Origin of the sequence: Pseudomonas sp. SHLD1 (assembly GCF_028640935.1) — a bacterium.
Taxonomy (GTDB): Bacteria; Pseudomonadota; Gammaproteobacteria; order Pseudomonadales; family Pseudomonadaceae; genus Chryseomonas; species Chryseomonas aestiva.
This window is the reverse complement of record NZ_JAQZAD010000019.1, coordinates 1-56,499: the sequence shown is the minus strand read 5'-3', so window position 1 is coordinate 56,499 and position 56,499 is coordinate 1. Positions and strand designations below refer to the sequence as shown.

Here is a 56,499-nt window from a genome sequence, read left to right as displayed (position 1 = left end):
CGACCCGCGGCGCCGATCAGGTCCAATGCCAGATCATGCGATCCTTCGGGAGACATTTTGAAAAGCAGAGGACGGAGCGCGTCGTACATGGCGGACTCACAGGCAATTCGGAAAGCGCGCATTATACAGGCTTGCCACCCGCCATACGTCGCTCGCCGCGGACCCGAACGGTCACTCGCACAAAAGATCCTACCTTTCAGGAATCATTTGACGATAACGCGGTCTGTCCCACGCTAGAATCGGTCGTGCAGTTCCTATCCGCCCCGGAGACCTCATGAGCAACAGTGCCAACCTCCTGGGCAGCCCCTGGTCTTCACTGGCCTTGCATCTGCATCCCTCGCTGGCCAGCCGCCGCATCCAGCGTTGTCTGGAACGCCTGGCCGATGCCTTCCTCCCCCTGCCCGCACCCAGCGCCAGTCTTTGGTGGGATGAAGGCCACCCGCTGCATCTGCTCCTTGGCCTGCCACGCGCCGCTCTGTCCGGTCCGACCCAGGAAATCAAGAGCCGCGCCCATGCCCTGCTCAGCCAGCTGGTGATCGCCGATACCCAGCAGGTTGCCGCCCTGGACCTGCGCGCCATCGAAGGCCTCTGCCAGCGGCTGGGCGACAGCGCCCCTGACTCGGCGGTGCAGCTGGAAGAACTGGCCGCCCTGCCTGCGGCTCGCGAGCAGGTCCGGATCATCGGTTATCGGGATTTCCAGGCGGCGCTCTATCGCACCCTGCCGAATCTCTCTGCGGAGCAGCCCTTGCGCCTGCGCCAGGCCAATTGGCGGGGTACGCGGCTGTTCCTGGAAAACGAGGCGGCCACCACCCTCGCCTTTGCCAGCATCATCGCCTACGCCCGCATCCGTGGTATCGCCGTGGAAGTGCCGGCGCAGATCCAGTGCCTGAGCCTGGATCAGACGGCCATCGACCGCCTGCAGGAGGCCTTCGCGGTCTATGCCCTGCCCAATGCGGTCTGGAATCATCCGGACTTCGTCCAGGTGCTGCTGGGGCTGAAGCTCGACTATGCCCGCCTGCCGCTGCCCGCGCCTGGTCAGGATCTGGAGTGGTTGTTGCTACCCAATGAAGTGGCGAGCACCCGGGTCCTCGCCGAGATTCTCGAACGCCTGGGTGCCGCCGAGGTGATCGGCTATCTGCAGGCGTTCTAGGCTAGCCTCTCAGCAGGCAGCCACCGCAGGCGCGTGACGCTGCCCCGCCGCCAGGAACACCTCGAAGGCCAGGCGCTGACCGGCCAGCATCGCCGAGTGTAGCCGCGCATCGCTGCCCGCCTCGTCCAGTCGCTGCAGGAATCCCGGCCAGGCACCCGTGGGCGGCACATGCCCCAGATAGGCCCGGGCGTCGCGCACCGCTTCATCCGGACTCTCGCCGGCATGACGATCCAGCAGTCGCGAGCCCAAGCGAGAACCCTCCAGCACATAGGCCACCCCCCAGCATTCGCCTTCGTCGAGCAGGCGCTCGAGGACGACGGGTTCGGGCCTGTCGGCGGCCAGACGCTGCAGATCCTCCATCAGCACCCCGCGGCGGCGACGTTCCGCCCAGTCGGGCAACAGGCGCTGGATGCCGGAACGCTCCAGCAACTCCTCGAGGCCGATCAGGGCCTGGGCATGGGCCTGGAGAAAGGCGGTGTAATGGGGTCGCGTCTGCAACGCATAGCGGCCAAAGGTGGCATCGACCTGCTGGTGCAGGGCACCGCCCTCGGCCCGCAACATTTCACGGATGGTGGACACGCAAATACCTCGTAGTGACCTCGGTCTTCAGAGCGGCGAAGGCTGGGGCTTCTCGCCGCGCAGGGCGGCCTGCAGCCGTGCGGCCAGATCCGCCTCGCGAAAGGGCTTGGGCACGATGAATGACTGTTCGGGGTCGAGTTCGCCCAGTTCGGCGTAGCCGGTGATGAAGACCACCGGCAACTGCGGCAACCGCTTGCGCACCTGGCGAGCCAGCTCGGCACCATTCATGCCGGGCATGGCGAAATCGGCCAGCAGCAGATCGATCTGCGGGTCGCGCTCCAGGGCGCTCAGGGCGGCGAAGCCGTTGCTGGCCTCCACCACCTGATAGCCGAGATCCGCCAGCAGCGCGGCGGTCACGTTGCGCACCGCATGATCATCGTCGACCAGCAGGATACGGCGCTCGGCGGCTTGCTCGTCACGACCCGGGGTCGGTAACCCGACCGGATCCACGGCATCTTCCGCCTCGGTACGCGGCAGATAGACCAGCACCGTGGTACCGCTGCCCATCTGCGTCTCGATGCGCACGCCACCGCCGGACTGCTTGGCGAAGCCGAACACCTGGGCCAGGCCCAGACCGGAGCCCTTGCCCACCTCCTTGGTGGTGAAGAAGGGCTCGAAGGCCTTGGCCAGCACCTCTTCGCTCATGCCGGTGCCGGAATCCTGCACCGCCAGCAGCACGTACTCGCCCGGCTCGGGTTCTTCCGGACGCTGGGGTGGCTCACTGATGGTCTGGTTGGAGGTGCTCAGCCGCAGGGTGCCGCCGACCGCCATGGCATCCCGGGCATTGATCGCCAGATTGAGGATGATGAGTTCGATCTGGGTCGGGTCGACTAGGGCGTGCCAGCAATCGGCGCGCAGGTGGGTCTCGATCCAGACGCTGCCACCCATGGTGCTGCGCAGCAGTTCGAGCATGCCTTCGACGGTTTCGTTGAGCTTGACCGGCTTGGGCGCCAGACGCTGACGGCGGGAGAAGGCCAGCAGCTGGGCGGTGAGCTTGGCGCCCCGCTCGCCCGCTTCGCGGATGTTCTGCACCCGCCCCTGGGTCTTGTCACTCGCTTCGAGGCGCGTCAGATCCCGCTCGAGGAAGCTGGCACTGCTGAGCACCACGGTGAGCAGGTTGTTGAAGTCATGGGCCACGCCGGCGGTGAGCTGCCCCACGGCCTCCAGGCGCTGCATCTGCTGCAGGGTGTCTTCCACCCGCTCGCGCTCGTCGATCTGCTCGCGCAACTGTCGATTCGCCGCGGCGAGCTCCTCCATTGCCAGGACTTCGGAGGAGATGTCCCGTCCGGAGCAATAGGTCATGCCGGCATCCGGCACCGCCGTCCAGGAAATCCAGCGATAGCTGCCGTCGCGGTGGCGGATACGATTGACGAAGCGCTGACTGGTCGCACCGGTGGCCAGCTGCTTGAGTTCGTTGTCGGTGATGAAGCGCTCGTCGGGATGTACCAGCGCCAGCAGCGAGGAATCGAGCAGCTCCATCCGCGACCAGCCCAGATTTTCTTCCCAGGCCGGGTTGAGCGCCACCAGGGTACCGTCGGGCTTGCACACCAGCAGCAGATCGCGGGTGAGATCCCAGGTCCGATCGCGCTCACGGGTACGCTCCTCGACGCGCTCGCCGAGACTGACGTTGAGTCGTTCGAGTTTCTCCGCGGCGTCGCGCTGCTGGGTGATGTCGAGCATCACGCCGAGGAAGCGGGTGCAGACGCCGGCATCGAAGAAGGGTTGCCCGCGGGTCTCGACCCAGCGCTGGGCGCCATCGTCGAGGCGAATGCGGTATTCGCTGCGGTAGTCATCGTCGCGCTCGTCGGCGCCCGCCTGGCGGACCGTGTCGAGAAAGCGTTCGAGGCCATCGCTGCCGCACAGGCGAGCGAACACCCCGAGATCGACCACCGCATCGGCCGGCAGGCCGAACATGGCCTTGCAGCGCTCATCCCAGACCAGCGTACGGCTGGCCGGCAGGTACTCCCACATGCCCAGCCGGGAGGCGTCCATAGCCAGGCGGGACCTGACTTCCAGGCTGTGCAGGGCCTCTTCGGCGCGGCGCCGTTCGCGGCGCTCGTGCACCACCAGCAGTGCCCGCTCGACCGCCTTGGCCAAGAGCTCCATGCTCTGCTTGAGCACATAGTCGTTGGCGCCCAGGCGCATCATCTCCACCGCGTGCACTTCACCAAAGATGCCCGAGACGAAGATGAAGGGGGTTTCCGGCGTCAGCGCCCGCGCCACGCGCAGGGCCTCGGCACCGGAAAAGCCCGGCAGGATGATGTCGGAAAGGATGATGTCGTAGGTCTGCTGGCTCAGCGCCAGGGTCAGACCGGTACGTTCATAGACGATCTTGGATTGCAGCTCGAAGCCGTGCCTTTCCAGCTCGATCAGGATCAGCTCGGCATCGAGCTTGCTGTCCTCTACCAGCAGGATCTTGATCTGTTTCGAGAGAGGCATAAACGGACGTCGGCCTTGGATCTGTTCGCTCAGTGGAGCTGGGTCGCGCATATCTGCCGGTCGCGGGTGACTGGATAAGGATGCACTGATCTTCACTCGTTAGCGACCAGTGCGTCTGACGACGCGGCGCGATCCCGGCGGCGGCTCATTGAGCACGGCCCAGAATACGCCGAGATCGCTGATCGCGGCGACGAAATCGCGAAACTCGACCGGCTTGACCACATAGGCGTTCACGCCCAGCTCGTAGGCCTTCTCCAGGTCGGGCTCTTCCCGCGACGACGTCAGCATGACCACGGGGACGCTGCACAGCTCCGGGGTCTTGCGCACCAGCTCCAGCACCTCGAGGCCATCGACCTTGGGCAGCTTGAGATCCAGCAGCATCACGGCGGGATTGCCCGGTTCGCGCTCGGCATAGGGCTCGCGGCGCAGCAGGTAACTGACCGCCTCGGCGCCGTCGCGCAGGACCACGACATCGTTGGCCAGCTGGCTGCGCTCCAGAGCCACCAGGGTGAGCTCCAGATCGTGCGGATTGTCTTCGACCAGCACAATGGGTTTGAGCATGAACAGAACTACCTTTTGTGTACCGGGGACGGTCGTTGCTTGGGAAGGGCGAAATAGAAGGTAGCGCCCTCGCCGATGGCACCCTCGGCCCAGACCCGACCGTCATGACGCTCGATGATGCGTCTGACGCTGGCCAGACCGATGCCGACCCCTTCGAATTCATCGGCATGGTGCAGGCGCTGGAAGACGCCGAACAGCTTGCCCACGTAATCCATATTGAAACCCACACCGTTGTCCCGGACAAAGATGATGTCCTCGGAATCACTCGGCAAGGTGCCGATCTCGATCACCGCCGGTTCTTCGTAGCGACTGTATTTGATGGCATTGGCCAGCAGGTTGCGCAAGGCGAGATGGACGAAGGCGGCATCGGCGATGACGACAGGCAGGGGCCCGATGTGCCACTCCACCTGCCGCTCGGCATAGTCCGGGGCCATCTCTTCGCGAATGGCTTCCACCAGGGCGGTCAGATTGACGTCGGAATAGCGGATCGCCGCGCGCCCCATCTGCGAAAAGCTCAGCAGGTTGTCGACCAGGCTGCCGGCGAAGCGCGCCGACGACCCGATGTTTTCCAGGAAGCGCCGCCCCCGGTCCGACAGCTTGCCGCCTTCGATGTCGCCCAGCAGCTCGGCATAGCCGGCGATGTGGCGCAGCGGCGCACGCAGGTCGTGGGACACGCTGTAGGAGAAGGCCGCCAGTTCCTTGTTGCTGCGTTGCAGCTCCTCGGCCAGCTCGGCCATCTCCTCGGCCTTGCGCAGGACGATCCCGCGCACCGCATTGCGCAATTCGATGGCGCTTTCCAGCTCGAGCGGCGACCAGGGTAGCGACAGTCCGCGGACCGTCTCCTGCCAGAGCACGAAACTCTGCCGGGGCGACAGGCGTCCGTCGCTGCCTTCCTGCTTGGCTGGCCGCCCGGCCCAGTTGACCACCTGCACCAGCTCGCTGCGGAACCAGATCAGGTAATGGGAATGCAATTCGGAGATGGGTACGGCAAGCACCCCGGCCGCATACTGGGCCAGCTGCGGCAGCGCGGCGATGTCCTTGGCCAGGTTGTCGGTGACGTAGTGATCCTTGACGTTGACCGACAACCACTCGACCAGGCTATCCACCACGTCGCGCGGCGGCGCCTGACCGATCAGCTCGGTGCCGTCGGAGGAGATGATGGCAGCGCCCTGTGCCCGGGCGAAATCCAGATAGACCTGGGGCAATTCCAGCAGCCCCTGGCAGACGCTGTCGCGGTCGGCCATGGTCGAGAGCATCTGCACCATGGCTTGACGCAGCGCCAGCCGACGATCGGATTCCGCGTGGGTCTCGGCAGCATCGATCTGCAGCGACAGCACCCGACCGAACAGCTCGCAGGCGGTCCGCGTCTGGAAGGATACCCGCTGCGGCTGGCGGTCGTGACAGAGCACCAGACCCCAGAGGCGGCCGCCGACCACGATGGACACCGACATGGACGCCAGGGTGCCCATGTTTCTCATGTACTGCAGGTGCACCGGCGATACGCTGCGCAGCTGCGCGAAGCTGAGGTCGAGCGGCTGGCCGGTCAGCGGATTGGTCTGCGGCTGCAGCGGCGACGGCTGGTAGTAGGCATTGCCGATCACCCGGATGCGGTTGGCCAGGTACAGGCGGCGGGCCTGGGCCGGGATGTCCGAGGCGGGAAATCTCAGCCCCAGATAGCTGGGTACGCCGGGATCGCACTCCTCGGCCAGCACCTGTCCGTGACCTTCTTCGTCGAAGCGATAGATCATGGTGTGGTCGAAGCCGGAGATGCGCTTGGCTTCGCGCACCGCGAGCGTGGCGATGGCATCCACGGTTCCGGCCTGGTGCAGTTGCTCGATGAACACCCGCACCATGGGATAGAGGGTATTGAGGCCGAGCCGGCTGTCCACCGGCGCCTCGAATTCGACGATCAGCACCCCACCGAAGCGATGCATGAACAGCGCGAAGGTCTGCTGCTGCGGCCCCAGGGTGACGTCGCCCTGATAGATGGGATTCTGTTCTTCCTGGGTCAGGGCCCCGAGCATGGCCGGCAGATCGCGCTCCGGCAGCAATTCGCCAAGCGTGCGACCCAGTACCTCCTCCACGGCGACGCCAAGGTACTCGCGCACGTTGGCGCTGGCCTGGACGATGCGCAGATCCGGCTCTTCCACGGCGAACAGGAAGCCATGTTCCTGGATACTGCCGGGAATGTGGATCGGCTCATTGGCACAATCGGCCAGAGCGTCGGGCTGCGTCTTGGAAGGTGACTCGAGCGCCAAACCGGGAACCTCGTGTGATCGGGAAGAAGCGCAGGGAAAGCGGTGCGCCGAAACGGAAACAAAGGTCATCCAGACTATCAGACCCGGGGCGGGAGGCGAAGCGAAACGGCCTGCAGCCCGGACACCGGCAGCAAGGCCGACAGCACTCGAGGGACAACCTGGAATCTTCGCCACCGGCGTCCGGTCGGAACTGGTTTGACCCCAGGATCCTGCCCATGTCCCTGCGCCTCGCCCTCCCCCTGGCCGCCCTGCTGCTGAGTCCGCTCACCCAGGCGGCGCCCGTCTATGGCGAACGTCTCGAAGGCTTCGCCTACGACTACCCGGTCAAGACCTTCAGCTTCGACTCCCAGCGACAGCCTCTGGAAATGGCCTATCTCGACGTCGCGCCGAGCGGAACACCCAACGGGCGGACCCTGGTCCTGCTGCACGGCAAGAACTTCTGCGCCGGTACCTGGGCGCAAAGCATCCAGGTGCTGAGCGCTGCCGGCTATCGGATCGTGGCTCCGGACCAGATCGGCTTCTGCAAGTCGAGCAAACCGGCGCACTATCAATACAGCTTCCAGCAACTGGCCGCCAACACCCGCGCCCTGCTCGACCACCTGGGCATCGCCCGGGCGACCCTGATCGGCCATTCGACCGGCGGCATGCTGGCGACACGCTACGCCCTCCTCTATCCCGAGGCCACCGAGCAGCTGGTATTGGTCAATCCCATCGGCCTGGAAGACTGGAAGGCGCTGGGCGTGCCCTATCGCAGCGTCGACCAGTGGTATGCCCGGGAGCTCAAGACCTCGGCCGCCGCCATCCGCGACTATGAGCGCAGCACCTATTACGCCGGCCAATGGTCCCCCACCTACGATCGCTGGGTGGAAATGCTCGCGGGTCTCAACGAAGGACCGGGTAAGGAGCGGGTGGCGTGGAACTCCGCCCTGATCTACGACATGATCTACAGCCAGCCGGTGGTCTACGAATTCGACCGGCTGCACATGCCCACCCTGCTGCTGATCGGCCAGCGCGATACCACCGCCATCGGCAAGGATGCGGCGCCGGCCGCCCTCAAGGCGCAGCTGGGTCACTATCCCGAACTGGGCAAGGCGGCGGCCCGGCGCATTCCCCAGGCGACCCTGGTGGAATTCGACGACCTGGGCCATGCGCCGCAGATGCAGGCGCCGGAACGCTTCCACCAGGCGCTGCTGCAAGGGCTGAACGCCCTCCAGCCACCCTCGACCCAATCGAAACCCTGACCCTATTCCAGGAGTGAAAAAAAGGCGGCGCACCCGAGGGTACGCCGCCTTGGTCTTGGGCTGTCGGATCAGCGCACCCGCGAAATACCTTCGCGGGCGCGCTTCTGCCTCAGACGCTGCTGCTGGCCAGATCCGCCAGCTCACGAGTGGCGACGCTGTACATCGCATAGTCCTGACCGCTGGCATTGCGCAGATCCACCAGCAGACCACGCCAGCGCTCCACCGCCGCCCGATGCCGTTCCAGCCACAGCGAAAGCCGGGCCTCCGGATCGTTGGGTGCTCCGCTCAGATTGAGCATGGCGATGGTGATGGTGCGCTGCTGCAGATCCACCTCGTCGCGGAAGGCCTCGCGCGCCAGGGCCTGCCAGGCATTGGCGACCGGCAACTGGTTGAGCTGCTGCTGATACCAGGCCAGATCCAGCACATCACCCGCGGCGAACCAGGTGGCCGCCACCTCCAGCGGATCCTGGACGGTGACCTCCGCGGCCTGGATCACCGGCAACAAGGTATAGATGTGGTTGGTCCCGGCGACGACCCGTGCCAACAGTTCAGGCACGCCCGCCTCGGTATAGGCGCGGAAGCGCTCTTCCCAGTCCTGGCGCGGTTCGCCCTGCAGCAGCTCGTCCAGCCGTACGCCCAGCGCGGCGATGCGCGGCCCGAAGAAGGCCGCCACGGCGCCCGCGTCCAGGCCACTGCGATGGCTGCGCAGGAACCAGCGGGTTGCCCGCCGTCCCAGGCGCATCAGCTCGCTCATCAGGCGCAACTGCAATTCGGCCGGCACCTGGTGATCCAGGGCCTCCACCTGACGCCACCAGTGCGGCAGGTGCAGCACATCGCGCATCACCACATAGGCGCGGGCGACATCGGCCGCGCTCATGCCGGTGGATTCGCACAGGCGCTGCACGAAGGTGATGCCCATGTGGTTGATCAGGTCATTGGCGATCTGGTTGGCGACGATCTCGCGCTTGAGACGGTGGCGCGCCATCGCCTCGGGGAATTGCTCGGTCAGGCGTTGCGGGAAGGCGCCCTGCATGTCCCGGGCGAGATATTCGTCGTCCGGCATCGTGGACGCCAGCAACTGTTCCTTGAGGTCGATCTTGCTGTAGGAGATCAGCACCGACAGCTCGGAACGGGTCAACCCCTGCCCCTTGGCGGCGCGCTCGGCGAGCACCTCGTCGCTGGGCAGGAATTCCAGGGTGCGATCCAGCTTGCCGCGGCCTTCGAGATCCACGATCAGCCGCTGGTATTCGGCCAGGTGGGTCCGCGCGCGATATTCCGCCAGGGACAGGGCACCGGTCTGCATGTAGTTGTTGGCGACCACCAGCTCGCCGACCTCGTCGGTCATCTCGCCCATCAGCGTATTGCGCTGCTTGACGGTCATGTCGCCGGCGGAGACCACGTCGCCCAGCAGGATCTTGATGTTGACCTCGTGGTCGGAGCAGTCCACGCCGCCGGCGTTGTCGATGAAGTCAGTGTTGCAGGCGCCGCCGTGCAGGCCGAATTCCACCCGTGCCAGCTGGCTCATGCCCAGGTTGCCACCCTCGCCGATCACCTTGGCGCGCAGGTCGCAGCCGTCCACGCGCAGACCGTCGTTGGCCTTGTCGCCGATATCGGCGTGGGTTTCGAAGCTGGCCTTCACGTAGGTGCCGATGCCGCCGTTCCAGATCAGATCGACCGGCGCCTTGAGCAGGGCATTGATCAGCTCGTTGGGCGTCAGGTGATCGGCCTGCAGATCGAAGCGCGCCTTCATCTCGGGGCTGATGGCGATGCGCTTGGCGCTGCGCGGGAAGATGCCACCGCCCTGGGAGATCAGGCTGGCGTCATAGTCGGTCCAGCTCGAACGTGGCAGGTTGAACAGCCGCTCGCGCTCGACATAGCTGCGCTCGGCGTCCGGATTGGGATCGATGAAGATGTGCAGGTGGTTGAAGGCCGCCACCAGCTCCAGGCTGCGCGAACGCAGCAGACCGTTGCCGAAGACGTCGCCGGCCATGTCGCCGATGCCCACCACGGTGACCGGATCGGTCTGCACATCGATGCCGCGCTCACGGAAGTGGCGCTGCACGCTGACCCAGGCGCCCCGCGAGGTGATGCCCATCTTCTTGTGGTCATAGCCCGCCGAGCCACCGGAGGCGAAGGCATCGTCGAGCCAGAAACCGTAGTCCTGGGCGATGCCATTGGCGATGTCGGAGAAGGTCGCGGTGCCCTTGTCGGCCGCCACCACCAGGTAGGGATCGTCGCCGTCGTAGCGCACCACCGCAGCCGGCGGGACAACCTCGCCATCCTTGAGGTTGTCGGTGATGTCCAGCAGGCCGCTGATGAAGATGCGGTAGCAGGCGATGGCCTCGGCCTGGATGTCGTCACGGGAGCCACCGGTGGGCAGACGCCGCGGCACGAAGCCGCCCTTGGCACCCACGGGGACGATCACCGAGTTCTTGACCTGCTGCGCCTTGACCAGGCCCAGCACCTCGGTGCGGTAGTCTTCCTCGCGATCCGACCAGCGCAGGCCGCCGCGGGCGACGTTGCCGAATCTCAGGTGCACCCCTTCCACGCGCGGGCTGTAGACGAAGATCTCGTAGCGCGGCACCGGGCGCGGCAGCTCGGGAATGGCCTTGGGATCGAGCTTGAAGCTGAAGTAGGCCTTGGGCTTGCCCGCGGCGTCGGTCTGGAACACGTTGGTTCTCAGGGTCGCCTTGATCAGGTCCAGGTAGCGCCGCAGGATGCGGTCTTCGTTGAGCACCGCGACGTCGTCAAGGGCGCTGAGGATGGCCTGCTCCAGACGCTGCTGCTTGTCGTCCAGGTCCTCGCTGGTCATGCGCCGCGCCAGGTAGAACTTCATGCGGAACAGCCGCACCAGCTCCCGGGCGATGTCGACGTGGGCATTGAGGGTGGCGGCGATATAGCCGATGTCGAAGCCGATGCGGATCTGCTTGAGATAGCGCGCATAGGCCCGCAGCACCGCGACGTCCCGCCAGGGCAGGCCGGCGGTCAGTACCAGGCGGTTGAAGCTGTCGTTTTCCGCCTGGCCGTCCACCACCTGGACGAAGGCGTCCTGGAAGGTGTCGTTGAGTTGCTGCAGATCCAGCTCCAGGCCGGCCACGGTGGTGAAGGCGAAATCGTGGATCCAGTAGCGGCGGCCATTGCGATGGCGCAGCTCATAGGGGAATTCGCCCAGCACGCGCAGGCCGAGATTTTCCAGGATCGGCAGGACGTCCGACAGCGCCAGGGGCGTATCGGCGTGGTAGAGCTTGCAGTGCAGGATGTTGTCGCCGGTCTGGGTCAGCGGCTGGTAGAAGCCCATGGCCAGGCGGCGATCATCCTTCAGGGCCAGCAGGTGACGCATGTCCACCACGGCCAGGTGCGGTGCGAAGCGCTCGCGGTAGCCGGCCGGGAAGCCCAACGGATAGTCGGCCAGGATGGAGGTACCCTGGGCCTCGCCGAAGCTGTCCACCATCAGGCTGGCGAAGTCGTCCTTCCAGCTGCGGCAGGCCTGCACCATCTCCTGCTCCAGGCGCGCCGGATCGACGTCCTGCGGCTGCAGCGGATCGACGCGCAGGATGAACTGCACCCGTGCCAGCACGGACTCGGAGAAGAAGGTCCAGAATTCGCAATCGGTGCCGTGCAGGCGATCCATGAGGATCTGCTGCATGCGCTGGCGCACTTCGGTGGAGTAGATGTCGCGCGGCACATAGGCCAGGCAATAGAAGAACTGGCCATAGGGATCGCGGCGCAGGAAGACGCGGACCTTGCTGCGCTCCTGGATCTGCACGATGGCCATGGCAGTGCTGAAGAGATCGTCCACCGGGGTCTGGAACAGATCGTCCCGCGGCAGGCCTTCGAGGACCTGGGCCAGCTCCTTGCCGAGGTGGGCGCTGCTATCGAAGTCGGCGCGGCGACGCACCTCGTCGACCTTGCGGCGGATATAGGGAATCTCCCGCACGCTGTCGTTGTAGACGCTGGAGGTATAGAGGCCCATGAAGCGGTGCTCGCGCACCACCCGGCCGCTGGCATCCACCTCGCGCAGGGAAACGAAATCGGGATAGGCCGGGCGATGCACCCGGCTCGGGTCGGCCGCCTTGGCGAAGGACAGCAGCACCGGCTCGCGCAGATAGCGCAGCGGATCACCGGACAGCGTGATCTCGGCGGTCTCGGGCCGGCCACGCAAACGGCGCGACAGCCCCAGCAGGGACTCGGGCACATAGCGCTGAATCGCCGTCTCGCCATCGCCTTCGACGGTGAACTCCTCGTAGCCGAGGAAGGTGAATCTGTCGTTGCGCAGCCAGTCGAGGAAGGCCTTCACCTCGGCCAGTTCACCCTCCTCCACACCGGCCGGACGCCGATCCAGCCAGGTCAGCAGATCGGCGACCTTGGCCTTCATGGCCGCGAAGTCACCGACGGTCAGCCGGACCTCGCCGAGGATCTCCTGCAGCGCCGCCTCCAGGGTGCGCAATTCGGTGGTGGCCGCGCAACGGTCGATCTCGAGGAACATCAGGGCCTCGCGGGTGACCCCTTCGCCCTGCTGGCCCTTGGGCAGCAGCTCGAGCAGGCGACCCTGGGCATCCCGGCGCACGCTGAGGACACTGTTCTGCAAGGTATGGACGCTGTAGCCCTGGCGATTGAGCTCCATCCGTACCGAATCCACCAGGAAGGGGGAGTCGGCGTGCAACACCTCGACCACGGTGTGGCTCGATTGCCAGCCGTGTCGCTCGTAATCCGGATTGAAGACCTGTACCCGCGGCTCCGCCGGATCGAAGACGTCCAGCAAGCGCCAGGCCGACAGCACGCAGCCGACCAGATCGGACAGCCGACGCTGGGTGAGTTCTTCCAGCGGGACGATGCCGAAGAACTGGGCGGTGAAGCGATCCAGTTGTTCGAGGGTATCCCCTTCGACATGGGCCGCGAGGGCATTCTTGAGTTGTTGTTGGAAATCCGCTTGGCTGGCAGCGGTGAAAAACGCCATAACCGTACTCCGTCCTGAAGGTGCTGTGGGCTTCGCTCCGCAGAGGACAGGCCTCTCCCGGAGCGAGTTCCACAAGGGACGAGGCCGGACTGCACCAAAAAAGTGCAAGGATGCAGTGCCGCTAGAGTAGCCGGCAAAGCCGCCTGCGCACGTACGTCAGGGCGACAACAAGATTCAGCTGCGGAACGGATCTCAATAGTGTGGCGGCGGGGCTTCGTCCGGCATGCCGCCACCGCCCGCGCTCTGCAACTCCACCTGGCGTTCGGCCAGCATGCGGATCTGTGCCGCGCAGCGATCCAGGGTCCGCTGCTGCTCGACGATGATGTCGTTGAGGGTCTGGATGGTGTCGTCCTGGAAAGCCTGGCGCATCTCCAGGTCGGCGATACGTTCTTCGAGGGTCATGCCGGTACCTCCTGTTCGAGCTGCACCCGCCAGCGCTCGGCGGCAGCGTGGCCGGCCTCGGCGCCATAGGGCTCGCGTGGCGAGTGCCCCCATACCGGGCCGGGCCAGGCCGGATCACCTTCCTGCCGCAGCAGGACATGCAGGTGCAATTGCCGGACAACGTTACCCAGGGCGCCGATGTTCAATTTGCAGTCAGGGTGAGCGTTACGCAACACCTGGGCAACAAGTGTCACCTCTCGCCACAGTTGTGCCTGGTCCTGGGGTGACAGGTCGAGGACCTCGGTAACACCTTCGCGGCGGGGCACCAGCACCAGCCAGTCATAGCGGCGATCGTTCAGCAGCAATACCTGGCACAGCGTCAAGGACGTCACTTCCAGGGAATCGCCGGCCAGTCGTGGATCTATTTGGAACATCTCATCTCCTGCTAACACCAGTCAGCACTAAAAGTGTGCACGGCTTGGGCAACGTGAAACCTTTGGTGTCACAAAGGTGCAATCAACCCTCCCGAAACTGCCCGTCACCCGGGGAGTAGCCTTGCGGTAGACAGGCGTGCTCGACGTTTGAGGATTTGTGCACGCTTTTTGCTATCACGATCCGGGTACGACGATCGGACGGGAACTCTTAAAGCGCTTTCTTAAGAGTCACGGTTAATCCGCTCATCACATGCAAAATTTTGATGAAGCCTATCGCCCCTCCGAGAGAGGTGCTATATGTGCCGCCATTAGAACAAACAGCCACGGCTGACACGATGGCTGACTTTCAACCCAAAGGAGCATTTCTGATGCAAGCGATGAAGTGGAGCATTCTCGCCCTGGCAGTAGCCGCAGGGACCACTCAACTGGCTTTCGCCGACCAGCAGTCCGAATCCAAGGGCTTTGTCGAAGACAGCAAGCTGAACCTGTTGAACCGCAACTACTATTTCAACCGGGATCGTGATGGCGGCTCGAACGACCGTCGCGACTGGAGCCATGGCTTCCTGCTTAACTACGCGTCGGGCTTCACTCAGGGCACCGTAGGCGTCGGTGTGGATGCCTTCGGCTACCTCGGCATCAAGCTCGATGGCGGCAAGGGTTATGCCGGCACCGGCAACCTGCCGATCGGCAACGATGGCCGCCCGAACGACGAGTACTCCACCGCTGGCGCCGCAGTCAAACTGCGCATCTCCAATACCGTGCTGAAGTACGGCAACCTGCAGCCGACCTCGCCCGTGTTCGCCGTGGGTGGCAGCCGCCTGTTCCCGCAGACCGCTACCGGCTTCATGCTGACCAGCGAAGAAATCCAGAACCTGTTCCTGGAAGCGGGCCACTTCACCGCCGGTCGCGACAACATCAACACCTACCACGACGGCAACCTGGGTGCTGAGTACGCGGGCGTAACCAGCAAGTCGGGCGACTACGTGGGCGGCAAGTACAAGCTGAACGATCAGCTGAGTGCTTCGTTGTACTACGGCAAACTCCAGGACATCTGGAATCAGTACTACGGCAACCTGAACTACGTTCAGCCGCTGTCTTCGAACCAGTCCCTGACCTTCGACGCCAACTACTACTACACTGAAGACACCGGTAGCGCCGACGCAGGCAAGATCAGCAACAACACCTTCTCGCTGGCTGCTGCCTATAGCATCGATGCCCATACCTTTACTCTGGCCTTCCAGAAAGTGAATGGTGACACTCCGTTCGACTATGTGGGTGCAGGCGGCAAAGGCGGCGCCCTGGGTAGCGGTGGCGACAGCATCTTCCTGGCCAACTCCATCCAGTTCTCCGACTTCAACGCCCCGGGCGAGAAGTCCTGGCAGGCGCGCTACGATCTGAACATGGCCACCCTGGGCGTACCCGGCCTGAGCTTCATGACCCGTTATGTGCGTGGCACTGGCATCGATGCACCCAACGCCAATACTGCCTACGCCAACCTCTACCAAGACGGCGATAAAGAACACGAGACCAACCTTGAAGCCAAGTACGTTCTGCAGAGCGGCCCGGCCAAGGATCTGTCCTTCCGTATTCGCCAGACCTGGCACCGTGGCGACGCGAGCACCGGTACTGGCGGTAGCGGTAACGTCAACGAGTTCCGCCTGATCACCGAGTACCCGCTGAGCATCCTGTAAGGGACAGCGTACCTCGTACGATCCAGCAGCCCGGCATTCGCCGGGCTGTTCTTTTCCGGCCTCCGGTCGGCGCCGCCCGCGTCCCTGTACGCCCTGCCCCACCCCGCCGTACAATGCCGGTCCCGTCTCGATGCCGACAGACCGCCTAGCCATGCGTACCAGCCAGTTCCTGCTGTCCACCCTCAAAGAAACCCCTTCCGATGCCGTGGTGATCAGCCACCAGCTGCTGCTGCGTGCCGGCATGATCCGCAAGCTGGCCTCCGGTCTCTATACCTGGCTGCCGCTGGGCCTGCGCGTGCTGCGCAAGGTGGAAGCCGTGGTGCGTGAGGAAATGAACGCCACCGGCGCCCTGGAGGTGCTGATGCCGGCGATCCAGCCCGCCGAGCTGTGGCAGGAATCCGGCCGCTGGGAGCAGTACGGCCCCGAGCTGCTGCGCCTGAAGGACCGCCATCAGCGTGACTTCTGCGTGGGCCCGACCCACGAGGAAGTCATCACCGACCTGATGCGCAACGAGTTGAACAGCTACAAGCAGCTGCCGATCAACCTGTACCAGATCCAGACCAAGTTCCGTGACGAGATCCGCCCGCGCTTCGGCCTGATGCGCGGCCGCGAATTCGTGATGAAGGATGCCTATTCCTTCCACCTGAACCAGGCGTCGCTGCAGCAAACCTACGACGCCATGTACCAGGCGTACTGCAACGTCTTCAGCCGCCTGGGTCTGAATTTCCGTCCGGTGCAGGCCGACAACGGTTCCATCGGTGGCAGCGGTTCCCACGAATTCCATGTACTGGCCGGCTCCGGTGAAGACGACATCGTCTTCAGCGACAGCTCCGACTACGCCGCCAACATCGAGAAGGCCGAGGCCCTACCGCGGGAAACCGCGCGTGGCGCCGCCAGCGAAGAGTTGCGTCTGGTCGATACCCCCGACACCAAGACCATCGCCGATCTGGTGGAGAAATTCGGTCTGGCCATCGAGAAGACGGTGAAGACCCTGGTCGTGCGTGGCGCCGAGGAAGGCAAGCTGATCGCCCTGGTGGTCCGTGGCGATCACGAACTGAACGAGATCAAGGCGGCCAACCTGCCGGAAGTCGCCAGCCCCCTGGTGTTCGCCACCGAGCCCGAAATCCGCGCGGCCATCGGTGCCAGCCCTGGCTCTCTGGGCCCGATGAATCTGTCGATCCCCTGCATCGTCGATCGCTCGGTCGCCCTGATGAGCGACTTCGGCATCGGCGCCAACCAGGAAGACAAGCACTACTTCGGCGTCAACTGGGAACGCGATCTGCCGCTGCCCCAGGTCGCCGACCTGCGCAACGTGGTGGCCGGCGATCCGAGCCCCGATGGCCAGGGTACCCTGGTGATCAAGCGCGGCATCGAAGTGGGCCATATCTTCCAGCTGGGCACCAAGTACAGCGAGGCGATGAAGCTGTCGGTCCTGGGCGAGGAAGGCAAGCCTACCCTTCTCACCATGGGCTGCTACGGCATCGGCGTGTCCCGCGTGGTCGCCGCTGCCATCGAGCAGAACCATGACGAGCGCGGCATCCGCTGGCCGGCTGCCCTGGCACCGTTCAACGTCGCCCTGGTGCCGATGAAGTACGAGAACGCCGCGGTGAAGGAAGCGACCGATCGCCTCTATGGCGAACTGAAGGCCGCCGGCTTCGACGTGCTGCTGGACGACCGTGACAAGAAGACCAGCCCTGGCGTGAAGTTCGCCGACATGGAGCTGATCGGCATCCCTCATCGCCTGGTGGTGGGTGAGCGCGGCCTCAATGAAGGCCTGGTCGAATACAAGGGCCGTACCGACAGCGATAGCCACAACATCGCCCTGGCCGAGATCGTCGATTTCCTCAAGGCCCGCTGAGGGCTACCGTTCCAGGTCAGGCGTCCGTGCGCCTGACCTGGAAGTCGGTGAAGCCTTCACAGCCCACCTCCTCCAGCACCACCCCGGTCACCTGGGCCGCTGCCGGTCCCTGCCAGAGCCAGCGCTCCATATGGGCGAGGGCCTCGACCGAACCTTCCAGGTGGCACTCCACCCGGCCATCCGCCAGATTCCGCACCCAGCCGCTGACGCCCAGTCGCTGCGCCGCCTGCCGCGTGCTCTCGCGATAGTAGACGCCCTGTACGCGCCCACTGATCAGGCCACGACGCGCCGATCCGTCCCTCATCGCGGGGCACCCCTTTCTTCCAGCGCCGGCGCGACCCTGAGCCACTGGGCCACGCTCCCGGCCAGCAGCTCATGACGTTGTGCCTGCAGCCGCGCGAAAGCCGCCTGCAGCTGCGGATACCAGTCACCGGGAAAGCGTTCGGCGGGCGGCCAGCAATCCGGCGCAGGCGGCGCCCAGGGCGCGCGATCCAGCAGATCCAACAGCGCATAGCCATGCAGGTCACGGCAGAGCACCCAGTGGCCGCTGTCGTTCTGGCATACCAGACGCTCCTGTTGCAGGAAGGCCAGCACCGCATGCCATTCATGCTCCGGCAGCTTCCAGCCGGCCTGGTGCAGCCGCCCCAGGTGCAGGCTGGAGCCGCTCTGCTGGCGCTCCAGAAAGGCCCGCAGCACGGCGAGCAGGATGAAGAAGGCCGGCAGCGGCGCGCGGCGCCAGTGGTGGGTGGTGGACAGGCTGCAGACCACCTCCGCGCCCAGCAGCACGATCAGCCAGCAGACATAGATCCAGACCAGGAACAGCGGCACCGTGGCGAAGGCGCCATAGATCAGCTGGTAGCCGGGGAAATAGAAGACATAGAGACCGAACAGGCTCTTGGCCGCCTCGAACAGGACCCCGGTCAGGGCCCCGCCGATCAGCGCGTGGCGCAGCGGCACCCGGGTATTGGGGACGGCGGCATACATCAGGGTGAAGGCGGCGATGCTGAACAGCAACGGCGTGACCTTGAGCAGCGCCTGGGCACCGGACATGCCATAGGAGCCGAACACCAGGGCCACCGAGGCCAGGTAGGTGCTCATGGCGAAGCCGGCGCCCAGCAGCAGGGGCCCCAGGCTGAGCACCGCCCAGTAGAGCAGGAAGCTGGAGACCCCGCGCCGCGGAATGCGCACGCGCCAGATGTCGTTGAAGGTCTTTTCCACCGTCACCAGCATGAAGAAGGACGTCACGGCCAGCAGGGCCACGCCCAGCCAGGTCAGGTGGCGGGCCTGCTCGATGAAGTTGCGCAGGTACTCTTCCAGGGTCGCCCCGGTGGAGGGCACGAAGTTGCGGAAGATGAAGGCCTGGATCTGCACCTCGGTGCCCTGGAAGGCGGGTATCGCCGAGAGCATGGCGAAGGTCACGGTCATCACCGGGACCACGGCGAACAGGGTGGTGTAGGTCAGGGCCGCGGCGTTGTTGGGCGCCCGGTCCTCGATGAAGCGGTCGGCGAGGTAGCGAACGAAGGACAGCAGTTCACGCAAGCGGGCCGGCATTGGCGGTTCCTCGAAAGGCACGGTCAAGGGCTGGCGCGGCAGTCCTCGCCAACCCGCTACAATGGCCATCTTACCTTCTATGGATCAGCCTATGAGTGAAATCGTCCTCTATCACAATCCGCGCTGCTCGAAATCGCGAGCGGCGCTGGAGTTGCTGCAAAGCCGCGAGCTAGCTGTATCCGTGGTGCCCTACCTGGAGACGCCGCCGGATGCAGCCGCCTTGCGCGAGCTGCTCGCCAAGCTGGGCCTGGGCGCGCGCCAGTTGCTGCGCACCGGGGAGGAGGCCTATCGCGAATTGGGCCTCGCCGATCCGGCGCTGGACGAAGACGCGCTGATCGCGGCCATGGCCACCCATCCCAAACTGATCGAAAGACCCATCGCCGTATGCGGCGAACGCGCCGTCATCGGTCGTCCCCCCGAGCGTGTCCTGGAGATCCTGCAATGACCCCCGAAGCCTACGTCCTGGTGCTCTACTACAGCCGCCATGGTGCCACCGCCGAGATGGCTCGCCAGGTCGCCCGCGGGGTCGAGATGGCCGGCATGGCCGCGCGCCTGCGCACGGTGCCGGCGGTGTCCGCCGAGTGCGCCGCCGTCGCCCCGGCGGTGCCCGAGCAGGGTGCGGTCTATGCCACCCTCGATGATCTGCGCGATTGCGCGGCCCTCGCCCTGGGCAGCCCGACGCGCTACGGCAACATGGCCGCCGCCATGAAGTATTTTCTGGATGGAACCAACAGCCTCTGGCTGACCGGCGCCCTGGTGGACAAGCCCGCCGGGGTCTTCACCTCCACCGCCAGTCTGCATGGCGGCCAGGAGAGCACGCTGCTGTCCATGGCGCTGCCGCTCCTGCACCACGGCATGCTCATCACCGGCCTGCCCTACAGCGAGAGCGCCCTGCTGGAAACCAAGGGTGGCGGCACGCCCTATGGCCCGAGTCATTTCGCCGGGGCGGATGGCAAGCGCGCGCTGGACGAACAGGAGACGGCACTGTGCCGGGCCCTGGGCAAGCGCCTGGCGACCCTGGCGGGTCGCTTGCAGAAGAAGTAGTCGCCGGCGCGGCTACCAGCTCATGATTTCCTTGACGAAGGGAATGGTGAGCTTGCGTCGCGCCTGCAGCGAGGCCTGATCCAGGCGTTCGAGCATGTCGAACAGGGCATCCATGCTGCGGGTGTTGCGCGAGAGGATGAAGCGGCCGACCTCGTCGGTCAGGTGCAGGCCGCGGCGGGAGGCCCGCAGCTGCAGGGCGCGCAGCTTGTCTTCGTCGGACAGCGGACGTAACTGGAAGACCAGCGCCAGGGTTAGTCGCGACTTGAGATCGGCCAGTTGCACCGGCAATTGCCGCGGCGAAGCGGTACTGGAGATCAGCAACCGCTTGCCGGCATCGCGCAGGCGATTGAACAGGTGGAAGAGCGCCTCCTCCCAGCGCCGCTGGCCGGCCAGGGCATCGAGATCGTCGAGGCAGACCAGTTCGCACTGCTCGAGGTTGTCGAACAATTCGACGCCGTAGTCGGCCAGTTCACCCATGGGCAGGTAGATGGCGCGCTCGCCCAGTTCCTCCAGGCGGTGACAGGCGGCCTGCATCAGATGGCTGCGACCGGCGCCAGCGCCACCCCAGAGATAGATCAGACTTTCCGTCCAGCCGGCATCCGCATCGCAGAGACGCTCGACATAGCCGAGCGCCGCGGCATTGGCGCCAGGGTAGTAATTGACGAAGGTGGCGTCGTCACGCAGACGAATGCCCAGGGGCAGCTGTAAAGGCATCATGCCAGCTCGAACGGCTCTTGGCAGTTTCGCGAGGGCGCCAAGTCTAACCAAATCCCCGGTCCCTCGCAGCAGCCGCTTCAGTCTTGGGCGCTGGTCCTCATGGCCAGCGGAAATACAGGGTGGTACGCGCTGGCTGAGCGGATGGGGCCGGCTGGGCCGTAGGCGCGCTCGGCGTGGCCGTGGCGTCGACGGGTACCCCCTGAGTCGCCGGTGCCGGAGTGGCAGGGGCGGCCGGCGCCGAGGCGGGCTGCAGTCCGGCGAGACCGAGTTGCGCCTGCAACTGGTCCGGATTGGCGGTGAGGTCGTAGGTCAGCTGGGTCCCCTCGACCTTGACCAGGCGGCTCGACAGGGGCTCCAGGACTTTCTGCAGCTGGGCATAGCGCTCGAAATTGGAATTGTCGGCCACCAGCGTCAGCGGCTGGGTGGTGCCCGGACGGGAAACGAATTTCTTCGACAGGCGCGCGGCTACGTCCTGCAGTACCGCGGCAGCCAGGGCGTCCTGATCGGCCGCCTGGCTGCTGCCCTGCTCCGCGGCGCCGTTGTTCCACAGGCGCCACTGGGCCTGCCAGCCGTTGCCCTGGGGCTTGGCATGCACGGCTAGCAGGGCATTGGCGCCGTAGCGCTCGGAGGCCTGGCGCAGGGCGGTCGGGTCGTTGGCGTCGATGTTGGCGGCAGTGCCGGCCAGTTGCTCGTTGAGATCGGCCAACGGCAGGCGGATCGGCAGGCCGGCGCGCTGGGCGCCACGCTGGACGCCGGTGCTGGCGGGCTGGCCATCACCCACCAGGGCCGCCCCGCTGTCGGCGTCGTTGAGCCACCAGATCATCACCACCGGACGATTGGCGCCCCACACCGAGAGCCCCGCCTGGCCCAGGGCACGCTCGGTAGCGGCCGGGTCGAAGTTGGCCACCAGCACCTCCGGCGGGCCGGCGTCATAGCTGTACTGGCTGATAAGGGATTCGGGCGCCGCCAGGGCACTGGCGAGACCCGGGGTCTGGCCGGCCTGGGGATTACCGGTCAGGCGTCCGGCCAGCACCTGCAGAGCGCGCTTGAGGGCGGCATTGCGCTCGTCCGGTTGTTGCGAGGTCACCGGCTCGCGGACCTGGTAAAGGTTGTCCACCACCTCGGCGCGGGCGAGCGGACTCAGGACCAGTAGCGAAGCGAGCAACGGAAGGACGAGACGGCGCATGGCGATTCCATAGAAAGGGCAAGGGGCATACCTTAAAAGCCGCCCGATCCGCGAGCAAGGGCACTGGGTCGCGGGCTGCGCAGAAGGTAGCCGCAGAGACTGCCCGCCCGGCGAACGGATGGGCGACCAGGCTCAGACCACGGCGAGCTGGCCGGGTGCCATCGCCACCCGGACCGGAGGCCGCGGCGGGCCGCGTGCTTTGGCACGGCTTCTGGTAAAATCGCCCGCCTCATTGCCGGCTGGCGCCAGCCGGCTCGTTTCGCCATTAGCCAAAGGCCAGGATTCATGAGCAAACAACCCCAGCTGAGCTACAAGGACGCCGGTGTAGACATCGACGCCGGTGAGGCTCTGGTAGAACGCATCAAGGGCGTCGCCAAGCGCACCGCCCGCCCGGAAGTCATGGGCGGCCTGGGGGGCTTCGGTGCCCTGTGCGAGATCCCGGCAGGCTATCGCCAGCCGGTACTGGTCTCCGGCACCGACGGCGTCGGCACCAAGCTGCGCCTGGCCATGAACCTGGCCAAGCACGACAGCATCGGCATCGACCTGGTCGCCATGTGCGTCAACGACCTGGTGGTCTGCGGCGCCGAACCGCTGTTCTTCCTCGATTACTACGCCACCGGCAAGCTCAATGTCGACGTCGCCGCCCAGGTGGTGACCGGCATCGGCACCGGTTGCGAACAGGCGGGCTGCTCCCTGGTGGGTGGCGAGACCGCCGAGATGCCCGGCATGTACGAGGGCGAAGACTACGACCTGGCCGGCTTCTGCGTCGGCGTGGTGGAAAAGTCCGAGATCATCGACGGTTCCAAGGTGGCCACCGGTGACGCCCTGATCGCCCTGCCCTCCTCCGGGCCGCACTCCAACGGCTATTCGCTGATCCGCAAGATCATCGAGGTGGCCGGCGCCGACATCGAGAACATCCAGCTCGACGGCCAGCCGCTGACCGAACTGCTGATGGCGCCCACCCGCATCTATGTGAAGCCGCTGCTCAAGCTGATCAAGGACACCGGCGCGGTCAAGGCCATGGCCCACATCACCGGTGGCGGTCTGCTGGACAACATCCCGCGCGTGCTGCCCGAGGGCGCCCAGGCGGTGCTCGACGTGGCCAGCTGGCAGCGTCCGGCGGTGTTCGACTGGCTGCAGCAGCAGGGCAACGTCGACGAGACCGAGATGCACCGCGTGCTGAACTGCGGCGTGGGCATGGTCATCTGCGTGGCCCAGGATCAGGTCGAAGGCGCCCTGCAGGTGCTGGGTGCCGAGGGCGAGCAGCCCTGGGTCATCGGCCGTATCGAACAGGCCGCCGAGGGCGCCGACCAGGTCGTGCTGAACAATCTGAAACAGCACGGATGAGTTCTGCCGACTGCGCCGTGGTGGTGCTCATCTCCGGCCACGGCAGCAACCTGCAAGCCCTGATCGACGCCGCTACACCACCGGTGCGGATCGCCGCGGTGATCGCCAACCGCGCCGAGGCCTATGGCCTGGAGCGGGCCCGCCAGGCGGGGATCGCCACCCGGGTCATCGACCATCGCGACCACGGCGATCGCGACAGCTTCGATGCGGCCCTGGCGGCCGCCATCGATGCCCAGGGCGCTGATCTGGTTGTCCTGGCCGGCTTCATGCGCATCCTCACGCCAGCCTTCGTGCGGCGCTACCAGGGTCGCCTGCTCAATATCCATCCCTCGCTGCTGCCACTGTACAAGGGCCTGCACACCCACCAGCGCGCCCTTGACGCCGGCGATGCCTGGCACGGCTGCAGCGTGCACTTCGTCACCGAAGAACTGGATGGCGGTCCGGTGGTCCTGCAGTCGCGGGTGCCAGTGCGGGCCGAAGACACGGCGGAGAGCCTCGCGACACGGGTACACGCCGCCGAGCACCTCCTTTATCCTGTGGCCGTGCGGTTGTTCGCCGAAGGTCGTCTGCGGCTGGGTACCCTGGGTGCCGAGCTCGATGGCGAGGCATTGCCGCCTACCGGGGCCACGTTGCCGTCACTGACGGCCGCGGCCTCCCTTTCTTGATCCAAGGAGAAACTGATGCGACGTCTGTTGTTCCTATTGGCCACCCTCTGCAGCGCCTCGGCCTTCGCCTTCGACCTGCAGCCGTTCACGGCCAGCTACACCGCCGACTGGAAGCAGATGCCGGTCAGCGGCTCGGCCGAACGCTCGCTGGAGAAAGAAACCGATGGTCGCTGGGAGCTGAAGTTCGAAGCCTCCATGCTGGTCGCCGGCCTCAACGAATCCAGCACCTTCCGCCGCGAAGGCGAAGCCTTCCTGCCGGACACCTACCAGTACAAGCGCAGCGGGCTGGGCAAGAGCCGCGAGAGCGAACTGACCTTCGACTGGGCCGCCAAGAAGGTCACCGGCAAGGACAAGGACGATCCGGTCAGCCTGCCACTGGATCGTGGTCTGCTGGACAAGTCGACCTACCAGCTCAAGCTGCAGCAGGACGTGGCCGACGGCAAGAAGAGCATGAGCTACCAGATCGTCGACGGTGACAGCATCGACACCTACGACTTCCGCGTCATCGGTCCGGAGCGGATCCGCACCCCGCTGGGTCTGTTCGATGCCATTAAGGTAGAGCGCGTGCGTGATCCCACCAAGAGCAGCCGCAAGACCGAACTGTGGTTCGCCAAGGATTGGGACTATCTGCTGGTACGTCTCTACCAGCAGGAGAGCGACGGCAAGGAATACCAGACCAGCCTCAAGGAAGGCTCGGTCAACGGGCGCACGGTGAAAGGCGCCAACTGATCCTGGCGGCAAGCGGAACGCCCTCTTCGGAGGGCGTTTTCTTTCGTACGCCCAAGCAGGCGTGACAGCTGCCTCTCGCGGCAGGCGAGTAAGTACCCAGCAGCGCTTCTCGGGCAATGTCCATCTGCGCCTATCGCGGCCATGGGCCGCTCCTACACCCTTGCGGATCCCGTAGGAGCGGTCCATGGCCACAGGACGACAATCGCGGGCGCGACAGATTGTCGCAGAAGTTGTAACGACTTGTTGCCGAGATACGCCTTGGTCCTGAAGCGAAACGCTCTAGTATGGGTTTTCAAGCCCTGCCGTAGTGCGGGCTCGACCAAGGAGATACAGCATGACCATTACCGTAACTGAACGTGACGAAGACCATATGTCCCGCGAAGCCCGTGGCCTGGGCATGCATCTGTGGGACGTGAAACAGGAAGGGGAATTGGTCGGCGTCTACCAGAGCGAAGCCGATGCCCTGCAGTACAAGGAGCAGATCGAACACGAAGGCGCGTCGCACGCCGAGTGAGTCGAAAGACCTTTTTACCGACTGCCTGAAAAAGGCCCGTCTCTTGGAGGCGGGCCTTTTTCGTTCCAGGGTGGAACGAGGAGTTGGGGTAGGCTGGGTTGAGCGGGTAAAGCCCAACATCATCTGGCTCAACATTGTGCTCGGCACCCCTCACCCCAGCCTTCTCCCAGGGGGAGAGGGGTAGTCCGGCGCGGGTGTTGGGCTTCACCGGGCTCGACCCAACCAACAGCGTCGCAGGTTGGGTTGAGACAGCCCCAACGTCGAAGCCCAACAAGCCCAACGTTGGGTCAGCGCACCAGCTCGTCGGCGAAGACCTTGTCCAGGGTGATGGGCAGATCCCGGACCCGCTTGCCGGTGGCGTGGAAGATGGCGTTGGCAATGGCTGCCGCCACCCCGACGATACCGATCTCGCCGATGCCCTTGGCGCCCAGCGGATTGACGATCTCGTCGTGCTCCTCGACGAAGATCACGTCCAGCTGCTGGATGTCGGCCTGCACCGGGAAGTGGTATTCGGCGAGGCTGTGGTTCATCCAGCGGCCTTCGTGGGTGTCCATCATCCCCTCTTCCTGCAGGCCCATGCCGATGCCCCAGACGATCCCACCGGCCACCTGGTTCTCGCCGGTTTTGAGATTGAGGATGCGACCGGCGGCCACCGCGGTGACCACGCGACTGACCTGGACGCTGCCGAAGTCTTCATCGACCTTGACCTCGACGAACACCGCCGAGTGGGTACCGGTGGCGTAGTTGTCGCGCTCTTCCGCTGGCTCGGCGCTGGCCAGGGTTTCCATGGACGGCGACCCCGAAGCCTTGAGGATGGCGGTGAAGTCGACACGCTGGGCCGGATCGGTCTTGAGGCTGATGCCGCCATCGGCGAACACCACCTGCTCCAGCTCCGCCTTGGCCAGCGGCGAATCATCCATTTCCTTGGCCGCATCCAGCAGTTGCTGACGCAGCTGATCGCAGGCCAGTTTCACGGCGGTGCCCACCGAGGACACGGTAAAGGAACCGCCCTCGAGGGGTGCCTTGGGCAGGGTGGAATCACCGAGCTTGAAGGTCACCTTGTCCAGCGGCAGACCGAGGTTCTCGGCGGCGATCTGGGTCATCACCGTATAGGTGCCGGTGCCGATGTCGGCCGTGGCACTGGCCACCACCAGGCTGCCGTCGATGTTCATCACCGCCTTGGCGGTGGCGGGTTGCTGCATGGCTTCCCAGACCCCGGTGGCCATGCCCCAGCCCACCAGCTGGTTGCCGTCGCGCATGGAGCGCGGCGCCATGCTGCGCCGTTCCCAGCCGAAACGCTCGGCCGCCTGGCGATAGCATTCCAGCAATTCCTTGCTGGAATAGGGCTTGCCCTTGGCCGGATCCGTATCGGTGAAGTTGCGAATGCGCAATTCCAGCGGATCGATGTCGGCGGCATAGGCCAGTTCGTCCATGGCGCTTTCCAGCGCATAGACGCCCAGCACCGCGCCGGGGGCGCGCATGTCCAGCGGGGTGTAGACGTCCAGCGCGGCCAGTTGATAGGCCAGCTTGATGTTGGGGCAGGCATAGAGCGATGCCGACCAGACCAGCACCATCTCGGTGAAGTCTTCGAACCGCGAGGTGATGCCGAGGGCGCTATGGTCGATGGCCTGCAGCTTGCCGTCGCTGTCGCAAGCCAGCTTGATCTGCTGATAGGTCTCGGGACGATAGCCGAAGGTAAACATCTGCTGGCGGGTCAGGGTGACCCGCACCGAGCGCTTGAGCTGCAGCGCGGCCATGGTCGCCAGCACCAGCTGGTACTGCGGACGCAGGCCGGAACCGAAGGCGCCACCGACAAAGGGCGAGATGACCTTCACGTCGCCCTCACCCAGCCCGAAGATGCTGCTGACGAACTGGGCGCTGTTCTGCACGCCCTGGGTCTTGTCGTGCACCGTCAGCTTGCCATCCTTGTGGTAGATGACGGTGGACGCGTGCATCTCCATGGGGTTATGGAATTCCGCCGCGGAGTGGTATTCGGCTTCGATGCGGGTAGGCGCCGCGGCCCAGGCTGCTGGGGCATTGCCCCGATTCTCCGGCAACTCCATGGGCGCTTCGTGGGCCTGGTCGCGAGCCTGGGCCAGGTCGGTGGCGTGCTCCTCTTCGCTGTAGTGGGCGCGGATCAGTGAGGCGGCGTGACGCGCGGCCTCGAAGGTCTCGGCCACCACCAAGGCGATGGGCTGGCCACTGTAGAGGATGCGGTCGTTGTACAGCGGCCGAAAAGGCTTGCCGTCAGCCGCATCCATGTCGGTATAGCTCTCGTCGTAGCTGGCCATCTTGGGTCGATTGAGATGGCTGAGCACCTCGATCACGCCCGGCTGGGCCAGGGCTTCGCTGACGTCCAGGCCGAGCAGGCGACCCTTGGTGATGGTGGCGTTGACCACGAAACCAAAGGCCAGATCCGGCACGCTGAATTCGCCGGCATAGAGCGCCTGGCCGGTGACCTTGAGCGGACCATCGACGCGGGGAACGGCTTTTTGCAGATGGACGACGGTCATTGCAGGGTACCTCCGGCGGCTTCGGTAAGGGCACGCACGATGGCGCGCCGGGCCAGTTCGATCTTGAAGCTGTTATGGGCAAAACCCTGGGCGCCCTGCAGCAGGCGATCGGCCAGCTGACCGAAGGCCGCCTTGTCCGCCACCTGGCCGACCAGCGCCTGCTCGGCCTCCGGCAGCCGCCAGGGCTTGTGGGCTACGCCGCCCAGGGCGACACGGACCTGCCTGATACGCTCGCCATCCAGTTCCAGCGCTGCCGCCACCGAGACCAGGGCGAAGGCATAGGAGGCGCGGTCGCGGATCTTCAGGTAGGCGCTGTGGGCAGCCAGGCTTTCGGCTGGCAGGGTCACGGCGGTGATGAGTTCGTCGGCGGCGAGGTTGGTATCGCGCTCGGGGGTATCGCCGGGCAGCCGATGGAAGTCGGCGAAGTCAATGACCCGCTCGCCGTTCGGACCGCTCACCTCGACCCGGGCTTCCAGCGCAGCCAGGGCCACGCACATGTCCGAAGGATGGGTGGCGATGCACTGCTCGCTGTGGCCGAGGATGGCGTGGATGCGATTCTGTCCTTCACGGGCGCCGCAGCCGGAGCCGGGCTCGCGCTTGTTGCAAGGAGTGCCCACGTCATAGAAGTAGTAGCAGCGGGTACGCTGCAGCAGGTTGCCGCCGGTGGAGGCCATGTTGCGCAGTTGCGGGGAAGCGCCGGCAAGGATGGCCTTGGCCAGCAGCGGATAGCGACGCTGCACCTCGGGGTGGTAGGCCACCTCGGCGTTCTTGACCAGGGCGCCGATGCGCAGGCCGCCTTCGGAGGTGGTCTCGACCTCGCGCAAGGGCAGGCCGTTGACGTCAATCAGTTGCTCGGGGCGCTCGACGTTTTCCTTCATCAGGTCCAGCAGGTTGGTGCCGCCGGCGATGAAATGGGTCTGGGGGCCATGCTGGCGGATGGCATCGGGCACGGCGTTGGGCTTGGCATAACCGAAGCGGTTCATTCGCGGCCCTCCCCTTGCTGGCAATCCGGACGCGCCCGCTCGATGGCGGCGCGGATGTTGCGATAGGCGCCGCAGCGGCAGAGGTTGCCGCTCATCTGCTCGGCTACCTCGGCCTCTCTGTGGGCGTGGCCTTCCTTGAGCATGCCGATGGCCGAACAGATCTGGCCAGGCGTGCAATAGCCGCACTGGAAGGCGTCTTCGGCCACGAAGGCGGCCTGCATGGGGTGCAGCTGGTCGCCCTGGGCCAGGCCCTCGACGGTGGTGACCTCGGCGCCATCCTGCATGACCGCCAGGGCCAGACAGCTGTTGATACGGGTGCCATTGACCAGGACGGTACAGGCGCCGCACTGACCATGGTCGCAACCCTTCTTGGTGCCGGTCAGGTCGAGGTGGTCGCGCAAGAGATCGAGCAGCGTGGTCCAGGGCTCCACGGCCAGTTGCAGCTGCTTGCCGTTGAGAGTCAGGGCGATGGTATGGGACTCGGGTTCGGCCAGGGGCTGGACCTGGCGCGCGGGGGTGGCGTTCATGGCGGACCTCACGGTTAAAGCCGCGGGGTGCAGATTGCCCCCGTGGTCGGAATAGGCGGTAGCAGCGAAGGGCCACCTCAGGTAAGGGACTGTCCCCGACCAGAACCGGTTCAGCACCCCTGCCCAACGGTATTCAACGTAACGTTGAAAGCCGCTCAGCGAAATGGTGAGAGTGCCGATCCAGAGCCTCTCTCCAGGGACAGGACACATTCGGTATGGCGCCTGTTCGTGCCAGCAGCCCAGTGGCCTGAACCCCACTGCCACCGGGGTAGTCATCAGAACTCCCGTGATGTGCCCCTAACGATGAGAATCCAACCATGGCTTCCGACTCCGATGCACGCTGGCGCCTGTCGCGACGGCAGTTTCTCGGCACCTCCGCGGTGCTGGTGGCGACCAGCGCCATTCCCGGCTACACCTTCGCCCAGGCCAGTGGCGGCGCGCCCCTGACGCCCCAGGCCATCGCCGCGCGGCTGCCGCAATTGCTGCCGCTGACCCTGCAGATCAATGGCGAGGCGCGCAGGCTCAAGGTCGACAGCCGCACCACCCTGCTCGATGCCCTGCGCGAGAACCTGCACCTCACGGGCACCAAGAAGGGCTGCGACCATGGCCAGTGCGGCGCCTGCACGGTGCTGGTGAACGGCCAGCGCATCAACAGCTGCCTGAGCCTGGCGGCCATGCACGAAGGCGACACCATCACCACCATCGAAGGCCTGGGCAACGCCGAGCGCCTGCATCCCATGCAGGCGGCCTTCCTGGCCAAGGACGGTTTCCAGTGCGGCTATTGCACCCCAGGGCAGATCTGCTCGGCGGTGGCCCTGCTGGACGAGGTCAAGGCTGGCATGCCCAGTCACGTCTCCGCGAGTCTCGACGGGCCGATGCGGCTGAGCGAGGAAGAGATCCGCGAGCGCATGAGCGGCAACCTCTGCCGCTGCAGCGCCTATCCCAACATCGTCGCGGCCATCCAGATGGCGGGGGGCCAGGCATGAGAGTCTTCGACTATCGACGCGTGCAGACCGAAGCCGATGCCAGCCGCCAGGGCGTCCAGGCGGGCAGTCGCTTCATCGCCGGGGGCACCAATCTGCTGGACCTGATGAAGCTGGAGATCGAAACGCCCAGCCAGGTGCTGGACATCAATCGCCTGCAGCTGGACCAGATCAGCGCCACCCAGGAGGGCGGCCTGCGCATCGGTACCCTGGTCCGCAATTCCACCCTGGCCGCCGATGCCCGGGTACGGGAGCGCTATCCGGTGCTCTCCCGCGCGCTACTGGCCGGCGCCTCGGCGCAACTGCGCAACAAGGCCACCACCGGCGGCAACCTCCTGCAGCGCACCCGTTGCTCCTACTTCTACAACACCGCCATGCCCTGCAACAAACGCCAACCCGGCAGCGGTTGCGCGGCCCTGAGCGGCTTCAATCGGATGAACGCGGTGATCGGCGCCAGCGACCAGTGCATCGCCGTGCATCCCTCCGACATGGCAGTGGCCATGCGGGTGCTGGACGCCACGGTGGAAACCCGGGAAGCCACTGGCCGCACCCGGCGCATTCCTATCGCCGACTTCCATCGCCTGCCCGGTGACACCCCGCAGATCGAGACGGTGCTGCAACCCGGCGAACTCATCACCGCCGTGACCCTGCCACCGCCACCGCCCGGCATCCAGGTCTATCGCAAGGTGCGTGATCGTGCCTCCTATGCCTTCGCCCTGGTGTCCATGGCCGCCATCGTCGAACTGGACGGCACGCGTATCCGCAGCGGTCGCGCGGCGTTCGGCGGCCTGGCGCACAAGCCCTGGCGGGTGGCGGCGGCCGACCGGGCCTTTGCCGGCCAGGCCGTGGACAGCGATCTGGCGGCCGTGGGCGATGCCCTGCTCGCCGGAGCCCGTGGCTATGGCCACAACGATTTCAAACTCGAGCTGACCCGTCGCATCCTGCGCGCCGGGGTGGCCGACGCTCGCCAACAGGCCTGAGGACAGCAGCATGGAAATGAATGAACCCGCTGGCCGCAACCTGATCGATGAGAATCGCGGCGGCCTGATCGGCAAGCCCATCGATCGCGTCGACGGCCTGCTCAAGGTCACCGGCCAGGCGCCCTACAGCTTCGAATTCCGCAACGACCGCGTCGCCTATGGCTTCATCGTCGGCGCCACCATTGCCAAGGGCCGCATCCGGCGCCTGGACACCTCGGCTGCGGAAAGCGCGCCGGGGGTGCTCAGCGTGCTGACCTATCGCAATGCGCCGCGCCAGGCCGCCCGCGAGCCGGACAACAGCGGCCGCTTCACCCGGCCCAAGCCCTACCTAGACAGCGACCAGGTGCGCTATTTCGGCGAACCCGTGGCCTTCGTGGTGGCCGAGACCTTCGAGGAGGCGCGCCTGGCGGCGGCCCTGGTGGAGATCGACTACGCGGCCGAGCCGGGCGTCTTCGACCTGGCCGCCAACCTCGGCCAGGCGGTCAAGCCGCCGGATGCCGATCAGCCCACCGACACCGCCTCCGGCGATGTGGATGCCGCCTTTGCCCGGGCGCCGATCAAGCTCGACGAGCGCTATACCACGCCCTACCACATCCACGCGCAGATGGAGCCCCACGCCAGCCTCGCCCAGTGGGACGGCGACCGGGTGACGATCTATTGCTCCACCCAATTCGTCGAGCAGGCGCAGAGTTGCGTGGCCAATACCCTGCAGCTGCCCAAGGACAAGGTGCGGATCGTGGCGCGCTATATCGGTGGCGGCTTTGGCGGCAAGTTGCCGATCTATGCCGACGCCCTGATCGGCGCCATGGCCGCCCGCGCCATCGGTCGGCCGGTCAAGGTCACCCTCACCCGCCAGCAGATGTTCCAGATCACCGATCACCGCTCGGCCACCGTGCAGCGCATCCGCCTGGGCGCCGACCGCGATGGCCGTATCCAGGCGATGGCCCACGAGGGCTGGTCCCATTCCGCTCGCGGCCTGACCTACTACGAACCCACTGGTCTGTCCTCGCGCACCCTCTATGCCGGCGATGACCGCCTGGTGGCGCACCGCATGGTCGAGCTGGATCTGCCCGAGTCCGGCTCCTGCCGGGCGCCCGGCGAAGCCGTGGGGATGCTCGCCAGCGAAAGCGCCATGGACGAACTGGCGGTCATGCTCGCTCTCGATCCCATCGAGCTGCGCATCCGCAATGAACCCAGCCGGGACCCGGAAAAGCATATCCCCTTCTCCTCCCGCAAGCTGGTGGAGTGCATGCAGGACGGGGCCCGCCGCTTCGGCTGGAACCGGCGCAATGCCAAGCCCGGCCAGGTGCGTGACGGCGACTGGCTGATCGGCATGGGCATGGCCGCGGCCAGTCGCGCCAACATGCTCAGGCCGTCCCAGGCCGGGGTACGCCTGGAGGCCGATGGCACGGCCACGGTAAAGACCTCGATGACCGACATCGGCACCGGGACCTACACCATCCTGGCGCAGATCGCCGGCGAGTCGCTCGGCTTGCCGGTGGAGCGGGTCAAGGTGCTGCTGGGCGACAGCGACGATCCGGCCGGGGCCGGCTCCGGCGGCTCCTTCGGGGCGGCCAGTTCCGGTTCCTCGGTCTATGTCGCCTGCGAGAATCTGCGCCTGAAGGCGGCGCAAGCGGCGGGCATCGACCCGGCCAGCGCCCGCTTCGTCGGCGGTCGGCTGATCGCCGACAACGGCAGTCGCGACCTCGCCGAACTGGCGCGCGAGCACGATCTCCAGGCCATCGGCGAGATCAAGCCGGGGCAGACGCTCAAGGACTATTCCCAGCAGGGCTACGGAGCCTTCTTCGCCGAGGTGGGGGTGCACGCCCTCACCGGCGAGATCCGCCTGCGGCGCATGCTCGGGGTGTTCGCCGCGGGGCGCATCCTCAACGAGAAGACCGCCCATTCGCAGATGCTCGGCGGGATGATCTGGGGGGTGGGCAGCGCCCTGCACGAAGACGGAGTGATCGATACCCGCCACGGCCACTTCGTCAATCATGACCTGGCCGACTACCACTACCCCTGCCACCTGGACATCCCGGCCATCGAAGCCCATTTCCTGCCGGAAGTGGACGACAAGGCCAATCCGCTGAAGATCAAGGGCGTCGGCGAGCTGGGCATCTGTGGCGCCGGGGCCGCCCTCGCCAACGCCGTCTACAACGCCTGCGGGGTGCGCATCCGCGACTATCCGCTGACGGTGGACAAGGTGCTGGCCGGGCTCAAGACGGCCTAGCCGCAGGCGGCGCGGTTCAGCGCGCCGCCTTGCCGCCCGCCCGTGTCGCCAGCAGCACCCCGCCGATGGCGATGACCATGGCCACCCAGGCCAGGGGTGGCAGCGTTTCACCCAACAGCAGCCAGGCGCTCAGGGCGGCGCCCGGTGGGACGCAGAAGAACAGCGCACTGACCCGGGCCGCCTCGCCGGCGCGGATCATCCACACCAGCAGGCTGATGGCCAGGAGCGAGTTGGCCAGCACCAGATAGGCCAGAGCGCCGATGAAAGCCGGCGCCCAGTGCACCGGGCTGTGCTCGAACAGCAGCGCCAGGGGCGCACAACACGCCAGGCCGACGCTGTACTGCACCAGGTTGTTGGTGACCGGGTGCTGGGCCACGCCCAGGCGCTTTTCGTAGAGCACCGCGCTGGTCATGCCCAGCAAGGCGCCCACCGCCAGGCAGATGCCGAAGAGGGACTCCACGGCGACGCTGGCGCGCGCCAGGATCACCCCGATGGCGCCGAGCAGTCCCAGCGCCAGCCCCAGCCACTGCAGCGGCGCCACCCGCTCGCCCACCAGCAGGGGGGCGCCCAGGGCCACCAGGATCGGCTGCAGCGAGGCGACCATGGCCACCACGTTGGCCGAGGCACCCATCACCAGGGCGCCATAGCTCATGCCGAAATAGACGCCCTGGATCAGAAACCCCACCACCGCCAGATTCGCCCATTCCCGTCGGCTGCGCGGCAGGGGCGGGCGCAGGACCAGGAAGGCGATCAGCAGCACGCTGAAGGCCAGCGCATAGCGCATCGCCAGCAGGGTGAAGGGGGGCGCATAGGCCAGGCCCACCTTGGACACGGCGAAACCGGCGGACCACAGGGCCAGGAACACCAGGGGGATGAGGCGCAGCAACCAGGGATTCAGCGAAGTGGACGACATCGGACGCTCAGGGCCAGACGAGTCAGCGGGACGCGGCTCGCGAGCGGGAAGGATAGCTGACGACCAGCAGACCGCTGAGCACCAGGGCCGCACCGGCGAGAAATCCCGGACCCGGGGTTTCACCCAGTAGCCAGATCCCCATCAGCACCCCGAACAGCGGCGTCAGCAGGGTCAGCACGCCCAGGGGGGCGGCGCGATAGCGACTGAGCAGCACGAACCAGCCCAGCAGGCTGATGCCGGCGACGATGAACACCTGGAAGGCCAGACTCGACCAGGCCAGGGAATCCAGCGCGGCCAGGTCCAGCCGCTTGCCGAGCGGCAGGGCCAGCGCCAGCAGCACCACTCCGGTCACCCCGAGTTGATAGAACAGCGTGCGCAGCGGCGGCGCCTCGGCCAGGGCGCTGCGGCGGATCAGCACCGTGGTGGCGCCCCAGGCGGCGCCGCCGGCCAGGCCGATCAGATCGCCCTGCCAGCTGGTGCCGCCGCTCGGCTTGCCGACCAGGAAGGCGCAGACCACGCCACTGGCCGCCAGCACCATGCCCAGCCACTGGCGCCCCGACAGCCGCTCGCCCGGCACCAGCCAGTGCAGGCCGCAGGCGGCGAACAGCGGCGCCGTGTAGATGAATACCACCATGTGCGCGGCGCTGGTGTATTTCAGGCCCACCGCCATGCAGAGGAACTCCAGGGCGAACAGCGACCCGGCGAGCAGGCCGGGAATCAGCGTCTGGTCGCGGCCCAGGCAGCGGATGCCGCGCCAGCGCGCCAGGCCATAGAGCAGCCCGGCCGCCAGCAGCGAACGCCAGCCGATCTGCAGCAAGGGGTCCACCTGCTCGGCGATGGCCTTGATCGCCGTCTGCTGCAGGCCCCAGACCAGGCAGAGCACCAGCATGACCAGCACGGCGGGGAGATCGAGCTCCTTGCGCATGGGCATCGTTCCAGGAAAAAAGTGAGCCTGCAGGATGACGGTGGCTGAACAGGTCGGACAAACGATGTTTAATGGGCGTCAGGCTCAGGAAAACTAAGGCTGCCATGACCATCGCCCTCCCCCTCAATGCCCTGCGTGCCTTCGCGGCGGCTGCCCGGCATCAGCATTTCGCCAGGGCGGCGGCCGAGCTGCACGTCACCGTCGGGGCCATCAGTCGGCAGATCCGCCTTCTAGAGGAGGAACTGGGGCAGACCCTGTTCGAGCGCCTGCCCCAGGGCGTGCGGCTCACCGCCCAGGGGCGCGCCCTGGCCGCTGAGATCGCGCCGCACCTGGATGGCCTGACCCGCGCCGTCGCCCGGGCACGGATCAAGAGCAGCGTCCTGACCGTCAGCGCACCGCCCACCTTCGGCCAGGAATGGCTGTTGCCGCGGCTGGAAGACTTCCAGCGCCAGCATCCGGATATCGAGGTCTTTCTCGACGCCTCGTCCGCCATCGTGCCACTGGGCACCGAGGGCGGCGCCCAGGCGGCGATCCGCTATGGCCGGGGCGACTGGCAGGACGGCGAGACCCGCCTGCTGCTGCGCGAATGGATCTTTCCGGTGTGCAGCCCGGCGCTGATCCCGGCGCCGCTGGCTGAGCCCGCCGCCTTGCTGGACTATCCGCTGCTGCATGCCGAATGGCCTGGCGGCTGGCGTTCGGGACGCCCCAGCAGCCGGTCCAACGCCTGGCAGGACTGGTTCGCCAGCCAGCAGGTGCCCCTGGGCGACAGTCTGCGCGGTCCGCGCTATTCACTGAGCGGCATGGCCCTGCAACAGGCGGCGGCCGGCAAGGGCGTGGCGCTCGGCGGCTGCGTGCTGGCCCAGCGCCTGCTGGCCAGCGGCGCGCTGGTCCGCCCGCTGCCGGATCGGTTCAACCAGCTGTCGGCCCAGGCCTACTTCCTGGTGTTGCCCAAGGGCCCGGTGGAAGCGCCGGTACAGCGCTGGATCGACTGGCTGCTGGTGCAGATCCGCCAATTCCGCGAGACCCAGGGCGAGCTGCAGGAGACCGGCGGCGCCTGGTGAGGACTGTCCTTTTACGGCAGTCTAGGCGGCCTGCCCCTGCAACAGTCAGCCTGCATGATCACCTGTCGCCTGTTCGCCCTGTTCGCCCTGCTCGCCCTACTGCTCTCGACCACCGCCCTGGCCGCCGAACAGGTCCCGGCCGCCTGCGATCGCCAGGGCAGCGAGGCGCAGCTGGCGGTCTGCGCCGCCGAGGATCTGGCCGCGGCGGAAGCCCGGCTGGCCGACGTCTACGGTCGCCGGCTGGCGGGTCTCTCCGCTGCGCAACGACCCGCCTTCGAACGTCTGCAACAACTCTGGCAGGACGACCGCGCACCCCGCTGCGCCACCGCGACGCGTGGTTTCCAGGGCGCCATGCAGCAGCTGCAGTATCTGAGTTGTCTGAAGTCGGTGACCCTGCTGCGGCTGGACGATCTGCAACGGCAGCTACCGCGGCGCGACTGACGCTTCGTCGCCACCGCTGCTGTCCGGCGCCGGAAGTCACTATCATGGCGCCCCGCTGTTGGAGTTCGAGATGTACGAGCGTTACCTGCCCCTGCTGGTCCCGGCCGGACTGCTGCTTCTGGGGGCGTTGTGGTGGTGGCAGCGCCGGCGCCAGGCCGCCTTTCCCTACCGCCAGGTCGAAGCCCTCTTCACCCCCGCCGAACAGGCCTTTCTCGCGGTACTCGACGAAGCCGTGGGCGACGACTACCGGGTGTTCGGCAAGGTGCGCATCGCCGATGTGGTCCAGACCCTGCCGCTGCGCGACCGCCGCCGCTATCTGATCGCGCAGAACCGCATCAACTGCAAGCACTTCGACTTCGCCATCTGCCGGCGTGACGACCTCGCCGTGCACGCCGTGGTCGAACTCAACGACAGGTCGCACCTGCAGCGCCATCGCCAGCAGCGTGATCGCTTCGTCCGCGCGGTGTGCGAGGCCGCCCAGTTGCGGCTGGTGGAGATTCCGGCGGCGGCGCGCTATTCCGCCACTGCCGTGCGTGACGCCGTGTTCGGCGGGCGCCGTCCGCGCACTCGGGTAGCGGCCCCTAGCCAGGCGCTGACGCCGGAATGCCCGGAGTGCCAGGCGCCCATGGTCCGCCGTCGCGCACGCAGCGGTCGCCACCAGGGGCGGGAATTCTGGGCCTGCTCGAACTACCCGGATTGCCGCGCCCTGCTCGACATCGACGACTGACCAAGGGGCCCCTGCGATGCGCTATCCCACTACTCCGGACGGACGCTACTTCGTAGTCAGGGGCCGGCTCTGGCGGTGCACCGATCCCAGCCTGCCCGCCGACCGCCGCGACATGCTGACCCATGAGCTCATGGATGCGCGCCGCCAGGTGGGCGTAACCAAGCGTCAGGGTGACGAGGCCGCCCTGCGCAGGGCACGCGCCGCGGTGGACGCCGCCAAGCACGCCCTGGGGGAGCGCGGACCAGTATGGTGGACCGACGGCGCGCCCGACTACAACCGGCGGATGGCCAGGAACACCCCCTATGCCGACTGGTACCGGCAGCTGGACGCAGAGGCTTCCTGACCCGATCCGCGCGGCGTAAGGTGAACGGCTGAATTCTCTTGCGAGCACCGCTCTTGCGTATCCGTCCCGCCTTCGTCACCGATCTTGCCGCCATCTGCCGGCTGGCCGAACAGCTCGCCGAGCAGCATCACCGGCAGGCCCCGGCGACCTTCGCCAAGCCTTCCGGCGGCTGGCGCGACCAGGACTACTGGGCTGCCCAGCTGGAGCCGGAAGACGGGATGCTGTTTGTCGCTGACGCCAGCGACGAACTGGTCGGCTTCGTCACCGCGCGGTTGTCCGATACCCGCTCGATTTCCTTTCTGCAGCCGCTGATCCTCTGCCGGATCGGCACCCTGGTGGTGTCTGCCAGCCACAGACGGCTGGGCGTGGGTGCGCGGCTGCTGGACGCCGTGGAAGCCTGGGCCCGGGACAACGATGTCGACGAATTGCGCCTGGAGGTGATGGAGTTCAACGAGGACGCCCAGGCCTTCTATGCCCGCCAGGATTTCCAGGGGCAATCGCGGATTCTGGCCAAGGCGTTGCGTTAGGGTTGGCTGCTGCGCGATCGCGGCCATGAGTGCGATGGACCAGCACCCTCACCCCAGCCCTCTCCCAGGGGGAGAGGGGGTTAGCGGAGCGGTCGGCGGCCACCGCGCAGGACCCTGTAGGTTGGGCTGAGCGCAGCGAAGCCCAACACCGCCGGATCGAAGCCCCGCCATGAGCCTTCGACGGGGACCCTACACACTCTCCCGACTAACCAACTCGAATCCCAGATCCACGCAGCGCCGTAGCGTGGAAAACGGCGTAGCCTTTTCCACGGGGAGCCCGCCACGAGGACTTGCCTCGCACCCGCCCTTCCCAGGAGGGGGAGCGGGCGCTTGGAGCGGATGCTCGTTTTCGATGGCTCAGGCGATAAGAAAGCTGCTCCCAATGGAGACATCGACACCTAATGCGAGTAACTGTCCTATCGCGGCCATGGGCCGCTCCTACAGGAGAGATCGGTACCTGTAGGAGCGGCCCATGGCCGCGATGATCCGACGCGAGCGACTAGCCCTACACACTCTCCCGACTCACCAACTCGAATCCGAGGTCCACGCAGGTCGGTTGGCTGCGGCCGTCGAGCAGTCCCAGCAACAGGGTTGCGGCCTGGCGCCCTACCGCGGCGCGGGGGGTCTGGATGGAGGTCAGCCGGGGCACGGTATGCGCCGAGCCGGGCAGGTCGTTAAAGCCCAGCACCGAGATCCGTTCGGGGATGGCGATGCCCAGCCGCTGCGCTTCGAACAGCGCGCCCTGGGCCAGGTCGTCGTTGCAGAAGAACAGGCCGTCGACATCCGGCCGGCGGGCCAGCAGCTCGCGGAACTGCCGGGCGCCCAGCCCCACGGACGACGGCTGCGGATCCAGCACATCCAGACTCGGGTCATAGCAGCCCGCCGCGCGCAGCACCTCGCGAAAGCCCTCGCCCCGGGCCAGCGCACGCGGGTCGAGCTGGGCAGCGACATAACCCAGGCACTTGCGCCCGGCCGCCAGCAGATGCCGCGCCGCGGCGGCGCCGGCGGCGTGCTGGGAAAAGCCGACGCTGGGCACCGCCCCCGCCGGATCCAGCTCCATCATGTGCACCCGCGGCACCCCGCTGGCAGCCAGCAGCTGGCGTGCGGCGTCGGTACGGTCGAAGCCGGTCAGCAGCAGTCCCCGGGGCTGATAGGCCAGGTAGTTGCGGATCAGCTTCTCCTCTTCCACGGGGTCGTAGTGGTAGTTGCCGATCAGCACTTCCAGGCCACGAGGGCGCAGGACCTCGTGAATGGCTTCCAGCGGCTCGATGAACAGATGGTTGGACAGCGAGGGGACCAGCACCACCACCGAATGCCCCTGGGCCGAGGCCAGGGCACGGGCGGCCGGATTGGTGACATAGCCAAGACGCGCGGCAGCTTCCTGCACGCGGGTGACCAGCTCGGGCGCCACGCTGGCGACACCGCGCAGGGCACGCGAGGCCGTGATGGGGGAAACACCGGCTTCCAGCGCCACCTCGGTAAGGGTGGGCCGACCGGAACTACGAGAACCCGTTCGATTCATTGTTATGGTTTCAGGCTTGTCAGAGACGGAGAACGCGCCTAAGGTAGCGCTGTCTCAGCAGACACTACAAGCCTGGCGTGGCCTTCTGGACCGCGTCGGCATTCGGCCCAACAAGATCGACAAGAACTGGAAGCCGCTGCCTTTTCGCTTTTCGGGGTAGCGCTGTCTCCAGACCGGAGGTGACGATGAACACTCCCATACCCGCGCTGGTGGTCATGGGCGTCTCAGGCTGCGGCAAGAGCAGCGTCGGCGCGGCCATTGCCGAGCAGGACGGTGGCCGCCTGATCGAAGGCGACGCCTTCCACCCCGCCGCCAACATCGCCAAGATGAGCGCCGGCATCCCCCTCGATGATGGGGATCGCGCCGGCTGGCTGACCCGCCTCGGTGAAGAACTGGCCGCTGCAGTGGCCGCGGGCGAACGCCCGGTGCTCACCTGTTCCGCGCTCAAGCGCCGCTATCGCGACCAGCTGCGCCAGGCCGTGCCCGGTCTCGGCTTCGTCTTTCTCGAACTGACCCGCGAGGCCGCCGCCCAGCGCGTCGCCAATCGTCCGGGCCACTTCATGCCCGCGAGTCTGATCGACAGCCAGTTCGCCGCCCTCGAAGCACCCTACGGTGAACCGGCTACGCTGGTAGTGGACGCAGGCGACACCCTGCCCGCCATCGGCACCCAGGTGTCGGCCTGGTGGAACACCGCGGCGCGCCTGGCCCAGCCGGCCTGACGAGACAGCGCTACCCATTCCAACCCTTGGAGTCTGTTCAAAGTCTCGCGAGCTAGAGCCAAACAAGGCGAAAATGCCTGAGGAAGCGGAGTTTACGAGTGGTAAATGAGCATTCCGAAGGCCTTTTCAACGCAGTTTGGCCGACGCGCAGCAGACTTTGAATAGGCTCTTACAACGCCCACAACAACAATAGGAGAGGCGCCATGTTCGGCATGGACCACAACAGTTTCCTTCTGCTCGACGCCCTGGTCACCATCATCGGCCTGGTGCTGCTGATCACCAAGTTCAAGGTCCATCCCTTCATCGCCCTGACCATCGCCTCGGGCTTTCTCGGCCTGACCTCCGGCATGCCGGTGGAAAAGGTCATGAAGTCCTTCCAGGATGGTTTCGGCGGCGTGCTCGGCTTCGTCGGCATCCTGCTCGGCCTGGGCACCATGCTCGGCAAGCTGATGGCCGATTCCGGCGGCGCCGACCAGATCGCCCAGACGCTGATCCGCGCCTTCGGCATCAAGCGCGTGCACTGGGCGATGATGTTCGCCGCCTTCCTGGTGGGTATCCCGCTGTTCTTCGAGATCGGCTTCGTGCTGCTGGCACCCCTGGTGTTCATCGTCGCCCGCCGCACCGGGCTGTCGCTGGTCAAGCTGGGCATCCCGCTGCTGGCCGGCCTGTCCGCCGTGCATGGCCTGGTGCCGCCGCACCCGGGTCCGCTGCTGGCGGTCGGGGTGTTCGGTGCCGACATCGGCAAGACCATCTTCTATGGCCTGCTGGTCGGCCTGCCCACCGCCATGATCGCCGGTCCCATCTTCGGTGCCTGGATCTCCAAGCGCATCCCCGGTTCGGCCAACCCCGAACTGGTCGCCCAGATCGCCCAAGAGACCGACAACCGCAACCTGCCGGGCTTCGGCATCACCGTCTTCACCGTGCTGCTGCCGGTGATCCTGATGCTGCTCAAGGCCTTTGCCGACATCTTCTTCGCCGCCGACAACCACTTCCGCATCTGGATGGACTTCATCGGCCACCCCATCACCGCCCTGCTCGCCGCCCTGCTGCTGAGCTTCTACAGCTTCGGCACCGCCTGCGGCTTCTCTCGCGAGAAGATCGTCAAGCTGCTCGACCAGAGCCTGGCGCCAGTGGCGGCCATCGTCCTGATCGTCGGCGCCGGCGGTGGCTTCAAGCAGATGCTGGTGGCCAGCGGCGTGGGTGAGGTGATCGGCAACCTGGCGGTGCAGACGCAGATCTCGCCGATCCTGCTGACCTGGCTGGTGGCGGCGGTGATCCGCGTGGCGACCGGTTCCGCCACCGTGGCGACCATCACCGGCGCCGGCATCGTCGCCCCCGTGGTGGCGCTGATCCCCGGGGTGAACAAGGAATTGCTGGTACTGGCCGCCGGTGCCGGTTCGGTGATCCTCTCCCACGTCAACGACGCCGGCTTCTGGCTGGTGAAGCAGTACTTCAACATGACCGTGGCCGAGACCTTCAAGACCTGGTCGATGATGGAAACCATCCTCTCGGTGGTGGCCCTGGCCTTCATCATGCTGCTGTCGCTGTTCGTCTAACCTCCGCTACACCGGGACGGCCCCGGGCCGTCCCGCCTCCACCACGAAGCTCGCCCGGGTGCCGCGCCTGGCATCCGGGCGAGTTCGATCACTGATGGTGCGCAGGTCCACCTGCAACCGCTCCCGCGTCAACTCCAGGGCCAGATAGCCGCGCTCCCGGCTGTCGAAGAAGCGCACCTGGGGATTCTCCGGCAACAGCGCCCGGAAACGGCGGTAGTCCGGTCCGTCAGAGGTGATGGAGGTGCCGACGAACTCGCTCGCCACCACCGGACTCCGCTCGTCCTCCGGCTCGCGGTGCAGGTCCGTCACCCAGAAGGAATGAATGTCCCCGCCCAGGGTCACCGGATTGGCCAGGCGACTGTCGGCCAGGGCCGCGAGCAGGCGCTCGCGGGTGGCCGGATAGCCGTCCCAGCCATCGGTCCAGCGCGCCGGATCGCCTTTCGGCAGGCGCTGCCGCAGCGGTGCCAGCAGGAGATCCTGGGCGATCAGATTCCAGCGGGTGGCATTGTGGCGAAAGCCATCCAGCAACCAGCGCTCCTGCGCCTGCCCGAGCATGCTGCGCGCCGCGTCGCGCAGGCCCGGGCAATCCGGTGCGACCAGCTGGCCACCGCGGGTCCTGGCCGTCACGCAGGCCGGTTCGCTGCGGTATTGCCGACCGTCGAGCAGATGGATCTCCGCCAGGTCACCGAAGCGCCAACGGTCATAGAGGCGCAGCGCCGTGCCCTGGGTCCTCCACCCGCGCAGCGGCGCATGTTCGCGAAAGGCCTGGTAGGCGGCCTGCCGCCGCGCGGCGAAGGCGGCCAGACTGACCCCGGGGTCCGCCGCCCAGGGACCGGAATAGTCGTTCTGCACCTCGTGGTCGTCCCAGGTCATGAGACTGGTGACATTGGCGTGCAGGTACTGCGGATCGGGATCGGTGCGGTACAGCGCATGGCGCCGGCGGTAACTGGCCAGGTCCCGGGCTTCCGGCAGGCCATGCCGGCGCACCGTCGGCAGCAGCAGGGGCACGTTGGCCTCGTAGATATAGTCGCCGAGGAACAGCGCCAGATCCGCCTGTTCGTCGGCCATGTGCCGATAGGCACTGAAGAAGCCCTTCTCGTAATGGGAGCAGGAAGCGGCCACCAGCTTCAGGCGCTGCGGAGCGCTGGCTGACGGCGGTAGCGTGGTGGCGCGGCCGATACGACTCTGGTGGCCCAGCGCGGTGAAACGGTACCAGTAGGGCCGTCCCGGTAGCAGACCGGTCAGCGTGATGGGCAGGCAGAAAGCAGACTGTGGCTGCGCCTGGATCACTCCGCGCTGCACCACGTGGCGCAGCCCTGGATCCAGGGCCACTTCCCACCGAGCCTCGACCGGACCGTGCAGACCGCCCAGGCCGTCTTCGGCCAGGGGATCCGGTGCCAGGCGGGTCCAGATGACGAAGCCGTCGGTGGCAGGCTCACCACTGGCGACGCCCAGGGTGAAGGGATCCGGCTGCGGCGTGCGAGCGCTGCAACCGGCGAACCAGGGTGCGCTCAGACCCAGGCCGAGCAGGCCCAGCGCTTGACGTCGAGAGGTACTCATCCAGGCCTCCGGGAAAAGAGGCCAGGGTGGCTCAGGCAGGTGACAACCGCATGTCGGCGGCTCAGGCCAGCGGCAATTCCTCGAGGATCATGACCTGCGGCGCGTCGACGAGCAGGCCGTCGAGATCGCTCAGCAGCCGCTTGAAGTGAGGGGTTTGCTCGTGCTCGGCCAGGGCTTCGCGGCTGGCCCAGCGCTCGACGAAGACATAGCGGCCTGCATGGCTCGGATCGCGGTGCGGGGTATAGAAGTGACAGGCGGCTTCGGCACGGGACGGCGCGACGATGGCGCGCAGGGCGTCTTCGACAGCCTCGGCCTGGTCGGGCTTGGCCTGCAGGATGGCGACGACACGGATTTCACTGGTCATGCAAAAAACTCCGGAAGGGGTGCTTCGGCCTGGCGCCTGGACACCCCGAATACCACCGGGGTCGAGAGTCGGCCCCGGTCATGGTGGATCACTGCTTGGCTTTGACGATCTTGTCGATCACCGCATTGCTGCGCTTGATCAGCACATAGTCGGAACCGATCTTGACCCACTGGCTGTCTTCGCCCGGTTGCTCCAGACCGTGCTTCTTGAAATCCTTGATCACGTACTCGTCACGGATGTACTTGCGCGGCGCCCGGCCACCCTCTTCGAGTTCAAAGGTAGGATGATCAGGGTCGTGGGTGACCGCCTCATCGCTCTGATTGGCGTCCTTCTTGTTGACCTTGTTCTGGTACTGCGAGCTGGTGGGCTCCGAAGCGGCCTTGTCGGCGGCCGGCTTGGTCGGGGTCATGGATTCGGGCGCGGCCTGGACGTGCAGGGCTCCGGTCAGGACGACGGCGCCCAGCGCCAGGGAGAGCAGTGATTGCTTGATCATGGGGGTGTTTCTCCTCTGCGTTCGAGGTTTTGACCCCGGGGCCGCAGAAAAAGCTCCACGAATACCTACGGTCGCGCCGCTGGCCTTACAACCGTTCGTCCTGCTCGGCCTTCACCAGGGTCAGCACCCGCGGCAACTGGCGCGAGCGCTCGGTGGAAAAGGCGTCCAGCGAGCAACTCAGCCGATAGGCCTGCTGACTGAGTCGCGAGGCTTCCTGGCGCAGGGTGAGGAAGTTGAGGAAATAGCGCTGGTGCTGGCGCTTGGCCTGGCTGCCACGTTCGAGCAGGCGCCGGGCTTCCGCCATGGCCACGATGTGGCTGTCAGTCACGTCCTTCATGCAACGGCTTCCTCGTGGCGATGACAATTATCGAACCTGTTTCTTCTCGACTTTAGCAGCCCGTCCGAACAGGGTGGTGAATGCTTTGACTTTTTATCGCCAAGCCAGGGCTGGCGCGCCTTGCGGCACCTCAGGCAGAGTAGCCCACCCCCTTGCCCTGAGGTGCAGCCCCTTGGAACGCTGGAAGCTTCTCGCCGGCCTGGTGAGCTTCACCTTTTTCATGGAAAACCTGGACGCCACGGTGATCGCCACGGCGCTGCCGCAGATGGCCCTGTCCTTCGGCCACGATCCGGTGGACCTCAACCTGGGCATCAGCGCCTATCTGCTGGCGATCGCCGTGGGCATCCCGGTGAGTGGCTGGATCGCCGAGCGCTTCGGTCCCCGCCCGGTCTTTACCCTGGCCATCGGCGTCTTCACCCTGGCCTCGCTGCTCTGCGGTATGGCCCTGTCCCTCGAACACTTCATCGCCGCGCGCATTCTCCAGGGGCTCGGCGGCGCCCTGATGGTGCCCGTGGGGCGTCTGGTGGTACTGCAGGTCACCGAGAAGCATGAACTGGTGCGCGCCATCGCCCTCATCACCTGGCCGGGCCTGGTGGCCCCCGTGCTCGGCCCGCCCCTGGGAGGTCTGATCACCACCTATGCCGACTGGCGCTGGATCTTCTACCTCAACCTGCCGCTGGGATTGATCGCCCTGCTGCTGGCCTGGCGCCTGGTGCCCGCCGACCTGCCGACCCAGCGCCATCCGCTGGACTGGCGCGGCTTCCTGTTGCTGGGCGGCGCCTGCGTGGCCTTCATGTGGGGCGTGGAGCGCCTCGGCCAGAACCATGGCAGTCTGGGCGCCAACCTGGCCTGGATGGGCATAGGGCTGATCCTCGGCACCAAGGCGGTGCGTCACATGACCCGGATCGAACGCCCGCTGATCGATTTTGGCACACTGCGCATCCCCACCTACCGCGCGGCCATCCTCGGTGGCGGCCTGTTCCGCGTCACCATTGCCACGGCGCCCTTTCTGCTGCCCCTGCTGTTCCAGCTGGCCTTTGGCCTGGACGCCTTCCAGGCCGGCCTGCTGCTCCTGGCGCTGTTCGCCGGCAACCTGGCGGCCAAGCCCTTCACCACCGCCACCATGCGCCGCTTCGGATTGCGCACCATCCTGACCGTCAACGGCCTGCTCAGCGCGTTCAGCCTGCTGGCCTGTGGCCTGCTCACCCCGGACTGGCCCCTGCCGGCGATCCTGCTCCTGCTGTTCTTCAGCGGGGTGTTCCGCTCGCTGCAGTTCACCGCCAGCAATGCCCTGGCCTTCGCCGACATCCCCAAGTCGCGGCTGAGCCATGCCTCCACCCTGTTCAGCACCAATTTCCAGCTGGCCATGGGCCTGGGCGTGGCCATCGCCGCCCTGCTGCTACGCGCCTCGATGGAGTGGCACGGCCACCTCGACCCGCAACTGGCGGACTTTCGGCTAGCCTTTTGCATAGTGGCCGTGCTCGGCATCCTGAGCACCCTGGATGCCTTCCGCCTAGCCCGCAACGCAGGCGATTCGGTCAGCGGCCATACCTCTGGAAGTTGACCAGGCGGACAGGGCTCCAGGCGATGTCGATTGGGGGTTAGGGCTTAGCGTCTTACCCGTGTTTACCGACCTGTTATGATGCGCGCCTTTTTCCGATCAGACCGGCGCGCACGAGGCATCCCATGCTGGAAAGACTCTTCCAACTCAAGGCCCACAACACCTCTGTCCGCACCGAACTGCTGGCCGGGGTCACCACCTTCCTGGCCATGGCCTACATCCTGTTCGTCAACCCGAGCATCCTCGGCGCCACCGGCATGGACAAGGGCGCGATCTTCGTCGCCACCTGCCTGGCCGCCGCCATCGGCTCGGCGCTCATGGGACTCATCGCCAACTACCCCATCGCCCTCGCCCCGGGCATGGGCCTCAACGCCTTCTTCACCTACACCGTGGTCCTGCACCTGGGTCATACCTGGCAGGTGGCCCTGGGCGCGGTGTTCCTCTCGGCGCTGATGTTTTTCCTGCTGTCGATCTTTCGCATCCGCGAATGGATCATCAACAGCATCCCGCTCCCGCTGCGCTCGGGCATCGCCGCCGGCATCGGCCTGTTCCTGGCGCTGATCGCCCTGCAGACCGCCGGCATCGTGGTGGGTAATCCGGCGACCCTGGTGGGCCTGGGCGACCTGTCCAAACCGGGTCCGCTGCTGGCCATCCTCGGCTTCTTCCTGATCGTCGTGCTCGAGGCGCGCAAGGTCACCGGCGCGGTGCTGATCGGCATCCTGGTGGTCACCGTGATCGCCATCGCCCTGGGCGTCAGCGCCTTCGGCGGCCTGGTCTCCATGCCGCCGTCGCTGGCACCGACCTTCCTGCAGCTGGACATCCGGGGGGCCCTGGACGTCGGCCTGATCAGCGTCATCTTCGCCTTCCTGTTCGTCGACCTGTTCGACAATTCCGGCACCCTGATCGGCGTGGCCAAGCGCGCCGGCCTGATGGGCAAGGACGGCCATCTGCCGAAGATGGGCCGCGCCCTGATCGCCGACAGCTCCGCCGCCATGTTCGGCTCGCTGCTGGGCACCTCCACCACCACCAGCTACATCGAATCCGCCGCGGGCGTTTCCGCGGGGGGGCGTACCGGCCTCACCGCCGTGGTGGTCGCGGTGCTGTTCCTGCTGGCGCTGTTCTTCGCCCCTCTGGCCGGTAGCGTGCCAGCCTTCGCCACCGCCCCGGCGCTGTTCTTCATCGCCGTGCTGATGACCTCGGGCCTGGCCGAGATCGAGTGGGACGACCTGACCACCGCCGCCCCGGTGCTGGTCACCGCCCTGGCCATGCCGCTGACCTATTCCATCGCCAACGGCATCGCCTTCGGCTTTATCACCTGGACGGTCATCAAGCTGCTGTCCGGCCGTACCCGCGAGCTGAATTCGGCGCTGATCGTGCTGTCGATCCTGTTCGTCATCAAGCTGGGCTGGTTCAACGCCTGACCCCTCCCCTCGGGGCTCCGGCCCCGAGGTCTCCCCCGCCTCACCCTGCTCCGGATCTACCATGTCCCAACCTTCCTTCGTTCCCGCCGACTACCAGGCTCAACTCGACGCCAAGGCCGACCGCCTGCGCCAACTGCTGGCGCCTTTCCAGGCGCCCGAGCCGGAGGTCTTCGCCTCGCCGCTGCAGCACTACCGGCTGCGCGCCGAATTCCGCTTGTGGCGGGAGAACGAGGAACGCCACTACGCCATGTTCGCCCCGGGCGACAAGCACACGCCGATCCTCATCGAAGCCTTCCCCATCGCCAGCCAGCGCATCAACGACCTGATGCCGCGCCTCAAGGCCGGCTGGCAGGCGGACGTGGCGCTGTCGTTCAAGCTGTTCCAGGTGGAATTCCTCACCACCCTGAGTGGCGACGCCCTGATCACCCTGGCCTACCACCGTCCGCTGGACGCCGCCTGGCAAGCCGCCGCCGAGCGCCTGGCCGCCGACCTGGGCGTCAGTCTGATCGGTCGCTCCCGCGGCCAGCGCCTGGTGATCGGGCGTGACCACGTGCTCGAAGAACTGGACGTGGCCGGGACGACCTACCGTTATCTGCAACCCGAGGGCGGCTTCACCCAGCCCAATGGCACCGTTAATCAGAAGATGCTGAGCTGGGCCCACAGCGCCCTGGGCGAGCGCGAAGACGATCTTCTCGAGCTCTATTGCGGCAACGGCAACTTCACCCTGCCGCTGGCCAGCCGAGTCCGTAAGGTACTGGCCACCGAGGTGAGCAAGACCTCGGTCAACGCCGCCCTGCACAATCTGGCCAGCAATGGCGTGGACAACGTCACCCTGGTGCGTCTCTCCGCCGAAGAGCTGACCCAGGCGCTCAACGAGGTCCGTCCCTTCCGCCGCCTGGCCGGCGTGGATCTCAAGAGCTACCAGTTCGGCACCGTCTTCGTCGACCCGCCGCGCGCCGGCATGGACCCCGACACCTGCGAGCTGACCCGTCGCTTCGAGCGCATCCTCTATATTTCCTGCAATCCGGAAACCCTGGCCGAGAACATCGCCCAGTTGCTGGACACCCACCGTATCACCCGCTGCGCCCTGTTCGACCAATTCCCCTGGACGCACCATATGGAGAGCGGAGTGTTGCTGGAGCGGCGTTGAGGCGCCCGCATGGAAAAGGCCGCGCCGTTTTCCACCCTACACCTGGTCCAACCGCACGCTCTCCCTCGGGCATAGGGTTGGAGTGAGGGGACCTCTGACCCGTAGATTGGGCTGCGACGGCTCCATCGTCGAAGCCCAACAGGCCCGGGCTGCGTTGGGCTTCGCCATGCTCAGCCCAACCTACAAGAGCACACCATGACGCCCCTTCTCCCTTGGGAGAGAGAGACCAAGCCGTAGGTTGGGTTGAGACAGCTCCATCGTCGAAGCCCAACAGGCCCGGGCTGCGTTGGGCTTCGCCATGCTCAGCCCAACCTACAAGAGCCCGCCATGACGCCCTCTGCGCCGGGGAGAGGGCTGGGGTGAGGGTCGCCCTACTCGTGGAAGTCCGCCACCGTCTCGCGACGGCCATAGAGGAAGGCGTCCGCCACATGGCGCAGTGGGGCCACGTCCACCTCGGAGCGGTTCTGGGCGACCAGCTCGGCGAAGCGGGCATAGAGCCCGGCGTACTCCCGGTCGGGGCCCTGGTGGCTTAGCTGGCCGTCCAGATAGAGCTCGCTGCCGCCCTTGCTCAGGGTCAGGCGACCCGCATCGGTGTCGACATGGATGTCCCAGGTCTGGGGCCCGGTCTGCAGGAAGTCGAAGTCGGCGGCGATGGGCACCCCGGCGCTGTCGACGAAGGCCAGTTGCGCGGCCACCGGGGTCTGGCAGTTGCCTGGCACCTGCAGGGTCGCCTCCTTGAGAAAGAACGGCCGTGGCAGGATGGCGGTGACGATGGACAGGGCATTGATGCCCGGATCGAAGACGCCCATGCCGCCCGGCTCCCAGATCCAGGCCTGACCCGGATGCCAGACGCGCACGTCTTCCTTCCACTCGATCCGCACCGCCTGGATACGCTTGCCTTCCAGCCATTCGCGGGCTGGCTGCACGCCCTGGGCATAGCGGGAATGCCAGGTGGCGAACAGCGAAAGACCAGCCGCCTCGGCCTGACGCGTTAGGGCTTCCACTTCACTCAGGGTCGCCCCCGGGGGTTTTTCCAGCATCACGTGCTTGCCCGCCGCCAGGGCCTCGCGGGCCTGTTCGTAACGTACCGCCGCAGGGGCGCAGAGCGACACGGCGTCGATCGCCGGGCCGTCTTCGAGCAGGGCACTCAGGCTGGGATAGTGGGCGACGCCGTCGAGCTGGGCGTTACGGCTGGCCACGGCGACCAGCTCGTATTCGGGATTGGCGGCGAGCGCCGGCAGGTGCTGGTCACGGGCGATCTTGCCCAAACCGACGATGGCTATTCTTATCATGATCGTCCTCGGTAGACGGTAGGAGTCCGCCGCCTAGGATCGAGCAATCATCACACCAAAGCAACAGCTTCGCGGTCGGTCTGCAGGCTCTCGCGCAACTCCAGCCAGCTGCGCAGATTGGCCCCCTCGCGGCCCTTGCGCCACATCAGCCAGGTGGTGGCCTGGGCGAAGCGCGCCTGGATCGGATGACGCTGCACCCGCTCGCGGCCGGGCAGGCTGTCGAGCATGGATTCCGGCATCAGCGCCACCCCGCCGGTGATCACGCAGGCCAGCATGCTGTGGTAGGACTCGATCTCCATCACCGGTCCGCTGGGCACCCCCGCTGCGGCGTACCAGGTGTCCAGGTAGCGTCTGTAGGAGCAGCCGGCACGAAAGCCGAACACCGGGCGCCCCGCCACGTCGGCCGGCGAACGCACCGGACCGAGTTCCAGCCCGGTGATCAGCACCAGCCGCTCTTCGAACCAGGGCTGGCCTTCCAGCGCCGTGTCGGGCGCCGGGCCGTCCACCAGGGCGGCGTCCAGGCGACCGGCCAGCAAGCCTTCCACCAGTTCGCCGCTGGGGCCGCTGTGCACCTGCAGATTCACCTTGGGATAGCGCTGGTGATAGCGCGCCAGCAGCCCCGGCAGGTGGATGGCCGCGGTGCTGAACATGGAACCCAGGACGAAGGTGCCGGCTGGCTCGCCGCCCTGCACCGCGCTGCGCGCCTCGTCGGCCAGGGCGAACAGGCGATGGGCGTAGTCCAGCATTCGGTGGCCGGCGGCGGTCAGGTGCAACCGCTGGCGTTCGCGCAGGAACAGCTCCACCCCCAGCTTGTCCTCCAGCTGGCGCAGGCGCGTGGAGAGATTGGACGGCACCCGATTGAGCCGCTCGGCGGCCTTCACCAGGGAACCTTCCTCGGCCACCGCCTGGAAGATGCGTAGCTCGGCGAACTCCATGGATCACCACCTTTCTGTTTAGATGAACATCTATTTCTCTATTATTCGTTTTTATTGATCAACTTCAAGGCCTAGGCTGTACTCATCTGCTCGCTACTGGAGTCCTGCGATGACCGCCACTACCCGCCTGCTGGCCTGCCTGCTGGCCCTGGCCACCGCCATGGGCATCGGCCGCTTCGCCCTTACCCCCGCCCTGCCCCATTTGATCGCCGAGGGTCAGATCGACCTCACCGGCGCCAGCCTGCTGGCCGCGGCCAACTACCTGGGCTATCTGCTCGGCGCCCTGGACGCCCTCTTCGCCCGTCGGACCCATGCGCGCCTGGTCGGGGGACTCTGGCTCTGCGCCGGCCTGACCCTGGCCTCCCTGCTGGCCGATGGCCTGGCCGCCCAGGCGCTACTGCGCTTCGGCACCGGCCTGGCCAGCGCCTGGGTACTGGTGATGGTGACCGGCCTGAGCCAGCCCCTGGCTGCCGAAGCCGGACGGCCACGGCTCGGCGCCCTGGTCTTTACCGGGCCCGGAGTAGGCATTCTCATCAGTGGTCTGATGGCTCTGGTCAGCAATCGCCTGGGTGGCGATTCCAACCAGCTATGGCTGAGCTACGGCCTGCTCGCCAGTGTCGCCACCCTGGCCCTGCTGCCCCTGCTGCCGCGGCGTGGTCCCGCCACCCCGCTGCCTGTCACCACCGCGGCGCCGGCCAAGCGCTCCCCGGCCTTCAACCGGTTGATCCTGGCCTATGGCCTGGTGGGTGTCGGCTATATCCTGCCGGCGACCTTCCTCTCGCAGATGGCCGCCAGCCGCTTCCACGGCCAGTGGCAGGCCGACCTCTTCTGGCCCGGCTATGGCCTCGCGGCAGCGCTGGGCGTGGTGCTGGTCAGCCTGAGACGCCCGGGCACCGATACCCGCCGCTGGCTGATCGCCACCCTCTGGCTGCAGGCCGCGGGTGTGCTGCTCTGCCTCCTGCCGGGCAGCCTGGCGCTGTTCCTCGGCGTGCTGCTCTGTGGCGGTCCCTTCCTCGCCTGCATGCAGCTGGTGATGCAGTACGGTCGCGAGCTGGCACCGGCCACACCGCAACGTAATGCCGGGGTGCTGACCGCCAGCTTCGCCAGCGGCCAACTCGTCGGTCCGCTGCTCGGCGCAGCCAGCAGTCATTTTGCCGGCGACCTGCAACCGGCCCTGGTGATCGCCGCGCTGGGCCTGCTGTTCGCTGGTCTGCACCTGCGCCGCGCCAAGGCCTCGCTGCAGCGCTGCGTTGCCTGAATCGTTTCCGCTGCGGCCTTTCGTCACAGAAGTAAAACTGGGTGGTTCCTTGTTTTGAAATGTTTCGCCGTTCCTGAGTACAGTGGCCGCTGCGCCTCATAGAGGAGGCGCCTCAGGCGCTCGCCACCCACCCTACAAGGAACACAACACTCATGATGAAGGCCTCCGATCTGGTCGTTCGCTGCTTGGAAAACGAGGGTGTCGAATACATCTTCGGCATTCCCGGCGAAGAGAACCTGGACCTGCTGGAATCCCTGCGGCGCTCCTCGCAGATCAAGCTGATCCTGACTCGCCACGAGCAGTCCGCCGGCTTCATGGCCGCCACCTACGGCCGCTTCACCGGCAAGACCGGTGTCTGCCTTTCCACCCTCGGTCCAGGCGCCACCAACCTGGTCACCGCCGGCGCCTACGCCTACCTGGGCGGCATGCCGATGCTGATGCTGACCGGCCAGAAGCCGATCAAGAAATCCAAGCAGGGGCGTTTCCAGATTCTCGACGTGTGCCGCATGATGGCGCCGCTCACCAAGTACACCCACCAGTTCGCCTCCGCCGACAACATCCCGTCGCGCATCCGCGAGGCCTTCCGCCTCGCCGAGGAAGAAAAGCCCGGTTCCGTGCACCTGGAACTGCCGGAAGACATCGCCGACGAGCACACCGAGAGCCTGCCGGTATCGCCGAGCCTGAGTCGTCGTCCGGTCGCCGAGGCCAAGGCCATCGCCGCCGCCGTCTCCAAGCTGGAGAACGCCCGCAGCCCGGTGCTGGTGCTGGGCGCCGGCACCAACCGCAAGATGACCGCGCGGGTGCTGCGGCAGCTGATCGAGAAGACCGGCATCCCCTTCGTTACCACCCAGCTCGGCAAGGGCGTGGTCGACGAGCGCCATCCGCGCTTCCTGGGCAACGCCGCCCTCTCCGCCGGTGACTTCGTGCACCGCGCCCTGGAGTCCGCCGACCTCATCGTCAACATCGGCCACGACGTGATCGAGAAGCCCCCGTTCTTCATGACTCGTGGCGGCACCGAGGTCATCCACATCAACTTCCGCTCCGCCGAAGTCGACCCGGTGTACTTCCCCCAGGTCGAGGTGGTCGGCGACATCGCCAACGCCATCTGGGAGATCAAGGAGCGCATCGAGGTCCAGCCCACCTGGGACTTCGACCGCCTGCTGCACATCCGCGAAGCCAACGAGGCCCATGTCGCCGAAGGCGCCACCGATGACCGCTTCCCGGTCTATCCGCAGCGCCTGGTGGCCGATCTGCGCAACGTGCTGCCGTCCGACGGCATCGTCGCCCTGGACAACGGCATCTACAAGATCTGGTTCGCCCGCAACTACAAGGCTTACATGCCCAACACGGTGCTGCTGGACAACGCCCTGGCCACCATGGGCGCCGGCCTGCCGTCGGCCATGGCCGCGCGCCTGGTCCATCCCAACACCCCCATCGTGGCGGTGTGCGGCGACGGCGGCTTCATGATGAACAGCCAGGAGCTGGAAACCGCGGTGCGCCTGAAGATGAGCCTCGTGGTCATCATCCTGCGCGACGACGGCTACGGCATGATCCGCTGGAAGCAGGCGCAGATGGGCTTCGAGGACTTCGGCCTGGACTACGGCAACCCGGACTTCGTCCGCTACGCCGAAAGCTACGGCGCCCACGGCCATCGCGTGGAAAGCGCGGCCGCCTTCGCCCCGCTGGTGCGGCACTGCCTGGACACCCCCGGCGTCCACGTCATCGACTGCCCGGTGGACTACTCCGAGAACGACCGCATCCTGCATCAGGACATCAAGGAACGCAGCGCGGCGGTCTGATCGGCCAGCCCGGCGATCCCGTTGACGCCCCGGCCTCCAGGCCGGGGCGTCTTTCATTGCGGCCGAAGAAAGCCGCAGCCCTCTCCAGCACTCGATCCATCACTAGTATCGTCAAACTAATAGACAGGAAACCCTTATAAAAACAAACAGATACGACATGGGATCACTTGAGAAAATGCCGAATATCCAGGTAATCACGCAGCCTATCGACCAGATTCGAATATTGCGGCGATTCGAGTTCTATTAACCAGGCCTTAAGAATCGCGGTCATGGATGCATCCGCCCTTGAGCCCTCGCCGTCCCCTGCCCTTCCCTGGACGCGGTGACGGATCGAGAGCCAACGGCCCGACGATTCCTTGGGGCCAATCCGTGGTTACCCGCACAAGCTGCCAAGCGCCCCTTCGCACCGACCGGTCCCGCCGGCCGGCTGACGAATCGAGAGGCTGCCGTAACCGCGAAGCACGAGGCGCGAGGTCTCCAGGCCCGCACCTTCCAACGCTCCGCTATCCAGGTAGTCCACATGCAGCAAGTTGGCTGGAATCCACTAAGCAATATAAGCGTCAGGGCCAAGCTGGGCCTTGGCTTCGCCCTGCTCATCGGCATGATCCTGCTGGTGGCCTACACCGGCTGGTCGGCCACCGATACCCTGCGCGATCGCAGCGAGCGCATGAACGATATCGCCGGCTACAGCACCCTGGCCCGCGACATGCGCATCGAGCGGCTGGTGTATTTCACCAAGGCCGATGACGCCCAGGCGGCCAAGTGGCTCGCCGCCCTGGACAAGACCGAAGGCCAGTTGCACGCCATCGTTCCGCACTTCAACTCGCCGGCGAACAAGGCCTTGCTCGACGAGGCCGGGGCCGCGCTCAAACGCTATCGCGACTTCTACAACCAGACGATCACCGCCACCCGCGAGCGGGAATCCATCCGCAAGATCGCCAGCAGCGCGGCAGAGGCAGCCAATGCCCAGTTGCTGACACTGGCCGAAGAGGCGAACGGCGAGACCGGTCGTCCTGCCGATCGCCAGCAGCTGGCGGCGCTCTTCATCGGTGTGCAGCGGATGAGAGTCGATTTCCGTGGCTACGCCACCGCACCCGGCAAGGACAACGAGCAGACGGCGCGCACCTCCGTCAATGCCGCCCTCACCCAGGCCAAGGCACTCGGCGCCACGGCATTGCCGACCGAGACCGTGCAAAAGCTCGTCGGTGAAATCTCCGGCTACCAGCAGCGCCTCGACCAACTGGTGGCCGCGCAGGCGCAGGTGGATCAGGCGCAGGGCGGTATCACCACGACCATCACCACCCTGCTCGGCATCGCCGACAAGCTCACCGGCATCCAGCAGGAATTCCGCACGGCCGACGTGGCCGGTGCCCGTCAGCTGCTGTTGATCTGGCTGGCCGTCGCCATCGTCCTGGGCCTGGCCTGTGCCTGGCTGATCACCCGTTCCATCGTCAAGCCCTTGCAGGACACCGTGGCCTTGGCCGAGCAGGTCGCCAACGGTGATTTCACCCATCAGCAACAGGTCACCCGCAAGGATGAACTGGGCGCCCTGCAGACCAGCATGCAAGGCATGACCGGCAACCTGCGACGCCTGATCGGCGAGGTACGCGACGGTGTGGTCCAGGTGGCCAGTGCCGCCGAGCAGCTGTCGGCGGTCACCGAACAGACCAGCGCTGGCGTGCAATCGCAAAAGGTCGAGACCGACCAGATCGCCACCGCCATGCAGGAGATGACCGCCGCCACCCACGAGGTGGCGCGCAACGCCGGGAACGCGGCCAAGTCCGCGCTGGAAGCCAGTCGCCAGGCCCTGCAGGGCGAGCAATCGGTGAGCAAGGCGGTCGACCAGATCGAGGTGCTGGCCCGGGAAATGGAATCGACCAAGGCGGCCATGACCACCCTGCGCGGCCATGCCGACAGCATCGGCGGCGTGCTCGACGTGATCAAGGCGGTTTCCGAGCAGACCAACCTGCTGGCGCTCAATGCCGCCATCGAAGCCGCCCGCGCCGGCGAGGCGGGACGCGGCTTCGCCGTGGTCGCCGACGAGGTCCGCGGCCTGGCCCAGCGCACCCGCTCC

The 56,499-nt window shown here is 66.3% G+C and carries 50 protein-coding genes and 1 pseudogene (1 of these 51 only partly in view); 27 read left to right on the top strand and 24 right to left on the bottom strand.

Translation table 11 applies throughout. The annotated features are described in order from the left end of the window. Window positions 1-89: the beginning of a quinone-dependent dihydroorotate dehydrogenase gene (locus PVZ77_RS14325; protein ID WP_273809089.1), read on the bottom strand. Its footprint begins 931 nt before the window's first position; the window shows 89 of its 1,020 coding nt (coding positions 1-89); it begins with the start codon at window positions 87-89; the stop codon falls past the left edge of the window. 185 nt (window positions 90-274) lie between these two features. Here PVZ77_RS14325 and PVZ77_RS14320 point away from each other — a divergent pair, with 185 nt between their 5' ends. After that, a complete protein-coding gene (locus PVZ77_RS14320) occupies window positions 275-1,150 on the top strand; it encodes a hypothetical protein (protein ID WP_273809088.1) in 876 nt (291 codons plus the stop codon). A 9-nt stretch (window positions 1,151-1,159) separates the two neighbouring features. Here the strand turns inward: PVZ77_RS14320 and PVZ77_RS14315 are convergent, their stop codons facing one another. From PVZ77_RS14315 to PVZ77_RS14300, 4 genes are all read right to left on the bottom strand, one after another. Continuing rightward, window positions 1,160-1,729, bottom strand: coding sequence for a biliverdin-producing heme oxygenase (locus PVZ77_RS14315; protein WP_273809087.1), 570 nt, complete (start codon window positions 1,727-1,729; stop codon window positions 1,160-1,162). A gap of 27 nt (window positions 1,730-1,756) precedes the next feature. Then, on the bottom strand, window positions 1,757-4,168 hold the full coding sequence (locus tag PVZ77_RS14310) for a response regulator (RefSeq protein ID WP_273809086.1): 2,412 nt from the start codon (window positions 4,166-4,168) through the stop codon (window positions 1,757-1,759). A gap of 99 nt (window positions 4,169-4,267) precedes the next feature. Beyond that, a complete protein-coding gene (locus PVZ77_RS14305; RefSeq protein WP_273809085.1) occupies window positions 4,268-4,729 on the bottom strand; it encodes a response regulator in 462 nt (153 codons plus the stop codon). Between the two features lie 8 nt (window positions 4,730-4,737). After that, a complete protein-coding gene (locus PVZ77_RS14300; protein ID WP_273809084.1) occupies window positions 4,738-6,987 on the bottom strand; it encodes an ATP-binding protein in 2,250 nt (749 codons plus the stop codon). Window positions 6,988-7,202: 215 nt separating this feature from the next. Between PVZ77_RS14300 and PVZ77_RS14295 the strand changes: the two genes are divergently transcribed. After that, window positions 7,203-8,228 carry an alpha/beta fold hydrolase gene (locus tag PVZ77_RS14295; RefSeq protein WP_273809083.1) on the top strand — a complete coding sequence of 342 codons (1,026 nt, stop codon included), beginning with the start codon at window positions 7,203-7,205 and terminating at the stop codon, window positions 8,226-8,228. Between the two features lie 109 nt (window positions 8,229-8,337). Here the strand turns inward: PVZ77_RS14295 and PVZ77_RS14290 are convergent, their stop codons facing one another. From PVZ77_RS14290 to PVZ77_RS14280, 3 genes are all read right to left on the bottom strand, one after another. Beyond that, on the bottom strand, window positions 8,338-13,185 hold the full coding sequence (locus PVZ77_RS14290) for an NAD-glutamate dehydrogenase (RefSeq protein ID WP_273809082.1): 4,848 nt from the start codon (window positions 13,183-13,185) through the stop codon (window positions 8,338-8,340). Between the two features lie 192 nt (window positions 13,186-13,377). Next, on the bottom strand, window positions 13,378-13,587 hold the full coding sequence (locus PVZ77_RS14285) for a SlyX family protein (RefSeq protein WP_273809081.1): 210 nt from the start codon (window positions 13,585-13,587) through the stop codon (window positions 13,378-13,380). Then, on the bottom strand, window positions 13,584-14,000 hold the full coding sequence (locus PVZ77_RS14280) for an HIT domain-containing protein (RefSeq protein WP_273809080.1): 417 nt from the start codon (window positions 13,998-14,000) through the stop codon (window positions 13,584-13,586). The genes PVZ77_RS14285 and PVZ77_RS14280 overlap by 4 nt, the downstream gene beginning before the upstream one ends. A gap of 368 nt (window positions 14,001-14,368) precedes the next feature. Here PVZ77_RS14280 and PVZ77_RS14275 point away from each other — a divergent pair, with 368 nt between their 5' ends. Next, window positions 14,369-15,691, top strand: a complete 1,323-nt coding sequence (locus PVZ77_RS14275) for an OprD family porin (protein ID WP_273809079.1) — start codon at window positions 14,369-14,371, stop codon at window positions 15,689-15,691. Window positions 15,692-15,842: 151 nt separating this feature from the next. After that, entirely contained in the window at window positions 15,843-17,549 is a 1,707-nt protein-coding gene (locus PVZ77_RS14270; protein WP_273809078.1) for a proline--tRNA ligase, read from the top strand. Between the two features lie 16 nt (window positions 17,550-17,565). Here PVZ77_RS14270 and PVZ77_RS14265 read toward each other — a convergent pair whose 3' ends face one another. Further along, window positions 17,566-17,853: an acylphosphatase gene (locus PVZ77_RS14265; RefSeq protein ID WP_273809077.1), complete on the bottom strand. Its 288-nt coding sequence runs from the start codon at window positions 17,851-17,853 to the stop codon at window positions 17,566-17,568. After that, window positions 17,850-19,100, bottom strand: coding sequence for a YihY family inner membrane protein (locus PVZ77_RS14260; RefSeq protein WP_273809076.1), 1,251 nt, complete (start codon window positions 19,098-19,100; stop codon window positions 17,850-17,852). The genes PVZ77_RS14265 and PVZ77_RS14260 overlap by 4 nt, the downstream gene beginning before the upstream one ends. A gap of 91 nt (window positions 19,101-19,191) precedes the next feature. Here PVZ77_RS14260 and arsC point away from each other — a divergent pair, with 91 nt between their 5' ends. Further along, window positions 19,192-19,545: an arsenate reductase (glutaredoxin) gene (gene arsC, locus PVZ77_RS14255; RefSeq protein ID WP_273809075.1), complete on the top strand. Its 354-nt coding sequence runs from the start codon at window positions 19,192-19,194 to the stop codon at window positions 19,543-19,545. After that, window positions 19,542-20,144 (top strand): NAD(P)H:quinone oxidoreductase, encoded by a 603-nt coding sequence (gene wrbA, locus PVZ77_RS14250; RefSeq protein WP_273809074.1) that lies wholly within the window; start codon window positions 19,542-19,544, stop codon window positions 20,142-20,144. Before arsC ends, wrbA begins: the two co-directional genes overlap by 4 nt. Before the next feature lie 12 nt (window positions 20,145-20,156). On the opposite strand, the gene hda is transcribed toward wrbA, so the two are convergent. Continuing rightward, window positions 20,157-20,861 carry a DnaA regulatory inactivator Hda gene (gene hda, locus PVZ77_RS14245; RefSeq protein WP_273809073.1) on the bottom strand — a complete coding sequence of 235 codons (705 nt, stop codon included), beginning with the start codon at window positions 20,859-20,861 and terminating at the stop codon, window positions 20,157-20,159. A 97-nt stretch (window positions 20,862-20,958) separates the two neighbouring features. Continuing rightward, window positions 20,959-22,047, bottom strand: coding sequence for a DUF2066 domain-containing protein (locus PVZ77_RS14240; RefSeq protein WP_273809072.1), 1,089 nt, complete (start codon window positions 22,045-22,047; stop codon window positions 20,959-20,961). A 285-nt stretch (window positions 22,048-22,332) separates the two neighbouring features. On the opposite strand from PVZ77_RS14240, the gene purM reads away from it, so the two are divergent. From purM to PVZ77_RS14220, 4 genes are all read left to right on the top strand, one after another. Beyond that, window positions 22,333-23,394, top strand: a complete 1,062-nt coding sequence (purM, locus tag PVZ77_RS14235; protein WP_273809071.1) for a phosphoribosylformylglycinamidine cyclo-ligase — start codon at window positions 22,333-22,335, stop codon at window positions 23,392-23,394. Then, on the top strand, window positions 23,391-24,059 hold the full coding sequence (gene purN / locus PVZ77_RS14230; protein ID WP_273809070.1) for a phosphoribosylglycinamide formyltransferase: 669 nt from the start codon (window positions 23,391-23,393) through the stop codon (window positions 24,057-24,059). The genes purM and purN overlap by 4 nt, the downstream gene beginning before the upstream one ends. Window positions 24,060-24,074: 15 nt before the next feature. After that, a complete protein-coding gene (locus PVZ77_RS14225; protein ID WP_273809069.1) occupies window positions 24,075-24,788 on the top strand; it encodes a DUF3108 domain-containing protein in 714 nt (237 codons plus the stop codon). Window positions 24,789-25,122: 334 nt separating this feature from the next. Continuing rightward, complete coding sequence (locus tag PVZ77_RS14220) at window positions 25,123-25,302, top strand: hypothetical protein (RefSeq protein ID WP_273809068.1); 180 nt, start codon at window positions 25,123-25,125, stop codon at window positions 25,300-25,302. A gap of 287 nt (window positions 25,303-25,589) precedes the next feature. On the opposite strand, the gene PVZ77_RS14215 is transcribed toward PVZ77_RS14220, so the two are convergent. From PVZ77_RS14215 to PVZ77_RS14205, 3 genes are read right to left on the bottom strand one after another with little or no spacing between them, the layout of a single operon-like run. Next, window positions 25,590-27,815, bottom strand: a complete 2,226-nt coding sequence (locus PVZ77_RS14215) for a xanthine dehydrogenase family protein molybdopterin-binding subunit (RefSeq protein ID WP_273809067.1) — start codon at window positions 27,813-27,815, stop codon at window positions 25,590-25,592. Further along, the gene (locus tag PVZ77_RS14210) at window positions 27,812-28,798 is read right to left on the bottom strand and encodes an FAD binding domain-containing protein (RefSeq protein WP_273809066.1); all 987 of its coding nucleotides are present in this window, start codon (window positions 28,796-28,798) and stop codon (window positions 27,812-27,814) included. The genes PVZ77_RS14215 and PVZ77_RS14210 overlap by 4 nt, the downstream gene beginning before the upstream one ends. Continuing rightward, the gene (locus tag PVZ77_RS14205) at window positions 28,795-29,325 is read right to left on the bottom strand and encodes a (2Fe-2S)-binding protein (RefSeq protein WP_273809065.1); all 531 of its coding nucleotides are present in this window, start codon (window positions 29,323-29,325) and stop codon (window positions 28,795-28,797) included. The genes PVZ77_RS14210 and PVZ77_RS14205 overlap by 4 nt, the downstream gene beginning before the upstream one ends. Window positions 29,326-29,642: 317 nt before the next feature. Here PVZ77_RS14205 and paoA point away from each other — a divergent pair, with 317 nt between their 5' ends. Genes paoA through PVZ77_RS14190 form a run of 3 tightly spaced genes read left to right on the top strand, consistent with a single transcriptional unit; the run spans window position 29,643 to window position 33,521 of the window. Then, window positions 29,643-30,311, top strand: a complete 669-nt coding sequence (gene paoA / locus PVZ77_RS14200) for an aldehyde dehydrogenase iron-sulfur subunit PaoA (RefSeq protein ID WP_273809064.1) — start codon at window positions 29,643-29,645, stop codon at window positions 30,309-30,311. Next, a complete protein-coding gene (locus PVZ77_RS14195) occupies window positions 30,308-31,288 on the top strand; it encodes an FAD binding domain-containing protein (protein WP_273809063.1) in 981 nt (326 codons plus the stop codon). Before paoA ends, PVZ77_RS14195 begins: the two co-directional genes overlap by 4 nt. 10 nt (window positions 31,289-31,298) lie before the next feature. Beyond that, on the top strand, window positions 31,299-33,521 hold the full coding sequence (locus tag PVZ77_RS14190) for a xanthine dehydrogenase family protein molybdopterin-binding subunit (RefSeq protein WP_273809062.1): 2,223 nt from the start codon (window positions 31,299-31,301) through the stop codon (window positions 33,519-33,521). A gap of 16 nt (window positions 33,522-33,537) precedes the next feature. Here the strand turns inward: PVZ77_RS14190 and PVZ77_RS14185 are convergent, their stop codons facing one another. Together PVZ77_RS14185 and PVZ77_RS14180 are read right to left on the bottom strand one after the other, a co-directional pair. Beyond that, a complete protein-coding gene (locus tag PVZ77_RS14185; RefSeq protein ID WP_273809061.1) occupies window positions 33,538-34,434 on the bottom strand; it encodes a DMT family transporter in 897 nt (298 codons plus the stop codon). A gap of 22 nt (window positions 34,435-34,456) precedes the next feature. Further along, window positions 34,457-35,359: a DMT family transporter gene (locus tag PVZ77_RS14180; RefSeq protein WP_273809060.1), complete on the bottom strand. Its 903-nt coding sequence runs from the start codon at window positions 35,357-35,359 to the stop codon at window positions 34,457-34,459. Window positions 35,360-35,463: 104 nt separating this feature from the next. On the opposite strand from PVZ77_RS14180, the gene PVZ77_RS14175 reads away from it, so the two are divergent. The 5 genes from PVZ77_RS14175 (at window position 35,464) to PVZ77_RS14155 (ending at window position 38,458) form a co-directional block, all read left to right on the top strand. After that, entirely contained in the window at window positions 35,464-36,420 is a 957-nt protein-coding gene (locus PVZ77_RS14175) for a LysR substrate-binding domain-containing protein (RefSeq protein ID WP_273809059.1), read from the top strand. A 54-nt stretch (window positions 36,421-36,474) separates the two neighbouring features. After that, window positions 36,475-36,861, top strand: a complete 387-nt coding sequence (locus PVZ77_RS14170; protein ID WP_273809058.1) for a lysozyme inhibitor LprI family protein — start codon at window positions 36,475-36,477, stop codon at window positions 36,859-36,861. Window positions 36,862-36,931: 70 nt separating this feature from the next. Further along, the gene (locus PVZ77_RS14165) at window positions 36,932-37,588 is read left to right on the top strand and encodes a DUF2726 domain-containing protein (RefSeq protein ID WP_273809057.1); all 657 of its coding nucleotides are present in this window, start codon (window positions 36,932-36,934) and stop codon (window positions 37,586-37,588) included. Between the two features lie 16 nt (window positions 37,589-37,604). Beyond that, the gene (locus PVZ77_RS14160; protein ID WP_273809056.1) at window positions 37,605-37,931 is read left to right on the top strand and encodes a hypothetical protein; all 327 of its coding nucleotides are present in this window, start codon (window positions 37,605-37,607) and stop codon (window positions 37,929-37,931) included. Between the two features lie 53 nt (window positions 37,932-37,984). Further along, window positions 37,985-38,458 (top strand): GNAT family N-acetyltransferase, encoded by a 474-nt coding sequence (locus tag PVZ77_RS14155; RefSeq protein WP_273809055.1) that lies wholly within the window; start codon window positions 37,985-37,987, stop codon window positions 38,456-38,458. A gap of 505 nt (window positions 38,459-38,963) precedes the next feature. Here the strand turns inward: PVZ77_RS14155 and PVZ77_RS14150 are convergent. Then, the gene (locus PVZ77_RS14150; protein WP_273809054.1) at window positions 38,964-39,980 is read right to left on the bottom strand and encodes a LacI family DNA-binding transcriptional regulator; all 1,017 of its coding nucleotides are present in this window, start codon (window positions 39,978-39,980) and stop codon (window positions 38,964-38,966) included. Between the two features lie 185 nt (window positions 39,981-40,165). Here PVZ77_RS14150 and PVZ77_RS14145 point away from each other — a divergent pair, with 185 nt between their 5' ends. Beyond that, window positions 40,166-40,699, top strand: a complete 534-nt coding sequence (locus PVZ77_RS14145; RefSeq protein ID WP_273809053.1) for a gluconokinase — start codon at window positions 40,166-40,168, stop codon at window positions 40,697-40,699. 203 nt (window positions 40,700-40,902) lie between these two features. After that, window positions 40,903-42,255: a GntP family permease gene (locus PVZ77_RS14140; RefSeq protein ID WP_273809052.1), complete on the top strand. Its 1,353-nt coding sequence runs from the start codon at window positions 40,903-40,905 to the stop codon at window positions 42,253-42,255. A 6-nt stretch (window positions 42,256-42,261) separates the two neighbouring features. Here PVZ77_RS14140 and PVZ77_RS14135 read toward each other — a convergent pair whose 3' ends face one another. The 4 genes from PVZ77_RS14135 to PVZ77_RS14120 form a co-directional block, all read right to left on the bottom strand. Then, complete coding sequence (locus PVZ77_RS14135; protein ID WP_273809051.1) at window positions 42,262-43,815, bottom strand: alkaline phosphatase D family protein; 1,554 nt, start codon at window positions 43,813-43,815, stop codon at window positions 42,262-42,264. Between the two features lie 61 nt (window positions 43,816-43,876). After that, on the bottom strand, window positions 43,877-44,179 hold the full coding sequence (locus tag PVZ77_RS14130; RefSeq protein WP_273809050.1) for a putative quinol monooxygenase: 303 nt from the start codon (window positions 44,177-44,179) through the stop codon (window positions 43,877-43,879). A gap of 88 nt (window positions 44,180-44,267) precedes the next feature. Next, a complete protein-coding gene (locus PVZ77_RS14125) occupies window positions 44,268-44,672 on the bottom strand; it encodes an RcnB family protein (RefSeq protein WP_273809049.1) in 405 nt (134 codons plus the stop codon). A gap of 85 nt (window positions 44,673-44,757) precedes the next feature. After that, window positions 44,758-45,009 (bottom strand): hypothetical protein, encoded by a 252-nt coding sequence (locus tag PVZ77_RS14120; protein ID WP_273809048.1) that lies wholly within the window; start codon window positions 45,007-45,009, stop codon window positions 44,758-44,760. A gap of 172 nt (window positions 45,010-45,181) precedes the next feature. Here PVZ77_RS14120 and PVZ77_RS14115 point away from each other — a divergent pair, with 172 nt between their 5' ends. The 3 genes from PVZ77_RS14115 to trmA all read left to right on the top strand — a co-directional run bounded on the left by PVZ77_RS14115 (window position 45,182) and on the right by trmA (window position 49,141). Next, entirely contained in the window at window positions 45,182-46,573 is a 1,392-nt protein-coding gene (locus PVZ77_RS14115) for an MFS transporter (protein WP_273809047.1), read from the top strand. A 122-nt stretch (window positions 46,574-46,695) separates the two neighbouring features. Continuing rightward, window positions 46,696-47,991 (top strand): NCS2 family permease, encoded by a 1,296-nt coding sequence (locus tag PVZ77_RS14110; protein WP_027602630.1) that lies wholly within the window; start codon window positions 46,696-46,698, stop codon window positions 47,989-47,991. Window positions 47,992-48,052: 61 nt separating this feature from the next. Beyond that, a complete protein-coding gene (gene trmA, locus PVZ77_RS14105; RefSeq protein ID WP_273809046.1) occupies window positions 48,053-49,141 on the top strand; it encodes a tRNA (uridine(54)-C5)-methyltransferase TrmA in 1,089 nt (362 codons plus the stop codon). Window positions 49,142-49,512: 371 nt separating this feature from the next. Here the strand turns inward: trmA and PVZ77_RS14100 are convergent, their stop codons facing one another. Beyond that, the gene (locus PVZ77_RS14100) at window positions 49,513-50,433 is read right to left on the bottom strand and encodes a Gfo/Idh/MocA family protein (protein WP_273809045.1); all 921 of its coding nucleotides are present in this window, start codon (window positions 50,431-50,433) and stop codon (window positions 49,513-49,515) included. A 50-nt stretch (window positions 50,434-50,483) separates the two neighbouring features. Further along, window positions 50,484-51,368, bottom strand: a complete 885-nt coding sequence (gene ptrR / locus PVZ77_RS14095) for a putrescine utilization regulator PtrR (RefSeq protein ID WP_273809044.1) — start codon at window positions 51,366-51,368, stop codon at window positions 50,484-50,486. Window positions 51,369-51,477: 109 nt separating this feature from the next. Here ptrR and PVZ77_RS14090 point away from each other — a divergent pair, with 109 nt between their 5' ends. The 4 genes and pseudogenes from PVZ77_RS14090 to PVZ77_RS26110 form a co-directional block, all read left to right on the top strand. Beyond that, window positions 51,478-52,626: a YbfB/YjiJ family MFS transporter gene (locus tag PVZ77_RS14090; RefSeq protein WP_273809043.1), complete on the top strand. Its 1,149-nt coding sequence runs from the start codon at window positions 51,478-51,480 to the stop codon at window positions 52,624-52,626. A gap of 152 nt (window positions 52,627-52,778) precedes the next feature. Continuing rightward, window positions 52,779-54,425 carry an acetolactate synthase large subunit gene (locus PVZ77_RS14085; protein ID WP_273809042.1) on the top strand — a complete coding sequence of 549 codons (1,647 nt, stop codon included), beginning with the start codon at window positions 52,779-52,781 and terminating at the stop codon, window positions 54,423-54,425. A gap of 520 nt (window positions 54,426-54,945) precedes the next feature. Further along, window positions 54,946-56,001 (top strand): annotated as a pseudogene (locus PVZ77_RS14080) (methyl-accepting chemotaxis protein); the annotation flags it as partial. Continuing rightward, a partial coding sequence (locus PVZ77_RS26110) for a methyl-accepting chemotaxis protein (RefSeq protein WP_443218128.1) occupies window positions 55,987-56,499 on the top strand: 513 nt, incomplete at its 3' end. The pseudogene PVZ77_RS14080 and the gene PVZ77_RS26110, both read left to right, overlap by 15 nt.

Coding starts and splice junctions, on each gene's coding strand:
- PVZ77_RS14240 (WP_273809072.1), bottom strand. CDS start 22,047: ATGCGCCGTCTCGTCCTTCCGTTGCTCGCTTCGCTACTGGTCCTGAGT.
- wrbA (WP_273809074.1), top strand. CDS start 19,542: ATGACCCCCGAAGCCTACGTCCTGGTGCTCTACTACAGCCGCCATGGT.
- PVZ77_RS14215 (WP_273809067.1), bottom strand. CDS start 27,815: ATGACCGTCGTCCATCTGCAAAAAGCCGTTCCCCGCGTCGATGGTCCG.
- PVZ77_RS14295 (WP_273809083.1), top strand. CDS start 7,203: ATGTCCCTGCGCCTCGCCCTCCCCCTGGCCGCCCTGCTGCTGAGTCCG.
- PVZ77_RS14225 (WP_273809069.1), top strand. CDS start 24,075: ATGCGACGTCTGTTGTTCCTATTGGCCACCCTCTGCAGCGCCTCGGCC.
- PVZ77_RS14135 (WP_273809051.1), bottom strand. CDS start 43,815: ATGAGTACCTCTCGACGTCAAGCGCTGGGCCTGCTCGGCCTGGGTCTG.
- ptrR (WP_273809044.1), bottom strand. CDS start 51,368: ATGGAGTTCGCCGAGCTACGCATCTTCCAGGCGGTGGCCGAGGAAGGT.
- PVZ77_RS14170 (WP_273809058.1), top strand. CDS start 36,475: ATGATCACCTGTCGCCTGTTCGCCCTGTTCGCCCTGCTCGCCCTACTG.
- purN (WP_273809070.1), top strand. CDS start 23,391: ATGAGTTCTGCCGACTGCGCCGTGGTGGTGCTCATCTCCGGCCACGGC.
- PVZ77_RS14190 (WP_273809062.1), top strand. CDS start 31,299: ATGGAAATGAATGAACCCGCTGGCCGCAACCTGATCGATGAGAATCGC.
- PVZ77_RS14110 (WP_027602630.1), top strand. CDS start 46,696: ATGCTGGAAAGACTCTTCCAACTCAAGGCCCACAACACCTCTGTCCGC.
- PVZ77_RS14150 (WP_273809054.1), bottom strand. CDS start 39,980: ATGAATCGAACGGGTTCTCGTAGTTCCGGTCGGCCCACCCTTACCGAG.
- PVZ77_RS14275 (WP_273809079.1), top strand. CDS start 14,369: ATGCAAGCGATGAAGTGGAGCATTCTCGCCCTGGCAGTAGCCGCAGGG.
- PVZ77_RS14100 (WP_273809045.1), bottom strand. CDS start 50,433: ATGATAAGAATAGCCATCGTCGGTTTGGGCAAGATCGCCCGTGACCAG.
- PVZ77_RS14305 (WP_273809085.1), bottom strand. CDS start 4,729: ATGCTCAAACCCATTGTGCTGGTCGAAGACAATCCGCACGATCTGGAG.
- PVZ77_RS14260 (WP_273809076.1), bottom strand. CDS start 19,100: ATGCCGGCCCGCTTGCGTGAACTGCTGTCCTTCGTTCGCTACCTCGCC.
- hda (WP_273809073.1), bottom strand. CDS start 20,861: ATGATGCCTTTACAGCTGCCCCTGGGCATTCGTCTGCGTGACGACGCC.
- PVZ77_RS14280 (WP_273809080.1), bottom strand. CDS start 14,000: ATGTTCCAAATAGATCCACGACTGGCCGGCGATTCCCTGGAAGTGACG.
- purM (WP_273809071.1), top strand. CDS start 22,333: ATGAGCAAACAACCCCAGCTGAGCTACAAGGACGCCGGTGTAGACATC.
- PVZ77_RS14185 (WP_273809061.1), bottom strand. CDS start 34,434: ATGTCGTCCACTTCGCTGAATCCCTGGTTGCTGCGCCTCATCCCCCTG.
- PVZ77_RS14125 (WP_273809049.1), bottom strand. CDS start 44,672: ATGATCAAGCAATCACTGCTCTCCCTGGCGCTGGGCGCCGTCGTCCTG.
- PVZ77_RS14145 (WP_273809053.1), top strand. CDS start 40,166: ATGAACACTCCCATACCCGCGCTGGTGGTCATGGGCGTCTCAGGCTGC.
- PVZ77_RS14220 (WP_273809068.1), top strand. CDS start 25,123: ATGACCATTACCGTAACTGAACGTGACGAAGACCATATGTCCCGCGAA.
- PVZ77_RS14180 (WP_273809060.1), bottom strand. CDS start 35,359: ATGCGCAAGGAGCTCGATCTCCCCGCCGTGCTGGTCATGCTGGTGCTC.
- PVZ77_RS14175 (WP_273809059.1), top strand. CDS start 35,464: ATGACCATCGCCCTCCCCCTCAATGCCCTGCGTGCCTTCGCGGCGGCT.
- PVZ77_RS14265 (WP_273809077.1), bottom strand. CDS start 17,853: ATGAGGGACGGATCGGCGCGTCGTGGCCTGATCAGTGGGCGCGTACAG.
- PVZ77_RS14270 (WP_273809078.1), top strand. CDS start 15,843: ATGCGTACCAGCCAGTTCCTGCTGTCCACCCTCAAAGAAACCCCTTCC.
- PVZ77_RS14320 (WP_273809088.1), top strand. CDS start 275: ATGAGCAACAGTGCCAACCTCCTGGGCAGCCCCTGGTCTTCACTGGCC.
- PVZ77_RS14085 (WP_273809042.1), top strand. CDS start 52,779: ATGATGAAGGCCTCCGATCTGGTCGTTCGCTGCTTGGAAAACGAGGGT.
- PVZ77_RS14210 (WP_273809066.1), bottom strand. CDS start 28,798: ATGAACCGCTTCGGTTATGCCAAGCCCAACGCCGTGCCCGATGCCATC.
- PVZ77_RS14130 (WP_273809050.1), bottom strand. CDS start 44,179: ATGACCAGTGAAATCCGTGTCGTCGCCATCCTGCAGGCCAAGCCCGAC.
- PVZ77_RS14140 (WP_273809052.1), top strand. CDS start 40,903: ATGTTCGGCATGGACCACAACAGTTTCCTTCTGCTCGACGCCCTGGTC.
- PVZ77_RS14160 (WP_273809056.1), top strand. CDS start 37,605: ATGCGCTATCCCACTACTCCGGACGGACGCTACTTCGTAGTCAGGGGC.
- arsC (WP_273809075.1), top strand. CDS start 19,192: ATGAGTGAAATCGTCCTCTATCACAATCCGCGCTGCTCGAAATCGCGA.
- PVZ77_RS14290 (WP_273809082.1), bottom strand. CDS start 13,185: ATGGCGTTTTTCACCGCTGCCAGCCAAGCGGATTTCCAACAACAACTC.
- PVZ77_RS14090 (WP_273809043.1), top strand. CDS start 51,478: ATGACCGCCACTACCCGCCTGCTGGCCTGCCTGCTGGCCCTGGCCACC.
- PVZ77_RS14195 (WP_273809063.1), top strand. CDS start 30,308: ATGAGAGTCTTCGACTATCGACGCGTGCAGACCGAAGCCGATGCCAGC.
- paoA (WP_273809064.1), top strand. CDS start 29,643: ATGGCTTCCGACTCCGATGCACGCTGGCGCCTGTCGCGACGGCAGTTT.
- PVZ77_RS14165 (WP_273809057.1), top strand. CDS start 36,932: ATGTACGAGCGTTACCTGCCCCTGCTGGTCCCGGCCGGACTGCTGCTT.
- PVZ77_RS14285 (WP_273809081.1), bottom strand. CDS start 13,587: ATGACCCTCGAAGAACGTATCGCCGACCTGGAGATGCGCCAGGCTTTC.
- PVZ77_RS14205 (WP_273809065.1), bottom strand. CDS start 29,325: ATGAACGCCACCCCCGCGCGCCAGGTCCAGCCCCTGGCCGAACCCGAG.
- PVZ77_RS14310 (WP_273809086.1), bottom strand. CDS start 4,168: ATGCCTCTCTCGAAACAGATCAAGATCCTGCTGGTAGAGGACAGCAAG.
- PVZ77_RS14120 (WP_273809048.1), bottom strand. CDS start 45,009: ATGAAGGACGTGACTGACAGCCACATCGTGGCCATGGCGGAAGCCCGG.
- trmA (WP_273809046.1), top strand. CDS start 48,053: ATGTCCCAACCTTCCTTCGTTCCCGCCGACTACCAGGCTCAACTCGAC.